The organism is Acinetobacter sp. 226-1 (genome assembly GCF_030329325.1).
In the GTDB taxonomy this organism is placed as follows: domain Bacteria; phylum Pseudomonadota; class Gammaproteobacteria; order Pseudomonadales; family Moraxellaceae; genus Acinetobacter; species Acinetobacter sichuanensis.
In genome coordinates this window covers 1-57671 of record NZ_JACANU010000014.1, presented here as the reverse complement: position 1 = coordinate 57671, position 57671 = coordinate 1, and the positions used below count along the sequence as shown (strand labels likewise).

The window sequence follows — 57671 nt, the reverse complement described above, 5'->3', positions numbered from 1 at the left end:
AACATTATTGCCTGACTTAAATGGCAAAATTGTTGTCGATGCTTGTGCCGCACCCGGTGGAAAAACTGCTCATATTTTAGAGCGTTTTCAGCCTAAAAAGCTGATTGCTCTAGATCAGGATGCAAAACGTCTCTTACGTGTTTCTGAAAACTTAGAACGTTTGGCTTTAAATGATGTGACTGAAGTTGAAATTTTAACAGCAGATGCAACAACATGGGTCAGCCCTGAATTAGTGGATTGTATTGTATTAGATGCACCATGTTCAGCAATTGGCGTTATGCGTCGCAACCCAGATATTCGTGTTTTACGCCAATCAACTGATATTCAAAAAACAGTTGAATTGCAAAAACAAATTTTAAATCAAATGTGGCAACAACTTAAAGTTGGCGGTACTTTGCTTTACATTACATGTTCGATTTTAAAAGCTGAAAATGAACAGCAAATGATTGAGTTTTTTGCTGAACATGCAGATGCACAAGAGATTAAAATTGAGGAAAAATGGGGTTTAACTCAAACGCATGGTCGTCAGTTATTACCTGAAACGGGTTTTGGTGATGGCTTTTATTATTGTAAGATTCAGAAAATTGCATAAATATTTATCTGCTTAAAACACAATAAAAAATGCCCGATGATCATATCGGGCATTTTTTTCATACAATGAGTAAAGACAATACAGCGTTAGTCTTCTGCCTCATCTGGATTTTTAATAAGATGAATAGTGGCAACAATAAGACCACCCCAAAGCAGAACAATTGATAAAATCATCATGATAATCGCAGATGTATTCATGTTAATTTCCCTCCGATGTTTTGTCTTTCATCATACTTAAAATCACTGCACCCAGCACAAAGAATGCCAATACAGCACCACCGACTAACCATAATATTGCAGCAGGATATCCACCATAACCATCTGTGATCACAGCCTTAATGGTGAGCAATAAAGCGATGAGTAAAGACAATGGTGTAATGACTGTTAATAAGAAATTCCAGCCCGTTCCTAATTTAATACTTGAATATTGGTTCACATGTGCTTGAAGTGTTTGCATCAATGGACGACGTAACCAAGACACCAAAATAATTGATAATAAACCACCACCGACAATCCCAATATTGTTGGCAAAATAATCAATAATATCAACAAAGGTAATTGCACTATGTGTAGAAAATAAAAGCGTTGAAATCACCGCAGAAATTCCACCAACAATGGTCACAGCTTTATTTTTAGACCAGCCAAACTTGTCTTGGAAAGCTGCAATCGGTACTTGTAAAATACTTACCATTGAAGTGATCCCAGCAACCACAAGTGAAGCAAAGAACAAGAAACCAAATAAATCCCCGCCTGAACCCATGCTTGAAATGATTTTCGGGAATGCAATAAAGGCTAAACCAATTCCTCCTGAAACCACATCTTTTACAGGAACACCTGAACTTTGTGCCATAAAACCAAGAGCAGCAAAGACGCCAATTCCTGCTAAAATTTCAAATGATGAGTTGGCTAATGCAACCACAACGCCTGAACCTGTCATATTGGCTTTTTTGTTTAAATACGATGCATAGGTCAGCATGATCCCGAAACCAACAGACAATGAAAAGAAGATATGACCAAAGGCTGCCAACCATACCTTATAATTCATCATTGCCCCCCAATTGGGTGTAAAGAATGCATTTAAGCCTTCTGCCGCACCCGGAAGACGTAGCGCTTGTATCACCAATATCGTGAATAAAATGACCAATAAAGGCATAAAGATTTTATTGGCAAGTTCCACACCGCGACGCACTCCCCCATAGAGGATGAACATCACCACAGCCCAAACAATGACTAAACCAAAAAATAAAGTGGGTACAAAACCTAAAGCCAAACCTTCTCCATTTTGCAGATAGGTCTTAAAGAAAAAGGTTTCTGTATTGCTACCCCATTGTTGACCAATGGAGTAGTACATATAGTTGCCAGCCCATGACAAAACACTTGCATAATAGATTCCAATGACCAGTGTAACCATCACTTGCCACCAACCTAATGCTTCACTATTCATTAATTTTTTATACGCAGTTGGTGGTGCTTTACGATACTTATGACCCACTGCATAGTCCAAAAACAGTAATGGCAAACCTGCTGCAAAAATTGCAATCAAGTAAGGGACTAAAAATGCACCACCACCATTTTCATAAGCAACATAAGGAAAACGCCAAATATTACCTAAACCCACGGCTGAACCAATTGCCGCTAAAATAAAGCCTGATCGTGCTGACCAGCTTTCACGATTATCTGACATAGAAAATACCTAAATCCGTGAGCACTCAATTGCCGCATGTTGTCTTTGTCTTTTGCGTACAAAAAAGTGACCAATTCCTAAATTCTTTGTTGTTTGAATAAAACGGCACCTTGTGAGTGCTTTGTTGTTATCTCAAACCAGTTCTTAGTTATGAATTTCTTGCTTAAAGAAAATCTTAAAAAAAACTGTTTAATGGCGCAACAATACCTGTTTTCCTTGCCTTTTACTGTAATTTCTACACTAAATTCGACTTTAGAATAATCATTTTTAACTTAATCTTTACTTTTTTATTGCCTATTCATCCTCTACAAATATCTATTTTATTCATGGTTATTTTACGGTACTAGGAATGCGATAATGTCCTGTAATTTTATATTCATATAAAATATCATTTTCACGCGTTCCATGACCAATATTATGAATGACTAAAGGGACTTTATTTAGCATCGTTGTTTTATTTGAAATAATGCCAATATGCACCAAACCTTTGCCTAAATCCCACATTACGATATCGCCTGCTTTAAAGTTTTGGTCGTTCACAGCATAACCTTGTCGCTGAAAATAAGTCATGATATTGGGAACACGACGATGATCAATATTTTTATCTGTATTTTTTAAGCCCCATTTTTGTGGGTATTTTTTGAAATTTGCTTTCATATCTTCATGAATGCGTTGTTGTAAATCTATGCCTTGATGTCGTAATGCACGAATCACGACATCTGTGCAAACGCCCTTCACCAGAGGCACATCTCCCATAGGATATGTAAGTTGTGTATAAGCAGGGTCGTAATATAATGTTTTCCAAATTTGTGACCGCGCATCATCCACCAACTGCATAGGCTGAAATGCCCATAATAATGCTGAAGTACTCAGTAAGAATAAAAAACTAAAAAATTTTAAAATTGGTTTTATCACGTTATTATTCCTCAATAGACCATTGATAAAGAAGTCGAAACCTCTTTATCAAAGTCATCAATTTTATTGTTTAATGGCAAGTAAACGTTCTTCTTGCATATCACGAATTGCAGACTGAATACCCTCTCGCCCTAAGCCAGAGTCTTTGACGCCACCATAAGGCATATTATCAACACGGAATGTTGGAATATCATTAATGATGACACCGCCAACATGTAAATGATCCCATGCATATAACATTTTGCTTAGGTTTTGCGTATAAATACCTGCTTGTAAGCCAAAACGGCTTTTATTAATGATTTGAATACCTTTTTCAAAGTCCTTATATTTTTCTAAAATAGCCACAGGACCAAAAGCTTCATTTTGGTAAATATCTAGGCTTTCATCGACATTTTCCAATAAAGTAGGTTCAAACATTACCCCCTTAAGTGTATTTCCAATCAATACTTTGGCACCTTTTTTCTCTGCCTGATCGACCCATTTTTTCAAACGTAACGCTTCTGTTTCTTTAATCATAGGACCAACTAAGGTACTGACTAAAGCAGGATCATCAGCTTTAATTTTTTTAAGTTTCGCAATTAATTTTTTCTTGAGTTCAGTATAAATATCAGCATGAATTAAGATTCGTTGCACACTAATGCAAACTTGCCCTGCATGCCCATATGCCCCACCAATAATACGATCAACCAATCCATCTGTAATTTCTGTATCAGGCTCGATCATGACCGCAGCATTTCCACCGAGCTCTAAAGTGACTTTTTTACGTCCTGCTCGTGCTTTCATGTCCCAACCGACAACATCGGAACCTGTAAAACTTAACAGTTTAAAACGGTCATCTGTCACTAAAACATCAGCGTGTTCACGTGGGCATGGTAAAACTGAAAATGCACCTTTGGGTAAGTCTGTTTCAGCCAAAACTTCAGCGATTTTAAGTGCGCAAATCGGTGTTAAACTGGCAGGTTTTAAAACAAAAGGACAACCTGCTGCGATTGCAGGAGCAATTTTATGTGCTGTTAAATTTAATGGAAAATTAAAAGGGCTAATGAGAGATACTGCACCTATAGGCACATATTGAATCATGCTACGAAATGCTGCTGCTGCGGGTGTCACTGCAAGTGGCATTAAACGTCCATCTTCTAGCTGTGTGACAGCATCCGCAGCGATTTGAAAAGTATTAATGAGGCGCTCAACTTCAGCTGATGCTGCACTTTTTGGCTTTCCTCCTTCTATAACAAGTAATTCGGTCAGTTCTTCACGCAATGCTTGAAAACGCTGTACACAATGTAAAAGAATTTTTTGTTTTTGAAATGGTTTCAAAGCTGCCATTTCTTTTTCTGCTTTAACAGCTGAACTTATTGCTTTTTCTAAGGTTTTTTCATCTGCCAATGCAACTTTGGCATAAACTTCATGACTAAATTTATTGTTTACTTCTAACCATTGTTCTGTTTTTACTGGCTTGCCTGCAACATATAATGGAAATTCCAATACTGCCATAACTTATCTCCTTTTATCTCTATTCTGATAATGCAAAATGGCTGAAACCCCTATATCATGCCTTCAGTTTTTATAACTATGAAATGTATTTAAGTAACAATCATGCCAAAAAATACGTATTTTCAGCCAGAGGATGTTATGCAGTTAGTAAAATTACCCCTGTTTCTTGCAGTTTTAGGATTAAGTTCATTTGCACAAGCTGACTTTATTGGCTTAAAAGGTGATATCAGTTATTGGAATATTGATGGCAAAGCCAATATTGATGAGAAAAAATTAGCGGATCAAGATTTAGACCGCACAGGTACTGTTCAAGCTTCTGTTGCTTTTGAACATCCAATTCCTGTGATTCCAAATGTCAAAGTAAAATATACAAAATTAGATACAGAAACCGACACTGATGCATTAACAAAAACTGATCTAAATCTTGATCATACTGACTTTATTTTATATTACGAAATTTTAGACAATGTTGTGAAAGCCGATGTTGGTGTTGGTGCAACGCGCTTAAATGGTGATGTTAAACAATTCGGTACAAGCTTTGATGTTGATGAATATGCGCCGATTGTTTATGCAGAAGCAGGAGTCAAACTACCATTTACAGGTTTAAGTGCAAAAGCTGAAGCAACTTATACCAACGTAAACGACGTGAAAATTACTGATGCACAAGCCGAAGTTCAGTATAACTTTGTACAAAGCATTTTACTCGATGTTGGTGCTAAAGTTGGCTATCGTGTCATGAACATTGAACTGAGTGATCTAGATAAACGTGATATGAAGTTTGAATTTAAAGGTCCTTATATCGGTTTAGATGCTCACTTCTAATTTGCAAATATATCCCTTCTATGTAAAAGCAGATCTTAGAGTCTGCTTTTTTTTATGTTTGATTTTTGTAGGAAATAACGTACACAGAATACAGTAATTTTCCTCTAGTTCTACAACATCAAAATCCTTATTCTATATTCATAGGGAACAGGAAGTTTCCCAGACATAAAACAACAATAATTGGTCTGAGCATCAGGAACGTGAGATTCGACAGGAGTCAGATCTAACTAACCAATACAAAGAAAACCTCATCAGGAAGATGGGGTTTTCTTTTTTATTGCTGTTTTAAATTGTCCACTTATAAACTTTTTAAATAAGCAACGATCTCTTGATGACCTGCCATTTCAGCCAGTTCTAAAGCGGTATAAGCTGCTTTATATTGAAGATCAGCACCATGTTGAAGTAATAATTTTACGACTTCCAATTGGTCATTTTCTGCTGCTGCCTGCAATGCACTATAACCTTCATCGTCCGTTGTGTTGGCATCTGTGCCATCAGCCAAACATTTCTTGACTTGTTCAAAATCTCCCAAAGAAGACCAATATACCAATTCAGGTAAATGTAGCTCTTCATCATCTTCAGGAATGGGTGAGATAGAATTAAATTGCATAAATCATGACCTGCTTTTTTGACATCAATGGATTGAAGTATATTCAAGATCAAACTTTTCAGTTTAATTAAATGCGATGAAATCGCTAAAATGAGTCAATAAAATAAAAATGCTTTCGATACATATATTTTCTCCAATGAAAATATCAACTTTGCCGTTTCCATTCACTCATCCACAAAGTATTAAAAGCGTCATCTTTTAAGCGATGGTTTCAAGCACATATTGGCCAAGTGCTTTTGCATTTTGCACAGGAATCCAATGTGTTGCGTCCATAATCACTTCTTTATAAGGCGCTTTGACGTAGTGTTTATTCAACGCAACGCTTTTTGCACCAATGGCTGAATCATGTTTACCCCAGATAAATAAGGTGGGCACAGTCACCGCCTGAGTTAATTTTTTACTGGAACTAAAAGGAATCGCACGATACCAGTTCAGGGCTGAGCTTAAACGCTTCTCCTGTACAATTTCCCGCTGAAAATCATTGAGCTGTTGTGCGGTCATGCCTGAATCTTTTAATAAAGCCTGTCCAATTTTCGGTAATTTTTCAAATAATAATTCAGGAATTTTAGGCAACTGAAACAAGCCCATATAATAGGATTTAAATAATTGGTTGCTGAATCAGTTCAAGTAACGCATTTACATCTTCCACCAAAGCTGAACTGCGATAATCACGGCGTTTTTGTGGTTGTGCAGTCAAACTATAACCACGCTAATTGACCGCTAAAGTTCGATAGCCTTGAGCATTTAAAATTTCAGACGTTTCACGCCAGCTTTTATTGGTTTCAGGAAATCCGTGTAGCAACACAAAAATCTGTCCATGCAAAGGACCTGTGTCGATGACATCAAAACTTAGATTTTCTCGTTGAAAGGATTCGATGCGTTGGTTGTTTATATCTAAACCCATGATGACCTCAATTTTAATTTTTATTGATCTTGATGCTTTCTTAAAAATTTTAAAACGGCTGAACAGGACAGTCTAAGGGTTAAACAGGTCGATGATTGTTTGACAATTTTCCAACCTCATTAACCCATCTACTTATACTGCTGTAATTGTTCCTAAAATACGATCACCTTTCGCACCTGTCACCGCAGGCAAATTACCACTCAGCCTTTGATCAAAACGCATGGCTAGCCATGCAAATGCGGTTGCCTCGACCCAAGTTGGGGCTAAACCCAATGCCGAGGTGGTTTGTACGGACCAGTTATGTTTACGCAAACGCCAACGAAGTTGTTCCAATAAATGCGAATTATACGCACCGCCACCACAAACATAGACTTCACCTGTGTCCAATGGTGAACGGTAAATGGCTTTTTTAATCGCACGCGTAGTTAACTTCATGAGCGTGGCTTGGACATTCTCAGGCGTATCTTCAAGCTCATCATATTCAAGGTCATTGCGCCAATCCGCAACCTGCTCATCCAGCCATTCCAGATTAAAATCTTCACGCCCTGTACTTTTTGGCGGTTCTTTAGAGAAATATTCATGTGACTGTAAGCGGTCTAGCAAGCTACGAATCGGTTGCCCATACGCTGCCCAATTGCCATTTTCATCATAAGGCTGACCTGTATAACGATGGCACCATGCATCCATCAAAATATTGGCAGGTCCTGTATCAAAACCATAAACCTCTTCAGGTTTACCCGCAGGTAACATGCTGACATTGGCGATACCGCCTAAGTTCAGAATCACCCGATGAATACTTGAATGTTGAAATAATGCCTGATGAAATGCAGGGACTAAAGGCGCACCTTGCCCACCTGCTGCCATATCACGACGACGAAAATCTGAAATCACAGGAATTTGCGTGATTTCAGTGATGATATTGGGATCACCAATTTGTAAGGTAAATCCATGTTCAGGACGGTGGCGAATGGTTTGCCCATGTGAACCAATGGCTTTAATCTGTGAACGATCCAATTGGTTTTCTTCGATCAGTTGATTGACGCCATTGCCAATCATGGTCGCCAGTTCAACATCAGCTTTGCCCATACGATCAATTTCATTGTCATCAGGCAAAGTCAACGCCATCAGTTCAGCACGTAAGTCAGGCTCAAATGGCACAGTCAAAGTGGCATGAATCTGTAAAGGATCAAATGAAGCTGCGACAAAATCGACACCATCCATGCTTGTTCCTGTCATTATGCCAATATAGATTGTTGTCATGCGTTATTCTTCGCCTGCATTGTGCTGAAAAAATGTTAGTATATCGCACAAATGAGATAACTGATGTATTGGATTTTGTGATGTCTAATTTCCTGCCAGCGGAAGAACAACTTGCCCTCATCCAACGAGGCACACACGAGATTATTTCTGAAGAGGACTTATTAAAGAAACTCAAAGAAAATCGTCCTTTGAATATTAAAGCAGGTTTTGACCCAACTGCACCTGATCTTCATCTAGGTCATACTGTTCTGATTAATAAGCTAAAAACTTTCCAAGATCTTGGTCATAACGTGACATTCCTGATCGGTGACTATACCGCGATGATTGGTGACCCAACAGGTAAAAGCGCAACACGTCCACCATTATCACGTGAACAAGTTTTAGAAAATGCAAAAACATACCAAGAACAAGTTTTTAAAATTCTTGACCCAAATAAAACTAAAGTTCGCTTTAACTCTGAATGGTTTGCAAGCAAAACTGCAGCAGATTTAATTCAACTGGCTTCACAGCAAACTGTAGCACGTATGCTTGAACGTGACGATTTCACTAAACGTTATAATAATCATCAGCCAATTGCGATCCATGAGTTTTTATATCCTTTAGTACAAGGTTATGACTCTGTTGCACTTGAAGCAGACGTAGAACTTGGTGGTACAGACCAAACCTTTAACTTGTTAATGGGTCGTACTTTACAAGGTCGTTATAATCAAGAAGCGCAAGTGTGTATCACTGTGCCGATTCTTGAAGGTTTAGATGGCGTCAATAAAATGTCTAAATCTTTGGGTAACTATATTGGTGTATTTGATGCACCAGGCGCAATGTACCAAAAAGTACTGTCTATGCCTGACAGCCTGATTGAGCGTTATTTTGAGTTACTCAGCTTTAAGTCAATGGACGACATTGCAGTCTTATTGAAAGAAATGGCTGAAGGTCGTAATCCACAAGACATCAAGAAAATTCTTGCGCTTGAATTGGTAGAACGTTTCCATGGTGCGGAAGCAGCTGAACATGCCCATAAAGGTGCAGGTAATCTGATTACTGAAGGTGAATTGCCTGAAGGTACGCCTGAAGTGACTATTTCACGTTCTGAGTTTGGTGGTGAAGTTTCAATTATTTCAATTTTACGTGCAGCGGGTTTAACCAAAAATTCAGCGCAATCAAAAGATGCTGTTTCACGTGGAGCCGTGAAAGTCGATTGGGTAGTTGTTGATGCAGCTTATATTGTGAAAGAAAACGGTACGCTGATCATTCAGGCAAGTAAAAAAGCCATTGCTAAAGTGACATTTGTAGATTAATACTTTCACTTCAGTTTAAAAAGCCATCGAATTGATGGCTTTTTATATGAAAAAGATCATCTTTATTTTAGTCACTTATTCACCTGCCGTACTACATTCAAAGTTTGTGCGGTCTACTGTACAACGCGCTCTTTTCAAAACAGACATCATCACTGGGTCATAAACGCCCATTTGAGTCAGCTCAATACGTCCATCCCTTAATAATTTTTGATAACGAAGCGCATCTTCTTTAGAGACATCAAACTTATATTTGGCAGGAATTTCTGCTTCCATACGTTCAATATTTTTAAAAGATTTTGGTAATTGTTTAACTGACCATTCACGTGATTTTAAACCAAAACCATCTGGGAATTGATCTGCTTTAATAATCAAATCCGCAGTCACATTGACCACAGGATAAGTAAACATTGCACCATTTGTCCCTAAGCCTTTATGAATTTCTAAGGGCTTATACGCATAAGCAGGTGCAGCAATTGCATCGACTTCACCACGATTAAACTTTTTCACAAAATTAGAAATTTCAGAAGGAACACCGATGGCACCTACACGTTCAACTGCCATTTTTTGGGCATCATCATAGTGTAAATAGGCAAATTTTTTACCTTTACCTTTTTCTAAAGTATTGATTGAACGGTCTCGCACAAAAATATAAGCAATACCCAGTGGAGTAATTCCTACTAACTCATATTTCACACCATTTTTTTCTGAAACTAAACGTTTTGCATTACGCTTATCCATCGCATATAAAATCGCTTTTCGTGCAATATCATTGGTTGGAATACCTCCTAAAGCATCAATTGAACCCCCAAAACGGTTATATTCTCGCGAACGCATCGTGGTCATTGCCGCAGCATCACATTTATTGGTTTTGAAGTCTTTTGCGACTTGTTCTTCAAATTGATAAGCCACTAAATTTACATTCGCACCCCATTCCTTCGATGCCAATGCCCATTCTTCCATCAATTTATAAGATTCACCTGCTTTACCCAGTAAATCGAATATACAGACATTTTGTTTTGCAACAGCAGTATTTGTTTGCCATGACATGAATGTCATTAAAGCAACGCCGATTATTTTTTTCATTTTTTTATTCCCTTAATAAAATTAATTTTTGATTTAACTCATGTTATTTACTCTTGTGACAACTGGTTTTTTAAATATGATTTTTGAGGTCAAATATCAAAATCAAACGTTCAAAAATCATATTTCTGTTTGATCTAAAAAATTGATTATTCGCCTGAAAGTGAACATTCAAAATTTGTTCGATCAACCGTGCAACGTGCTCTTTTTAGAACCGTCATCATATCTACATCATAAATACCGCGTTTTGTAAGCTCAATTCGTCCATCACGTAATAATCTTTGATAGGTTAATTGATCTTCTTTGGAGATCGTGAGTTTGTATTTAGCAGGAATATCAGCCTCCATATATTGAATTTTCTTAAACATTTTAGGAAGTTGCTGTACAGACCACGCTCTAGATTTTTCACCGAAACCCAATGGAAATTGGTCTGATTTTAAAATCAGATCAGCCGTTACATTCACAACAGGAAAAGTGAACATTGCTCCTTTATCGCCTAAACCCTTATAAATTTCTAAAGGTCTAAAGGCATATACAGGTGCAGCAATTGCATCGACTTGCCCATCATTAAATTTTTTAACAAAATTTGAAATATCAGAAGGAACACCTATAGCACCCACTTGTTGAACTGCCATTTTCTGTGCATCGTCGTAGTGTAAATAAGCAAATTTTTTACCTTTGGCTTTCGATAATGTATTAATCGCACGGTCACGGACAAAAATATAAGCAATGCCTAAAGGGCTGATTCCTGCTAATTCATATTTCACACCATTTTGTGTGGAGACTAAACGGCGCGCATTACGTTTATCTAAAGCATAAACAATTGCCTTATGTGCAATTTCATTTGAAGAAACAGCCCCCAAAGCATCAATAGAACCACCAAATTTATTGTATTGACGTGAGCGCATTGAAGTCATTGCAACAGCATCACATTTTTGGGTTTTAAAATCTTGCTCTGCTTGTGCCTCTGAACGATATGCAACTAAATTAACATTTGCTCCCCAACTTTTTGAAGCAAGTGCCCACTCCTCCATTAATTTATAAGATTCCCCTGCTTTTCCAAGCAAATCAAATACGCAAACATTTTGTTTAGCTTCAACTAAACTTGATGCCATTAAAGTACATAAAAATAAGGCACTAGAACTTAGTGTATTTATTTTATGCATCATTTTCTCCTACAACGTTTTTTATTTATAAAACTCAATTAAAATACTTATAAATGTGATTTGTATCATAAAACCAATACTTTATGTACAATTTTAACCATTTTATAGACGAAAGCATAAAATGATTTCTTTTATTTTAAACTGAGAAACTTGCTGTGGATATTTTATTCTTTGGTGCAAACTCATTTATCTATTAAGATAGCGCATACATTTTGCAGTATAGTTTTTATTCATGATTCAGCTAGAACAACTTTCTTTACGTCGCGGTGGGCGTGTACTTTTTCAAAAAGCATCGATGCAACTCCATCCTGGTTGGAAAATTGGTTTAACTGGTGTCAATGGTGCTGGTAAATCAACGCTATTTTCAGCATTACTGGGCGGAATGGAGTCTGATCATGGTAGCCTGAATCGTCCTGATGTTTGGACTGTGGCACATATGGCACAAGAAATTAAAGCTTTGGATATGAAAGCAATTGATTTCGTCCTCTCTGGTGATGAAGAGTTTTGGCAAATTCAACATCAGCTTGAACACCCTGAACAACTGAATAATGATGAACTTGCACATCTCTATGGTCGTTTTGATGAAATTGATGGTTATTCAGCAACTGCAAAAGCTTCACAGTTAATGGCAGGTTTAGGGTTCTTTGAATATCAGTCACAACTTGATGTTTCAAGCTTCTCGGGCGGTTGGCGTATGCGCCTAAATCTGGCGCGTACATTGATGAGTCGTTCAGATTTACTGCTACTTGACGAACCAACCAACCATTTAGATTTAGATGCTATTTTATGGTTAGAAGACTGGCTCAAAGCCTATGAAGGTACACTCATTTTAATTTCACATGACCGTGATTTTTTAGATGCGATTACAGATCATATTTTACATATCGAAAATCAAGAATTGATTTTATATACAGGTAATTATTCAACCTTTGAACGCACACGTAGCGAACGTTTAGCACAACAACAACAAGCCTATGAAAAACAGCTTGAAACACGTGCACATTTGCAAAAATATATTGATCGCTTTAAAGCACAAGCCACCAAAGCTAAACAAGCACAAAGCCGTATCAAACAGCTTGAACGTATGCAAGAACTCTCTGCTGCACATGTCGATACACCCTTTACCTTTAGTTTCCGTGAACCAAGTAAAATGAGTTCACCACTGCTTGAGCTTGAACATGCCGATATTGGTTATAGCAATAAACTTATTATTACCAATGTCAATTTACAAATTACACCAACCAGTCGTATTGGTTTATTGGGAATGAACGGTGCAGGTAAATCAACCCTGATCAAATCTCTTGTTGGTGATTTAGCTTTAATACAAGGACATCGTAAAGAATCTGAACTGCTCAATATTGGTTATTTTGCGCAGCATCAAATGGATGCTTTAGATGGTACTGCAAGCCCAATGCTACAATTGGCTCGTATTGCAGACAAAAAAATTAGTGAAGCAACACTTCGATCTTTTCTTGGTAGTTTTGGCTTTAGTGGCGAACGCATGGATACGCCAAGTGAAAGCTTTTCTGGCGGTGAACGTGCGCGTTTAGCTTTAGCACTGATTGTGTGGAAACGCCCAAATGTCTTGATTCTCGATGAGCCAACCAACCATTTAGACTTAGATATGCGTCATGCATTGACTATGGCATTACAAGATTTTGAAGGTGCTGTGGTGTTGGTTTCGCATGAACGCCAATTGGTTGCGAGTGTTTGTGATGAACTCATTTTAGTTCACAATGGGCAAAGCCGTGAATTTGATGGTGATTTGACAGCCTATGCAGACTGGTTACGCCAAGCTCGTCTTGATTTAATCAAACAAGGGCAGAAACCTGCTGCACCTGTGCAATCACAAGTTCAAGTCAAACCAACCATTTCAAAATTAGATAAAGAAGCACAGCGCAAAGAAATGGCACGCCGTCGTGAGGTGAGTCGCCCAATTCGTAAAAATATTGAAAAAATAGAAGCACAAATTGGTAAAATTCAGCCTCGTCTTGTTGAAATTGAAACCTTACTTGGTGATACCGCACTTTATGAGGCAAATCGTAAAGATGACTTACTCAAGTTGATGAATGAGCAGACTGAATCGAAAGCCAAGTTAGAACATGCTGAAGAGCAAATGTTAGAACTGATGATGGAATTAGAAGAATTAGAAAGTTCTTTTGAAGATTAACCCCTTAGCCAAGAGGAAGTAGTGTTAAACTACTTTCTCTTTTCTCTGCACTCATCATAAAAATGACAATAGAATATTATGAGGGTATCTACACAGATATATTCGGTTCTGTCCCTATAAGGATTATCAATAATTTCAAATTTTTAGGTTTTAAAATCCGTAATATTTCTTTTATCGCAACTGATTTTGATGATTTAACCATTTACAATACAAGTACTTTAACCCAAGACCAAGCTCAGCAATTTATTTGGAAAAAAGATGCTCTGATCAATTATAAACTTCAAATCAATCTCCCCTTAACCATCATTGAAATTGAAAATCAGCAAATTTTCCAATGTAGATCTAATTTACAGATTGAAATGCACCAAACCGTATATAGCGCACACTTAGATTTTGAATTAGCAGGTCAATGCTACTCAGCATCTCATAGCGACTTTGAAGGTTTATTTGATCAAATACAACGACAGTTTCAAGGAAAATATCGCTTTAAAAACTGTTATGGCTGTTTATATGCAGATTATAGTGTTTATGGGCAAGCACAAATGGGCAGTATGGGGTGTTTTAAACAGCAAAAATCAAACTATTTGGCAGTAAAAAATAAAGATGATTATATGCAATTAGATGCAGTTGATTTTTGTAATCAGGAAATTTTCTGCTGTGAAGATTACACCATACGCGATCAACAAGTCGGTTATCGCGGTACCATCGATTAAGCTAAAACATGTAAATAAGCTATGCCATTTCTATACATCTATATACATCGCTTTGATGTGTATAACACTAGACTTTTCCCCAATTTGAAAAAAGTTATCCACAGTTTTTATGGATAAAACCCAAGTTATCCTCAGTCATCAAATCTTAGCTAAAAGCAGAATAAAAAACGCAACTCAGATTTCCAGCACAACAACCCAATACAATGAAATATCCACTTGTGTATAAGTCAATCTACATCTGCGGATAACAGAAAAGTTATCCACAGCCTATCTCTATTTATACACAAAGCGCTCAAATTAACTTTTTAAAAAACGCAGTTCAGTAATTTTCCATTCTTGTTCATATACCCATTGCTCCTGAATGACTGTCGTACTATCTTCTAAATGAATCAAAACCATACATAAAGTTTGCTCACGATTAAACTCATATTCTTCACTTTTTACATTGGGTTTTTGAGGTTTCCAGACACCATTTTTCACAGCATGAGCGATCTTTTCATAACGTGTAAAATTCCCTTCTATACGTCCATCTTTTTCATAAATCACTTTAAAATGCTCATCTTCATACTGAGCAAGAACATCATAATTTCCTGTAAAAAAAGCATTTACCCAAATATCTCGGGTGTGCTCTAATTGATTATCCATCATTCTAGCCTCTTGTTTTATATAATATTGTCTATGAAATAAATACTGACATAGAAATAAGTCACTTTGATAAAATAATTTTAGATATACAAATAATCCTAAGATTGATACAAAATTACAGGCAAAAAATAACCCCAAATATATCATTTAGGGTTATTTAAACAGGGATAAACTTAATTAAGCATCAATATCAGCATTTAAAGCATTTTCTTCAATAAATGCACGACGAGGTTCAACATCATCACCCATTAAACATGCAAACATACGATCTGCTTCAATCGCATCATCAATTGTGACCTGTAACATATTACGATTTTCAGGATCCATTGTTGTTTCCCAAAGCTGCTCTGCATTCATTTCACCTAAGCCTTTATAGCGCTGAATCATCATGCCACGACGCGAGTCAGAGATGATTTGTTGCCAAACTTGATGGAATGTCGATACGTTAATTTTACGCTCACCTTTTTGTAAATATGCACCATTTTCCAATAAAGTGAACCAGCTTTTTGAGTTTTTCAACAAACGAATATATTCACTTGATGCTAATAAATTGGCATCTAATAAATAATGATGTGGCAAATTATGCACATAAATCGTTAAACGTGGGAAATATACCGTCGAACGAACACCCTCAGCATTTTCACGTTCAAAACTTTCAAGACTCAGTTCAGGACGTAAACTTGCTTGTGCTGTTTCAATCGCAAGACGCAGGTTTTCACCCCACTCTTTCACATAATTTTGATCATGATTTTGGTCAAGTTTAAATGCTTCTAAACCTAATAAACCATCAAGTAAAGTCGCAGGATAACGTACGGTTAAACGCTGTAAACTTTTCTGTGAAGTTTGATAATCAGCAATGACATTTGCTAATGCTTCACCACGAATTGCAGGTGCATCTGCACTAATATGTAACTCTAATTCATCAATTGCACTAGAAATCAGGAAAGTTTCTAAAGCGTCATTGTCTTTAATGTACTGCTCTTGCTTACCTTTTTTCAATTTATACAGCGGTGGTTGTGCAATATAAATATGACCTCGTTCCACTAATTCAGGCATTTGACGGAAGAAGAAAGTCAATAAAAGCGTACGAATATGTGAACCATCCACGTCCGCATCGGTCATGATAATGATTTTGTGATAACGCAATTTGTCAGGATTGTATTCTTCACGTCCAATGCCGCAACCCAATGCTGTAATCAAAGTACCGACTTCTTGTGAAGAAATCATCTTATCAAAACGGGCACGCTCTACGTTTAAAATTTTACCTTTAAGCGGCAAGATCGCTTGCATTTTACGGTTACGACCTTGTTTTGCCGAACCACCCGCAGAGTCACCTTCCACTAAATAAAGTTCAGATAATGCAGGATCTTTTTCTTGGCAATCTGCTAATTTTCCAGGCAGCCCAGCAATATCCAATGCACTCTTACGACGTGTCATTTCACGGGCTTTACGAGCAGCATCACGCGCACGTGCCGCATCAATGATTTTACCTGCAATTGATTTTGCAGCCTGAGGATTCTCTAAAAGATATTCAGAGAACGCTTTATTCATTGCTTGTTCAACTGCAGATTTTACTTCGCTTGAAACTAGTTTTTCTTTGGTTTGTGAAGAAAATTTTGGATCAGGTACTTTTACTGAAACAATCGCAGTTAAACCTTCACGTGCATCATCACCAGAAACAGCAACTTTTTCTTTTTTAAGGATATTTTCACTTTCCATATACTGGTTTAAACCACGTGTTAACGCAGCACGGAAACCAGCTAAATGTGTGCCACCATCTTTTTGTGGAATGTTGTTCGTAAAACAACGTACATTTTCCTGATACGTATCATTCCACTGCAATGCCACTTCTACAGTGATGCCTGTTTCAAGCGTTTGAGTCGTAAAATGAAAAATATCATTGAGATGAGTTTTGCCTTGGTTAATATATTTTACAAACTCAGACAGACCACCTTCATAATCAAAAATATGTTCAGCACTGATACGTTCATCACGTAGAACAATACGTACCCCTGCATTTAAAAATGAAAGTTCACGTAAACGACGTGCCAAAATATCAACATTAAAAATCGTCTGGCTAAACGTTTCAGCACTTGGCCAGAAGCGTACAGTCGTTCCACTGATGGTTGTATCGCCAATCACTTTTAAAGCATAAACAGGATCACCATGTTTATATTCTTGTTGGTGAACATGACCTGCACGATGAATGGTTAACTCAAGTTTACTAGATAAAGCATTTACAACAGAAACACCTACACCGTGTAAACCACCAGAAACCTTATAGCTGTTATCGTCAAACTTACCACCTGCATGCAGAATCGTTAAAATAACCTCTGCTGCTGATACCCCTTCTTCAGGATGAATATCTGTTGGGATCCCACGACCATTATCAGACACACTCACAGACTCATCTTCATGAATCGTGACAATAATTTCATCACAATGACCAGCTAAAGCTTCATCAATGGCATTATCGACAACTTCAAACACCATATGGTGTAAGCCTGAACCATCATCCGTATCACCGATATACATTCCCGGACGCTTACGTACAGCGTCTAAACCACGTAATACTTTGATACTAGAGGAATCATAAGCCTTTTCAGTGGTTGGTTCTGTTTGAGAAGCGATTTGATCTTCTGAACTCATGGTTTCTCCCTAGCGAAAAATAGGTCTATTAAGAATTAGCTTAAAATAAAAAATCATGGCACAACAAGTTGAACTTGACCGTTATCAACATTGAATAATTGGTAGGAAATCGACAAATCATGTAAGTGTTTTTTTACTGAATCTTGGTCCAATGTGGTCAAAAAAACCTGACTTCCAAGTTGGCTTAATCGTTCAATTAAACGCTGTTGTGCAGTTAAATCTAATTCTGCTGTCACATCATCTAATAATACCACAGTTTCCTTATTACAAGCATGTAGCATGGCAATTTGTGATAGTTTTAATGCCATGATCAATAACTTTTTTTGCCCACGAGAAAGAACAACATCAGCATCTCCTGTTGGTGTTTTCAAACGTAGATCTGCACGGTGTGGTCCATATTCAGTATAACGCCGCTCCACATCTTTTTGATGATAATTGATCAGGTCATGTGCCAAACCATGCTCTACATGAAAGCCAGCACTATAGTCCATTTCAATACTCAAATTAGGCAATAAAACTTGCAGGTCTTGTGCCAAATAAACTTTCCATTGTTCCACAATTTCAAGACGCTGAGAGTGCAGGATCTCACCATATTCACTTAACATTTTATTCCAAGGTTCAAGCTCAGCTAAACTTAAATTACGCTTGGTTTTCAGCAAACTATTGCGTTGTTTCAGTGCACGTGAATAATACTGCCATGCATGGTAAAACTCAGGTTCCACGTGAAACATTAACCAGTCTAAAAGTTGACGCCGAGGTTTTGCTCCATGATCAATAATATCAGTACTCAGTGGGTCGATCAGTTGTAAAGGTAAGATCTTGGCTAACTGCCCTTGTGTTGCAACAGAGTCACCATTGACCTTGATAAGCTGTTCACCACTTTGTAATTTTTGCATGCCAATTTTTTCAGTTGTCGATTGAGCAAAAACCAAAGCATCTGTACTGTTATTTTGAATATAATGTTTGGGAATATGGGTACGAAAAGAACGCCCTGTTGCTAACAAATGGATCGCTTCTAAAATTGAAGTTTTACCTGAACCATTTTTGCCATAAAAAACATTAAACGGCTGCAACTCGTGGAGTGCAACCGTTTTTAGATTTCGAACACGTTGTATATTTAAGCGTGTAATATGCATGTGATGAAATGATCTAAGCTAAACTTAAACACGCATTGGCATAACAACATAAGTTTGATTGTTTTGGTTTGGATCTTGTACCAAAACTGACTGATTTGACTCAGACATCGTCATAGATACATCATCACCATCTAATACACCTAAAACATCTAAAATATATTGTGCATTAAATGACATTTCCATTGGTGTATTATTATATTGAATTGCTAAGTCTTCAATTGCTTCATCTTGCTCTGGATTATTTGCACGTAATTGTAAAGAATCTGCATTAAAATTCAGGAAAACTCCACGCAGCTTTTCATTACTTAAAATCGCAACACGTTGTAATGATTGTTTAAATACATCGTGAGTAATGAATACATTTTTATCACCACCACGTGGAATAACACGACGATAATCTGGGAATTTTCCATCAATTAACTTAGTGGTAAAACGTACAGTAATTTCACCCTGTTCTTTATCACGACTTGGTGCTTGAATCATGACATTCAATAACTCACGCCCAATCAACAACGTTAAATTATCATCTTCAATGCTTAACAAACGCTGCAACTCAGCTACAGCCTTACGCGGCACAATTGCCTGTACTAATTGAGTTGCATTTGACTCTGCTAATGTTTCACACAATGCTAAACGATGCCCGTCCGTAGTCACTGCACGTAACTGATTTTGGTCAATTTCCAACAAAGTACCTGTCAAATAAAAACGGACATCTTGCACAGCCATAGCAAATGCCGTTTTTTCAAATAAACGTTTTAATTCACGCTCAGTCACTTGAACATGTGTGCCTTGAGTATTTTCAGTCGTTAACAATGGATAATCTTCAGCAGGTAAAGTGCCTAACACAAAACGACTATTACCCGATTTCAAAATACAACGCTGATCTTCAGTAATCTGTAAATCAATCAATGCAGCAGCAGGTAAAGACTTACAAATATCAACTAATTTACGTGCGGGTACAGTTGTCTGCCCTGCTTGGATACAAGCACCCTCAGCAAGGGCTGTACTTGCGACCAATTCCACTTCCAAGTCCGATCCTGTAATAATCAAAGCTTGTTCTGTCGCTTGAATTTTAACGTTTGAAAGAATGTTTAATGTGTGGCGACGTTCGACAGCACCTACAACATTAGACAAAACATTGAGCAAACTTTCTTTCGCGATTTTCAAACGCACGGTGGAATTCCTCTAAATTTTACAACTGAAAAATGGGGGGTAAATATATTATTTGCCCTGTACTATGCGGTAGATTATACCGCATTGCAAGAGCAGAATTTGATCAAAAATTAGCTTTGAAGTAAACGCATTAAATTTTTATAATCCTCATTAAAAATAGGATCTTCATTGCATAAACTTTGTACTTTTTCACAAGCATGCATCACTGTACTATGATCACGCCCACCAAAAGCCATGCCAATTTCAGGAAAACTATCCCCTGTTAATTCACGCGCCAAACCCATTGCAAGTTGACGTGGACGTGCATAAATACGAGTTCGCTTAGGTCCAACTAATTCTTTAAGAGGAATACGGAAATATTCACTCACAACACGCTGAATATTTTCAGTGCTAATTGTACGTGCTCGAATCGCTAAGACATCTTTTAATGATTCACGAACAATATCCAGATCAATAGTAGCCCCTTTAAAACGTGAAATAGCGACTACTTTGTTCAATGCACCTTCTAACTCACGCACATTGGCAACGACTTGTTGAGCAATAAACAATGCGCAGTTGCGAGGCAAATCAACACCATTGCTTTCGGCTTTTTTCAACAAAATTTCAATTCGTGTTTCGATATCAGGTGGCTCAACTCCAACAGATAAACCCCACGAAAAACGTGAAACCAATCGTGGATCAAGCTCGGTTAACTCTTTTGGATAACGATCTGACGTTAAAATAATTTGTTTAGACTCATCCAATAAAGCATTAAACGTATAGAAAAATTCAACTAAACTCGCTTCTTTACCAGCCAATAAATGAATATCATCGACCAATAACAAATCTAATGAACGGCAATTTTTTTTAAATTCTTCAACTTTGCCTTTTTGCAAAGAACTAACAAAATCTTGAACAAAACTTTCAGCAGTCATATACATCACACGTGCATTTGGTTTTGCTTGCAATAATGCATTTCCAACTGCTTGCATCAAATGGGTTTTACCTAAACCCGTTGGTCCATATAAAAATAATGGATTGTGCTGAGATTCACCCAGTTGAGTTAAAACTTTACGACATGTTTCTGCCGCCATTTGGTTAGAGCGACCTTCAACAAACAAAGCAAATGTAAATAACGGATTTAGAACTTTCTTCTTAAAATTTTTATTACCAACAACTTCGGCTTCTTTTTCTTTTTTCACTTTAGTGTTAACAACAGGAGTCGTCTCTAAAGCTGCTGTCGTTGTCGCTGGTTGTTCTGCCGCAGAAAGAATAGCACCTGGTCTAGAATCAACTAAAATTTCAACTTTACAAACACGCCCTTCTGACAATTGCTCTGCCAAAATAGTAATGAGTTCCAAATGATGCTCTTGAATATAACGCGTCCAATAGGGATTAGGCGCATAAAGTCTTAAGGTATCATTTGTCTCATCTGCAACCAAAGGACGAATCCACATGGCAAAGACATTATCAGAGAGCTCTTGTCGCAAGCGAGTTAAGCAGTCTGTCCAAAGCATGTGAAACTCCTTCCATTCAAAGTTTAAAAAAGATAACCCATAACGATGGGGGTCGCCATTCTAACCAAGTTATCCACATCTGTCATGATTAATTCACAGTGAATTGTATAAAAAAACCACTTTCCACCAATAAAAATTAAATTTAAATCCACTGTGGATAAGTTCTAACATAAGCTGTGGATAAAATACAACTAAAACTTATCCACAATTTATCAACAAGAAATATCCAAAGTTATACACAGTATAAATATATAATTAATAAAAATAAAAATTACTTTTCCTCAGAAAAAAGCAGTACTAATAATAATAAATTTAAATTTATAAATTTGAATTTATTAATAAGCCCAAAGAAATTTGTGGATAAGTCATTATTTTAAATTTAAATTCAAAAAATAGAGATACAATTGTGAATAAATCAATAAACTATGGGTAAACCTGTTGATAAGTTTGTGGGTATTCTTATGGATAACTTAATTATGTTAAAAATCAATAACTTATTCTTTGATTAACCATGTTTTATTTGTAAATATCATTTTTAACAAAAACAATAAAAAAATTAAATATGTAAAAAAAGAGTAACAACTTCGTATATTCATTGACAGCATAAACAATGCACAATACAATCGCGAACCTTTAGAGAAAGATCAACATTGGAGTTTCAACATGAAACGTACATTCCAACCATCTGAATTAAAGCGCAAACGCGTTCATGGTTTCCGTGCTCGTATGGCTACTAAAGCTGGTCGTCAAGTATTAGCTCGTCGTCGTGCAAAAGGTCGTCATAGCTTAACTGTTTAATTTATTAAATAGTTAAGTTATACGATTTGGGTGTTATGTCACTTTATAGTTTCAGTCCAGAGGTAAGAATCCGCTGTGCTGCAGATTACAAAGGTGTATTTGATGGTGCGCTTTTTAAAGTGCATCAACCCCATTTCTTATTTTTAGCAAAAATTACCGAACAGCCTAAAAGCCGTTTGGGTATAGTTGTTGCTAAGAAAAAAGTTCGCCGTGCACATGAAAGAAATCGAATAAAACGTTTGGCGCGTGAAAGTTTTCGCCTCAATCAGCAAAATATTGAATTATTAGATATTGTCGTCATGCCTAAAATGGGGATAGACACAATTTCCAATGCTGAACTGCATGAGCAGTTAAAATTTGCATGGCAGAAATTGCAACGCCTTGTTAAAAAGCACCATAAAACAGCAATTTCCTCTCCTCAAAAATAGAGAAAGCCAATGGTTCGTATATTGCATTGGTTGATTCGTTTCTATCAAGTTGCGATTAGTCCCCTCATTGGACCTCGTTGTCGTTATATTCCAACTTGTTCTCAGTATTCCTTAGAAGCAATCCATAGCTATGGCGCCTTTAAGGGTAGTTGGTTCGCTGCAAAGCGTATTTGCCGATGCCATCCATGGGGAGGATTTGGTTATGATCCTGTGCCTAAAAAAGCAATTCGTTTTATTTCATTTCAGCAAATAGATTCTCAAACGTTTCATGTTGCTGTACCCTTGCGTGAACGTTTTTCGAACCAACATCACTCTAACCACTTGGGGTAATAGATATGCAACAATGGGCCAGGTTTGCAATTCTCGGGGCCATGTTTGTCGTCGCATATTTGCTCATTTTGGCGTGGCAAAAAGATTATGGTCATGTAGAACCTACGAAAGCGCAGCCTGCTGCGGTCGTAGCGCATGATGTTTCTGCCGACTTACCAAATGGTCAAACGACTGCGGCTTCTAGCGATGTTCCGCAAGCAAATATTGCTGCTGCACAACAACCAAATACTGCACCCGCAACAGCAAATCAACAACTGATTTCAGTACAAACTGACCTTTACCATGTTTGGATTAGTCCAAAAGGTGGTGATATTGTGCGTATTGAATTGCTCAACCATGACAAAAGTAAAAACAGTGATGAACCTTTTGTTATGCTTGAAAGTGATGCTAAGCGTACCTATGTCGCTCAATCAGGCTTAATTGGTTTAAATGGACCAGACAGTAGTCGTGCAGGACGTCCAAATTATGAGTTTGAAAAAGCGGCATATACCGTAGCAGACTCAAAAGATGTTAAAGATAAAGATGGTAAAGTTGTTAAAACTTTAACTGTGCCAATGGTTTTTAAAACAGCTGATGGCGTGGAAATCATTAAAAGCTTTAACTTTAAACAAGGTGCTTATCCAATTGAAGTCAGCTATCAGGTGGTGAACCGTAGCGCGCAAAATTGGCAGGGTCAAATGTTTGGGCAGCTCAAACGTGATAACTCTGAAGATCCAGGCAAATCTGATCAAGGGATCTTTACTTTAGGGACATTCTTAGGCGGTGCCTGGGGTACACCTGATGAGCATTATAATAAATTAAAATTTGCCAATTTCTCTGAAGAAAAATTGGATACCCAAGCGAAAGGTGGTTGGGTTGCAGTTGTTCAACATTATTTTGTGAGTGCTTGGATTCCTGGTCATTTTGGTGGTCAAGAATACACAGCAAAATTGGAGTCACGTAAATCTTCTGATGGTATGAATATCATTGGTTTTACTTCTCCAACAATTAATGTTCCTGCTGGCAAAGCCATGAGCATTGATGCAACATTCTATGCGGGTCCTAAAATTCAATCTGAATTGAAAGACTTAGCTGTTGGCTTAAACCAAACTGTAGATTATGGTTGGTTATGGCCAATTGCCAAATTATTGTTTATGGGCTTGCAAATGTTCCATAACGTAGTGGGCAACTGGGGTTGGTCAATTATTCTATTGACTGTCTTGGTGAAACTGATTCTTTGGCCATTATCGTCTAAGAGCTATCGCTCAATGGCGAAAATGCGTGTGATTGCACCTGAAATGCAACGCATGAAAGAAGAGTTTGGTGAAGACCGTATGCGTTTCTCACAAGAAATGATGGCACTTTACAAACGCGAACAAGTGAATCCACTTTCTGGTTGTTTACCGCTATTGCTACAAATGCCGATTTTCTTAGCATTGTACTGGGTACTCATGGAGTCTGTAGAACTTCGTCATGCACCTTGGATGCTTTGGATTCAGGATTTGTCAGCGATGGATCCTTGGTTCATCTTGCCGTTGTTGATGGGTGTAACCATGTTTGTTCAACAAAGTTTGAACCCACAACCTGCTGATCCAATGCAAGCCAAAGTTTTCAAAATCATGCCAATCATGTTTACAGTATTTATGCTGTTCTTCCCTGCTGGCTTGGTTTTATACTGGATTGTGAACAACTCGATCACAATTTTACAGCAATGGTTTATCAACAAATCTGTTGAAAAAGCAAAACTGACCAAAGATGTTGCCTAAGTGAGTTAATCACACAGCAATAGCTGAAAAAATCCGCTTGAGATGTTAATCTTAGGCGGATTTTTTTATTGTCAAAATTTGAGTGATCTAGATGAGTAACCCTATCAGCCAAACCACAATTGCAGCCATTGCGACGCCACCAGGGCGTGGTGGTGTAGGTGTGATTCGTCTATCTGGACCGAAAGCTTATGCCATTGCAGAGGCATTCACTCAAAAAAGCTTGCCTAAAGCCCGTTTTGCAGGTTTTCGTCAGTTTTTAGATGAACGCAATGAAGTGATGGATGAAGGTTTGGTGATTTGTTTCCCAAATCCAAATTCATTTACGGGCGAAGATGTGGTGGAATTACAAGGGCATGGTGGACCTGTGATTCAAAATGCTTTATTGGCACGTTTACTTGAACTGGGTGCGACTGCGGCAAAAGCAGGTGAATTTTCCATGCGTGCTTTTGAAAATGGTAAAATGGATCTAGTGCAGGCTGAAGCGATTGCCGATTTAATTGATGCCACTTCACAGGCGGCTGCGCGCTCTGCGGTACGTTCCTTACAAGGTGCATTTTCCAATAAAGTAAATACCGTTTTACAAAAACTGATTCATTTACGTTTACATGTTGAAGCAGCCATTGATTTTCCTGAAGAAGAAATCGACTTTCTAGCCGATGGTAAAATTCTGAGTTTATTGGAAGATGTGCAATCTTCGGTGGCTGCGGTACAGCAATCTGCGCGTCAAGGTCAATTACTGCGCGAAGGCTTACAAGTGGTGATTGCGGGTAAACCCAATGCAGGTAAATCTTCATTACTCAATGCTTTGGCAGGCAATGATCGTGCCATTGTGACGGATATTGCAGGAACAACCCGTGATGTTTTACATGAAAAAATCACCTTAAATGGTTTACCGATTACCTTAACTGATACCGCAGGTTTACGTGAAACAGGCGATGTGGTTGAGCGTGAAGGTATTCGTCGTGCGATTCAGGAAATTGAACAAGCCGATTTATTATTGCTGGTTTATGATTTAAGTCAGGGCGAACATCCATTGACTTTGGCGCAGGAATATTTTGCCGATCATTTGGAACCGAAGCGCTTGATGCTGATCGGTAACAAATGTGATTTAACTGCACAACCACCTGAATTAAGCGATTTTGACGGTTTTCGACATATTACCGTCTCTGCTAAACAGGAAATGGGCGTACAGGCGCTCATAGAGGCGATTACAGCGCATGCAGGCTTCCACCCAGAAGAAGATACCTTTATTGCCAGAACGCGTCATTTAGACGCAATGAAGCGTACACAAAGCTATCTGGCAGAAGCACATGAGCAGCTTGTGGTTTATCATGCGGGAGAATTGGTCGCAGAGTCATTGCGTTTGGCACAAAATGCTTTGGGTGAGATTACAGGTGACTTTAGTGCCGATGATCTGCTTGGGGTGATCTTTGGATCGTTCTGTATTGGAAAATAACAACCCAATTCACTGAATAAAGCTGACCAAATGTCAGCTTTTTTTATCAATTTTTATTATTGCGTAACTTTGATTTACAGGGCAAAACATCCTCTTTAAGCTAAAGATCGACATTGAACAAAGGTACTTTTGCATGAAAAAATCTCCTTTATTGCTTTCTGTTATTTTACTTGGTTTAACAGCCAATGTCTGGGCAGGTAAAGATGATCATGTCATCATTCAAGAAGCGGCAAAGAATCAGTTGACTGTTGGACAAGCACTCAAAGCCAAGGATGAAACAGCAGTAACGCTGACAGGTAAAATTGTACGTAAAACCAAAGCGGAGCACTATGAGCTAAAAGATCATACAGGCACCATTAATATTGAAGTGGATGATGATCTTGTCAATGCTGCAAAATTAAAGGCAGGAACACAGGTCAAAGTGATTGGTGAAGTAGATACACACCGTTATAAACCAACAGATATTGATGTGGTAAAGGTTGAAATTTTACCTTAAATTTTTGGTATAAGAATATGTAGGGATGGCGCAATGAATGATCCCTACATTCTCATTTTATTTGTGAATTGTGCTTTGAATTGTTTTAATTTTTAAATGATGAATCAATAAATACAGACACAGTAAACCCATTCCTGCACAAAAGCCCAATACGCCTGTCATTAAGCCGAAATGATCTGACAAATAGCCTGCACCAATGATCGGGACGATGGTGCCAAAGTAGGCAATAAATAAATACGTGGAGACTACTGCTGCGCGATTATCTACGTTGGTCATGTGATGAATCAGAGCAAAAGCACCAAGTAGACCTAAGCCATGTCCCATTCCTACACAAATCACACTCAAAAAGAATAAAAAACTCAAGTGCATGGTCATACAAATCGTAAGAATCAGATAACTGATTAATAACAAGATTAGACCAGCATTTAATGCTTTATGCATATTGAGCGATTTCGCCATAAACTGGGCACAGGCTGAAACCAATAAAATACTGGCAATGGTCGCACCACTGACCAAAGGACCATGCCAAGGAATCACATCTTTAATAAATGAGGGTGCAAGTGAAGCGAATAAACTGAATGAACCAAAGGCGCAAAAAGCAGTAAAACTGGCAAGATAAAACAGCGTTTTAAAATGTATTTCAGGCAGTTCCAAATGTGGTGCAACCGAAAAAGCCTGTTTTTCAAATTGCATGGTTTTGATGCTAAATAAACTGAAAAAACTGATCGCAGCCGCGACAATCACGGGAAGATAAGGCGTAACCAAGGGCACATCTGAAACTTGTGCAATTGCGCCACCGATCAGAGGACCAAAACCAAAACCCAATACTGTGATGATGGAGCTGAGCTGTGCAGCACTTTGTTTATGTGTGTCTGGAATGGTGTAAATTAGCCCAAGCATTGCCGAGGTACTGATTAGACCTGAGGCAATTCCAATAATAAAGCGTCCAAATCCTAAAAAATAAGCATTGCTTGCAAAGACAGAAAGTCCCAAGCCAACGATAGCAAAGGCTAAACCTGCTTGCAGGGTACGAATAAATCCAAAACTATTACTGCTGCGTCCTAAAAACAATAAAGTCGTCAAACAACCAAACATATACGCCACAAAAATATAGGTAATATGGCTTGGAAGCAGATGCCAAAGTTGTTGATAAATCGGGTATAAGGGACTTGCTAACGCGGTTCCAATTGTTCCGATACACAGGGCTAGGCTCACCATTAAAAATGGGCGCCATGATTGCTGATTCATGTATTGAGCACTTAATTTGTAAAAAACTTGCAGATAAAAAAAGCCAAGCTCGAGGAAATTGAGTTTGGCAGGAGGAGTCTGATCGAATATCAGATTAAAACTTAATCAGTAACAGGTCAATGTGTTTTTGAGCAGTTGGTCAAATTATCCATAGCGTTTTAACAATTGCATAAAAATCTCAAGCTCTGCTTCATCCACAGCCTGATGATCTGAAATAACATGTTCTCTTAAATGTGTTTCGATCAGTTCATTCATCAAACCATTTACCGCACCTTTAATGGCAGCAACCTGTTGTAAAACTTCAATACAGGGTTTGTCCTGTTGAGTTAAAGATTCTTCCACAGCATTGATCTGCCCTTTGAGACGCTTGACCCGATTTAAAACCTTTTGATCCTGATGTAAATGTCCCATCTATTGATTCCAAAAAAATATACTCCCTTATAGTATATTTTAAAATTCGAGAATATACTCTAGGGGAGTATATTGGATTCAATTCACATGCAATTTAAAACCATTCAACGGCAGCATTCTCATCAATTTGATCAAGGTAATCCTTTAGCACAAAAGAAAATCTTATTTGCCACGATTTTGACAGGGCTGATGATGATTTTTGAGATTGCAGGCGGTTGGATTTTTAATTCAATGGCTTTACTAGCCGATGGCTGGCATATGAGTTCCCATATGTTAGCGCTGGGCTTGGCGTACATGGCGTATCGTGCAGCACGGCATTATGCACAAGATGCCCGTTTTAGTTTTGGGACTTGGAAAATAGAGATTCTTGCAGGGTATAGCAGTGCAATTTTGTTGATGGTCGTGGCTTTATTTATGGCTTTTCAATCGGTTGAGCGTTTATTTAATCCTGTACAGATTCATTATAATGAAGCAATTGTTATTGCGGTTTTAGGTCTGCTGATTAACCTGATTTGTGCGTGGTTATTGCATGATGACCATCACCATCACCATCACCATCACCATCACCATCACCATCACCATCATTCACATGAACATGGCGACCATCACGAGCATGATTTAAACCAAAAAGCGGCATTTTTACATGTGGTTGCAGATGCCTTAACCTCTGTTTTAGCCATCATTGCTTTATTTGCAGGAAAATATTTTGGTTGGGATTTTCTGGATGCTTTATTGGGAATTGTCGGTGCAATTCTGGTGGGTAAATGGTCATTTGGACTGATCAAAGAAACTGGGAAAACCTTATTGGATGCTGAAATGGATCATCCTGTAGTCGATGAAGTCCGTGAAGTGATTTCAGATTTAAAACTGGATATTCAGATTACAGATCTGCATGTCTGGAAAGTGGGTAAAGGCAAGTTTTCGGTAATTTTAGCGTTACAAACACCGCTTCAGGATTTAACCGCAGATCGTATTCGTCAGGCATTATCAATCCATGCGGAATTGGTACATATTTCTGTGGAAATTAATCGTCCTGCAATGTTTAACTTTGTTCCACGTGGAACGCATTGAAACAACAGTTCTTCAACATCTCATTGGACGGATTATGCTTTAATATTTTGATTATTTAAATTTCTAAGATATTTATTCAATATGTTAAAGCAATTGATCGCATTGAGTTTAAGTTTCGCTGTTTGTGGCAGCAGTTTTGCCAATGTTGACAGTGTCAAAGCCAAACTGTCGCAACAGTATCCCAAGGTTAAAATTGAAAATTTACAAGCCACTGAAATGCAAGGTTTGTATAGTGGAAGTCTCGATGGTCAGGTGGTTTACGTCAATGAAGATATACAACATCTGTTTATTGGTTCAATGATTCGGCTACAAGACCAAAAGAACTTAACCAAAGATTTGGTGACGAAACAAAATACTGTCGACTTTAATCAGCTACCTTTTAATGATGCAATTAAGACCGTCAGGGGGAATGGTAAGCGTCAGCTCGCCATCTTTTCTGACCCAAATTGCCCATATTGTAAGAGTCTTGAAGGCAATTTAGCTCAACTGGATAATGTCACGATTTATACCTTTATTTATCCCATAAAAAGACAGTCTATGATTCCATCCAAACAAGTATGGTGCTCAGACAACAAGGCATTTGCTTGGGGGAATTTATTACAAAAAGGTATTATGCCTATAGCAAAGTCTACTTGTGATAATCCAATTGAACGTAATCTGGCTTTGGGGCAAAAATTAGGTTTACACGGCACACCTGCTATTATTTTCTCCAATGGAAAGGTGGTATTAGGTGCCTACCCTGCTGAGCAAATAGAAAAAATATGGAAATCCATGGGACAGTAAATTGATTTAAAATCATTTTAAATGCAGTGAAAAAGCGCCGAATTTCGGTGCTTTTTGATGAAAATTAAACCGTTTTATGGATGCTTTAAAAAGCATCTTAAGTTCTTTTTGCAATCATATTATAGATAAATAATACGACAATTGCCCCAATGACTGACGCAATAAAGCCTGCTGATGCACCTTTAGGATATAAGCCTAATAACTGACCACCATATGTTGCGACTAAAGAACCGACGATCCCTAGTGCAGTAGTAACAAGAAAGCCTGCTTTGTCATTTCCTGGATGAATTGCTCGTGCAATTAGACCTGCAAAAAAACCAATAATGATTGCGCCAATTAATGCCATCATCATCTTTCTCCTTGTTTTAATCTTATCTAAGTAAAGGAATTCGATCTATTTAATAGTTGAATATTTTGATGAAAAATAAAAGATTTACTCTGCTACAAGTTGTTGTGTTTTTGTGCATTTTAAAATTTTTTTATTGGTTTCTAAGAGAAATTAAAAAGCGACCGAAGTCGCTTAAGTATTATTTGAGAAATTATATCAAGTCTGAATTACAGACCAATTTCACCAATAAAAGGCAGATGACGATATTTCTGGTCATAGTCCAAACCATAACCCACAATAAATTTATCTTCGACTTCAAAGCCTAAAAACTTCACATCGAGTTCAATTTCACGGCGTGAAGGCTTGCTGACCAAAGTACAAAGCTCAATAGAGTTGGGTTGGCGTGTGCTTAAAATTTCCAATACTTTGCTTAAGGTATTACCTGAGTCGATGATATCTTCAATGATGAGTACATCTTTGCCACGAATTTCACCATCAAGGTCTTTTAAAATTTTGACATCACGTGTTGAAGTTGTACCACCGCCATAACTCGACACAGTCATAAAGTCGAGTTCATGTTCTTTGTTGATTGTACGGCAAAGATCTGCCATGAAAATTACTGAACCACGCAATAAACCGATTAATACCAATTCTTTATCACTATTGGCATAATGCGCATTAATGTGCTGACCAAGTTCTTGAACTTTTGCTTGAATTTCTTCAGCAGAAATCATTACTTTCATTTCAACAGTCATGGGAAATACCTAAAACTAAAAAATATCAAATTCGCAAATTAAAAAAGGTGTTGACGAGCAACACCTATAAGATGCATCAATTTTAAAACATATCGACTGAAGATGCATCTTTTTTGCCAGTTGAAATGTAAACGCACTAAAGTTTAGTGTGCATCTTTTTTCAGTAAGAGCACACAGACCACAAAAACTGTTGCCATTAAAATCAGTTTTTTCTTGGATTTTTTCGGCTTTTGCTGTGGCGACTTAGCTTTGTTCATAAGCTTTATTTCCATAGATATAGGTGGCTTGAATATTGCGATCATCACCCATAGTAAATAAGGCAAATAACGCATCTTCAATATTTTTGGCACGTTGCTGACGTAACTGCTGTAGTGCTGTCGCTTTTAAGTTCAAAACTACAAAATCTGCTTCTTTGCCGACATTGAAGTTGCCTAATTTATCTTGCAAGTCTAAGGCTTTGGCACCACCCAAAGTTGCATGATAAAGCGACTCAAAAGCAGACAGTTTATCGCCCTGTAGTTGCTGTACTTTATAGGCTTCATTTAATGTTTGTAACTGACAGAATGATGTCCCTGCACCAATATCAGTTCCAAGTCCAACTTTGACTTGCTTTTCCCACGTTTTTTTCAATGGAAATAAGCCACTGCCAAGAAACAGGTTTGAAGTTGGGCAAAACGCTATGGCTGAATCTGTGTCATGCATACAATCCCATTCATGTTCTTCCAAATGCACACAATGGGCAAATACAGAGCGCTCCCCTGTTAAGCCATAGTGATGGTATACATCCAGATAGCCTTTTTGCTCAGGGAAGAGTTCATTGACCCATGCAATTTCATTTTTATTTTCACTTAGATGCGTATGTACATAGACATCAGGATGTTCAGCTTTGAGCTGCCCTGCCCGCTCTAATTGTTCAGGGGTTGAGGTCGGAGCAAAACGTGGGGTAATCGCATACAGGTTACGCCCTTTGCCGTGCCATTTTTCAATGAGGGCTTTGGAATCGCTATAAGCTGTTTCAGCGCTATCGGTGAGCTCTTCAGGTGCATGACGATCCATCATCACTTTACCTGCGATCAAGCGCATTTGGTGACGTTCAGCCGCTTCAAATAAAGCATCAACCGATTGTGGATGTACCGTACAAAAAACCAATGCCGTGGTCGTACCATTTTTCAGTAATTCATTGACAAAAAAATGGGCAATCTGATCTGCATAGTTTTTATCAGCAAATTGCATTTCAGTTGGGAAGGTATAGGTATTGAGCCATTCTAAAAGCTGTTCACCATAGGCGCCCACCATTTCGGTTTGTGGAAAATGAATATGCGTGTCAATAAAACCCGGAACAATCAGATGTTCAGGATAATGTTCAATCTGGGTATTGGGCGGAATCAGATGTTGACCTGTTTGCCAGTCACCAAACCAACTGATTTTTCCATTTAACGTAATGAGTAGACCATCTTCTACATATCGCACTTGGTCGTGTAGATCACGCGCTTGGGCAACTGTATTCTGAATATCGAGAAAGCGACCACGAATCGCTGTCGTTGTAACTACAGAAGACATATTTAACCTGCGTTTTTGAATTTTTTCAGTTGATTGTAGCCCATTTCAAAAAATGCTTCAGACTTTTGTGTGGGCTTAAAATGTAATCAATATTGGTCTCTTTATTTTTGGGCTTTATCTTTATGATCAGAATGCGTAAAGTGTGCGCAAATGATCAAATAAGAGATAAAAAGATTTATGTATTTTTGGAATACCAAAGCTTTGGCACATGAATTGTCAGAAGATACGCTTGAAAAACGCCATTATAAAAACTATTACTTAATTGCTGCTTTGGTGGTCAGTGTTGCTTATTACTATGGGATGTTATCGCCTTATTATGATGTACGTGTGATTGGTGTTGAAGCTGTATTAACTTTAATGATTATGTTTATAGGTATTCAACGAACCTATGTTGCCAATGGTGGTGACAATGGTGTGCATTTTATGAACCGAGTCACTGCACTTTCCTTCCCGATTTTGTTACAAACCACAGTCGCAGGTATTGTGTTTGGCTTAGTTTTACTGGGAATTTATCAATTTTTCCAACTTGAAAATACCACTTTTGACCTATGGTATGAATGGTGTGTCTCGGCATTTACCATATTTTTACAGATTTTATTTTTTACCCGTTTAAATAAATATATGAAACGAGTGGCAGAGCATACGATTTAAAATTAATAATAGATTTGAATAAAAAACCGATAGTTTGATATCGGTTTTAAAAAAATAAGGAAAAATAATGTCTCAAATAAAAATTTATGCTTTAAACGAAACAATAGAAGCACATCGAGAAAATTTAAGTAAAGCGATTCATCAAGCTTTAATCAAAGAGTTAAAATATCCTGAAGAAAAAAAGTTTCAGCGCTTTATTGGGCTAGAACCAGAAAATTTTATTTATCCTAAAGATCGTACAACATCATATGTAATTATTGAAATCTCAATGTTTGATGGACGAACTAAAGATACAAAGAAAGCATTCGTTAAGACTTTATTTAAGAATATAAATGATTTATGTAATATTGATCCCAATGATATTGAAATCACTATATTTGAAACACCTAAAGAAAATTGGGGAATTCGTGGAGAGAACGCTGATGAGTTGCAGTTGGATTATAAAGTAAATATTTGATTTTAATATACTAAATTTTATGTGAAAGCTTGAGGTTTATATAAATTGCAAGCTTTTTCTATATCGTCATCATTCCACAAAATAATGCGCTGCAAAATGTGCATCATTGCCAATGATATCAAACTCATCTTCACGGATCGACATACCTGCACAGGTATGCCCAACCATCCATAAACCTAAAGTGGGTAATTTTTTATCAAATAATGGTGTATTTACCCATTTCTGTGCGATGTAGCCATATTTATCATAATCATCAAAATAGAAACTTCCCGACGCTGCACCTTGGTCGACATTGTCCTGAACGACACGAATATTTGCGCCCTCGCGTGCCAAAATAGGTTTTTTAACCCATTTACCTTGAAGTTTTAAATCTTTGTTAAATGCATAAGATTCAAGTAATAAAGGATGATGAGGAAATTTTTTCCAAAGTTCCACCAAAATGGCTTTATTTGATAGCAACATTTTCCAACAAGGTTCAATCCAAGTGGTATTTGGTGTGACATATTGAGCAAAATTTTCTTCCCAAATCCATTCCCAAGGATAAAGTTTGAATAAATTTTCAATGTGTTGATTATTTAAATCGACGAGATTTTGCCCATCCCAACCAATATTTTCCATCGAGAGTTCTGAAACATTTAAACCTGCTTGGAAAGCTGTATCCATCAAGTATTCAAGATTCCCCCAATCTTCACGCCCTGCTTCTTGGCACGCTGCAAAATGCAGGTGTGAAGTGGCTGGAAAAATAGTTTTCCAACGTTTTATCAGATCTTCATGAATGCTATTGAATTGATCACGATTTGGAATATTTTCAACTTGTTCAAGCCAATGCCACTGCGCTACTGAAGCCTCAAGTAAACCTGTTGGTGTGTCGGCATTATATTCAAGCATTTTGATTTGGCGACCATCGTAAGCAAAGTCAAAACGCCCGTACAACATCGCTGTATTGTGACGCCAAGAATGTTCAATCAATGCAATCGCGTTTTGAGGAATTTGAAAATACTCAGGATAATTGCCCTTTTGAATCATTTCCGCCACAATTTGGATACACATTTGATGCAGTTCATTTGCTGCATCTTCAAGAGCTTCAATTTGTTTTAACGTGAATTCATACGCAACTCCTTCAGACCAATAAATTGAGCCATCTAAAGAAGGTAAATTATAATAATCAAAGCCAATATTTTCGTGTTCTTGTTGCCAATTTGGTCGTGGTGTAAATAATTTTCTTTTCATAATATGTTGTCATTAGCCCCCAAATGAGCCACCACCGCGACCAAAACCACCGCGTATGGGTTGAGATTTGGCAAATTTTTTGACGACTTTTGAAACCAAAGGCTGTCTTGAGCTTCTTTGTGAATATGCAGCAACGACACGTCCTTTATATTTTACTTCACGATTGTTGGCATAATATTGTGGACCAATATAACGTATATACAGCGCACCTGATTCATCGTGATTGAGCTCTTTGTCACATAGCTGATAATTCCAATCAAGCGTACAGTCATATTGATTATCATATACATCTTGTTTGAGCGTTTTGTTGTCGCTACAAGCACTTAATAATAAAGGAACAACCACTAAACTAATTTTTTTTGAACGCATGATTTGCCTTGCATTTTTCAATATTTTTATCTATTTGCTTTTTAACAGGATAAAAATTAAAACAGGTTTTTATGCGCTGTATAATATGGTGATGTATCTTGATTGTACAGTGACTCTTTTCAACAAAAAAAACTTTTAAATGACATAGGACGATCTTCATTGTTTCTTTTAGCTGATCAAAATTTTTATGAAAGACTCAAAGAAATTATTTTCAATGAATCTACATTGATGCAACGCTTATGTTATTTACAAAGTATTCATGCTGATGCCTATCTTTGTGCAGGTGTTATTCGTAACTTAGTTTGGTCGGCTTTACATCAGCAAAATTACCCCATCGAAAGTGGTGAAATTGATGTGATCTTTTTTGATGCAAATGAAAAAGAACATGAAATGAGTCATCAAATTTATCAAAAAATGATGGAAGAATTTCCTAAAAATACGTGGGATGTTGTAAATCAAGCTTTTGTACATACATGGTATAAAACAGAAATAGGAGATACAATTTCTCCTTATCTTTCATTGCTTGATGCATTAAAGACATGGCCTGAAACAGCGACAGCAATTGCAGTTCGTTTAACAAAAGATAATGAACTTGATGTCATTGCACCATTTGGTTTATCTGATCTATTTGAGTTGAAAATACGTTGGAATGACTGTTTAGTGAGTCATGCAGTATTTATGCACCGTGTAGTTTCAAAGCAGTTTTTAGTGCGATGGAAAAACTTAAAGCTTGTATCATGAAGTATAGATAGATAAAAAACCTTCCCATTAAGGAAGGCTTTTTAAAATAGAGATTAAGTATTTAACTCTTGCTTTTTATTATGTCGGATCGATAACCAAGCTGTAATGGTTAAGACAATGACAATAAAACCGAGAGAAATCCAAATTGGCATATGGAAAACATCAAGCATCAACATTTTAAAGCCGATAAAGACTAAAATAATACCCAAACCATACGGTAAATAATGCATTTTTGATGCTGCGCCTGCCAACAAAAAGAACATTGCGCGTAAACCTAAAATTGCCATTAAGTTTGCAGTTAATACAATAAATGGATCTGTTGTAACAGCAAAGATTGCAGGAATGGAATCTACCGCAAAAATGACATCTGAAGCTTCAACTAAAATTAAAACAAGGAATAATGGTGTTGCCCATAACAGACCATTTTGACGGACAAAGAATTTTGTGCCTTCAAGTTGTGGCGTGATGCGCATATGTTTGCGTAACCATTTTAAAATTGCCATATCTTCAATATTGGCATCTTCTTCATCTTGTCCTTTTAATAATTTAAAACCTGTATAGACCAGAAATGCACCAAAGATATAGAGAATCCAAGAAAACTCTTGAACGAACCAAGCACCAATAAAAATAAAAATAGTGCGTAATACGATTGCGCCTAAGACACCATACAGTAAGATTTTACGTTGCAATGCAGGTGGGATAGCGAAAGCCGCAAAGATCATTAACCAAACAAAAACATTATCAATAGCAAGTGATTTTTCGAGTAAATAACCTGCGAAATATTCCATAGTTTTTGCATTCGCAATATTTACACCAACTGTTTGTTGTAAATAAAGCCATAAACCACCACCAAATAAAGCAGCGATACTGACCCAAGCGATACTCCAGTACGCTGCGGTTTTAATTTTAACTTCTTGCCCTTCTTTTTGTTTAAAGCCAAGAAAGTCGATGAGTAACATGATTGCTACAATGGCAAAGAATGCGAGATACAGCCAAGGATTGCCGATGGATTCCATAAAAATTCTCCAAATCTGGCAATCAGGCATAAAAAAAGACCTTGACCTGTTGCCAGATGATTAAACATCTGTATCAACATGATCAAGGTCTTGCCTACGTTATAACTTTATTTAAAGATATAACGCTCAGATACCGGCTTTTTTATTTAGACAAATAAAAATGCGTAATGACGATATTCTGATTGGGAGGCTACTCCCCTTGTTCAAACTAAACTGTGTAAAGAAATGAACTACATAGATTTCATTTCTTAATGTGTAAACAGAATCGCATATTTCTGCAAAATGTGCAAACTTTTTGTCTAGTTTTTATGCACATTAAAATCCTGACGTTGTACCAAAATCACTGCCAAAATTGTCCCAATCACAGCAAGAACACCACCAATAATTCCAATATTATTTAGCCCATAATGTGTTGTGACGATACCTCCTAATAATGCACCGCCACCAATCCCGACATTATAGAGTCCTGAATAAATAGCCATCGCAACATCGGTTGCATCTGAAGCTAAATTTAAAGTTTTGGCTTGTTGCGCTAAACTAAAGCAAATAATTGCCATTCCCCAAAATAAGCTCAAAATACTGAAACTGGTAAAATTTGAAGAAAGCGGAATTAGCAATAACATTGAAATTGCCAAGATAGCACTACTCAGGGGAATAGGAAATTTTGGATATTTTTTTGCAAATTTGCCAAATAAATAAGAGCCAAAGAAACCTGCTGCACCATAAATTAATAATAAACTCGTGGTTTGAGATGAACTAAAATTTGCAATATTCAAGGCAAAAGGTTCAATATAACTATAAGCAGTAAATTGTGCAGTGATGACAATAATGGTTAATGCAAAAACCATCATCAATGCTGGACGTTGTATAAATAGTTTTAAACTGCTGAGTGAACCTGAGTTGACGCTAGGTAAGCGAGGTAAGGTTTTTGCAAGAATGAGACAGACTAATGTTGCCCCGATTGCGATTAAACCAAAAGTATTGCGCCAGCCATAAGCTTCCCCAATCATACGTCCAAAAGGAATACCTAAAACCATCGCCAGTGCTGTGCCTGTTGCGAGCAACCCAAGCGCTTGAAATTCTTTGCCTTTGGGAGCAACGCGAACAGCCAAAGAAGCAGTAATTGACCAAAATAAAGCATGTGAAAAAGCAATGCCTACACGACTGAGCAATAAAATATCAAAGCTCCATGCAAAATAGGACAAGGCATGGCTGATCACAAATACAATAAATAATGTAATCAATAAAAAACGTCGTTCAATATTTTTAGTTAATAGCATGATTGGAAGAGAAATTGGAGCAACAACCCATGCATATAAGGTAATCATAATACCGACATCTGTTGCAGGCATAGCAAAGCTTTGACCAATATCACTGAGTAAAGCAACGGGAACAAATTCTGTGGTATTAAAAATAAAAGCAGCAAAGGCAAGACTAATGACACTAATCCATTGCTGTTTCTCACTGGGTGAAGACTGCATTGATGAGTGTTGGGGAGATGATGACATAATCAGAACTTTGAAAAATTAGGAATAAATTTTAGGCTGATTAAAACGACTTGTTAAGCTAAAAATCGTGATCAACTTATGAGAGTAGAAATTAGGTCCGAAATTAGATCCACATTGAAACACGCTATTTATAATGTCTTATTCACTGATGTTACGCATTAGATTTAAATTAAATAGCTGAAAAAAGCAAAAGCTAAATTTACATGACGGAGTCTTACATCTAAAGTTTAAATTTGGGATTAGTCTTCGGCTCGACCTACTTTTGTTTCGGCAAAAGTAGGCAAAACCATTGTCATCCGCAAAACTCGTCGACTACCGCAAATTGATAAATACATCGCAGAAACATTTCTATCCACAGTAGTCCTGCCTCAAACACGTTGCGGATGACGTTTTCGCGTATCCACATTTTTCTAGCTCCAAAGTTTAATTTTAGAGTTGCTGCGTAACATCAATTATTCACGTTATTTTGTGGCTAAATATTTTTATTCTAAATAAGATGAATCAAGAAGTATGAAAGAGTTATACAACCAATGCTAGAAATTTTTTCCATAGTACTGCCTATATTTTTGATTATTTTTTTAGGATATCTCAGTCGTGCTTCTGGAAAGTTAGGTGAACACGCTGCTTCTGAATTAAATAAAGCGGTAGTATGGATATTTTTACCTGCATTACTTTTTAAAATTTGTGCAACTTCACATATTTCTGAAGTCTGGAATACTGGTTTTGTCATCTCCTATGTAATGGGCTGCATACTGGTTTTTTTTGCTATTTTATTTTGGCGCTTGGCACAGAAACATCATTTGGTTGTTGCGAGTATTGATGGCTTAAGTGCTGCCTATGCCAACACAGGGTATATTGGCATTCCTTTATGCGTATTGATTTTTGGTGAATTTGGTTTAAAACCTGCCATGATTGCAACTTTAGTAGTGGTGGTTGCAGTCTTTGCTGTTGCGGTCACATTCATTGAGTTTGCCTTACAAAAAACTGGAAATGTTGTGCAAACAATCACACATGTTTTTTGGGCATTACTCAAAAATCCTATTGTGATTGCTCCGATATTAGGTTTTATGTGGGCAGCAACAGGTTATCAAATTGCAACGCCTCTAATGCATTTATTGGATATGCTGGCTATTGCAACATCTCCTTGTGCTTTGATTTCATTAGGCTTATTTTTAGCGAAAAAGCAAACCAGTGTACAAACTCGTTCTTTTATTCCATTGGTTGTTACAAAGCTGATCGTACAGCCTTTAATTACTGCATTTTTTGCAATTGTGGTATTTAAGTTGCCAACTGCTTGGGCACATAGCGCCATTATTTTAAGTGCTTTGCCTACAGGAACAGGTCCTTATATGTTGGCAGAACTCTATAAAACAGATGCTAAAACCATTTCACAAAGTATTTTATGGTCTACGATTTTATCCATTATCAGTTTGAGTGTTTTACTGACGTTGTTTAATTCATAAAGAAAATAAACAGAAATGATTTGAAATTTATGGCATGTTGGAAATAGATTATTTTTTAAGAGCTATAAAATGTTAGAAATCAAACATAAAGATGATGGTAAAAATGGCAAATTTTATATTGGTGAAGAAGCTCATTATTTGGCTGAAATGACATATACATGGGCAGGAAACGATAAAATTATTATTGATCATACAACGGTTGAAGATGAACTACGTGGTGAAGGTGTAGGACGTAAATTACTGGATAATTTAGTTGAATTTGCACGTCAAAAAAAGATTTTCGTTATTCCACTGTGCCCATTTGCAAAATCAGTTTTTGATAAAGATCAGTCAATACATGATATTTTATTCTCATAATTTTTTGAGTTTTCATCTGTTGGTCTTCATTGAAAGTGATATGAGATCAACTGTAAATTTTTAAGCAACATAGGAATAAATGATGCAATTTCAGCATATTCATCAGCAAGATCATGGTGAGTTTTTTCTAAATAATGAACAAGGTCAACGTATTGCTGAGATTAGTTATATTTGGCGTGATGAACACACAATTGTTGCAAACCATACTTGGGTAGATGATTCATTACGTGGTCAAGGTGTGGCACGTCAGTTGCTCGATACATTGGTTGATTTTGCTCGTGAAAAGAAACTTAAAATTGTACCGACATGTTCCTATGTAGAAGTGATGTTTAGACGTGAAAAAAGTTTTATAGATGTTGCGGCTTAAAGAGTGAACCTTTTTATTTTTAGAGATTTAAATCTATTTATCTCATTTATAAAAAGGTGATGATGAATAATATGCAGTTTATGAGCTCTATTCATTGAATATGAAGTTTATATAAACGATTTAATTTAAATTGCAATAATGTAATGGCTAAAAAATAACAACTCGCCATAACTTGTAGCATAAATAAATCATGTAAGAATATGAAAATAATAGAAATACTGATAAATGTGAGTATTTTATATAACCAGCCATTTAACAGATAATAACAACATATACCTAATAAAAACGACATGATTGCGACATTAGCGAAAGTGCTTATGCCAATTTTATTTAAAAATAAAATGATACCAATATAAAAAATGTCGAGCACAAAGATGATGGTTAAATTTTTAATCATTTTTATTCTCACTTTAAAAAAAGCCCTTAATCATCGAGTTCATTAAGGGCAAAAATTAAAATATAATAAATATTTTCAATGATTTTACTTGAAAAAAGGAGTCATTGAAGACGATAATTTATGTGAGAAAAGAATTACATTTGTTTAAAAAATAAACATTTTGAGGTGTTGCATGAATGATAATAAAGAGAGAAAGATGTTAATCCAGTTATGTTATGCCAGTGTTCGAGTGGAAGGAGAAAATGATTTATTACTTGATTTAAGTGATATTTTGGTTACAGCGCGCAATTTTAATGCCGAAAACTCAATATTTGGTGTTTTATACTATGCCGATGGCTCATTTTTTCAGTGTTTAGAGGGGCAAGTTGAGGATGTGTTAGCTTTATTTCAAAAGATCCAGCAAGATAAAAGACATCATCAAGTACAACAATTTGCGATCAAAGAAATTAGTGAAATCACATTTAAGCAGTGGTCAATGAAATATGTAAATTCAAATACCAAAATTGCCAATTTTTTTAAAAGTATTGGTCTAAATAAATTTGAACCTCATCATTTGAATTCTGAAAATATTCATGAGTTTTTAAAAATTTTATTGAAAACAGCCAATACAGAAAAACCAATAAAACCATCAATAGGTTATCAAAATAGAGGATATCAAAACTATTTTTAAATATTTTTGATCAAAGAAAATACTTAAAAACACCCTATAAGATCTAGCGAACTTATAGGGTTTTATTGAAAACTCGATTTTTAAATAGATACTATTTATTTTTCAAAGCATGAATGAGCTTTTGATGTAATCCACCAAAACCACCGTTGGACATGATTACTACCGCATCACCCTCACCTGCTTCAGCAATTACAGTGTTGATGATGTCATCCAAAGTACGAGCAACCACAGCTTTATTCGCTGCAGCATCAATCACAGGCTGTAAATCCCAATCCAGACCTTCAGGTTGATACCAAATTACTTCATCAGCCAAACGGGCAGAATGCGCCAAACCATCTTTATGTGAACCCATACGCATGGTATTTGAACGTGGCTCAATGATCGCCCACAGTTTACGTTCGCCTAAACGTTTGCGTGCACCTTCAAGTGTGGTATCAATCGCAGTTGGATGATGCGCAAAGTCATCATAGACTTCAATGCCGTTCACTGTATCAAGCAGTTCCATACGGCGTTTTACACCGCCAAAGTTAGACAAGGCTTCACAAGCTGTTTCAATCGAAACGCCAACATGTTCAGCAGCGACAATGGTTACCAAAGCATTGGCTACACTGTGTTGCCCTGTCATGTTCCATTTGACTTCACCTTTCACAACGCCGTGCTGAAGAACTTTAAAATGTGAACCATCCGCAGACAATTGTTCTGCATAGACTTCAGCAGCGTCGTTGGCATCTAAAGAGGTACGTACTACAGGTGTCCAACAGCCCATTTCCAAGACTTCATCAATATTCGTTTCAGTGATTGGCGCAATAATACGACCTTCACTTGGAATGGTACGAACCAAATGATGGAATTGTTTTTGAATTGCAGCTAAGTCATCAAAAATGTCCGCATGGTCAAATTCAAGATTATTTAAAATGGCAGTTTTGGGATGGTAATGCACGAACTTAGAACGTTTATCGAAGAATGCAGAATCGTATTCATCGGCTTCTACACAGAAGTATTTTCCACCGCCTAAACGTGCGCTTTCACTAAAACCTAAAGGTACACCACCGATTAAAAAACCTGGATTTAAACCTGCCTGATCAAGTACCCAAGCCAACATGGTTGTGGTTGTGGTTTTACCGTGTGTACCTGCTACGCCAAGGACGTGTTTGCCTTGTAATACGTGATCTGCAAGGAATTGTGGACCTGAGATATACGGTAGACCTTCGTTGAGCATATATTCTACTGCATCAATACCACGTTTCATGGCATTGCCCACAATCACAAGGTCAGGATGGGGTTGTAAATGACTGCGGTCATAGCCTTGCATCAAGGTGATGCCTGCATTTTCAAGTTGGGTTGACATGGGTGGATAGACGTTTGCGTCTGAACCTGTCACCTTATGTCCCAAGTCACGTGCTAACAGTGCCAATGAACCCATAAAAGTGCCACAAATACCCAAAATATGCAGATGCATTCGTTCTTACTCCACTGCTTTTATAGACACATCACTTTGTTGTTGTGCTGTTGTCATTATAAATTTAACTTAAAAGGTTGATTCGATTTGAAAGCAACGATAGCAAGGGTTTAAGGGAAAAGATAGTTTTTCTTGTGTCAATAAAGTGAATTCAAATCAAACCTGATTTTCAACTTTTGACTCGTCATAATTTAAGATGAAATAGGCAAAACTATATAAACTGTCCTCTTCACCATTTTTTAGAAATTTCAAGACTTTGTTTAATGGAAAGGACATCATATTTCCATCAGTTAAAATTGCTGCATATTCAAGAGAATGGTCAATACCATTCAAAAAATCAGGCTTTTGCTGTTTTGCAGTTTCAAAATCGATCCAATACCATTTTTTTGACTGATCATTTTTACGAATGGATTCTCCAACATACGCCGCTGTTCTGAGTACAATGGGAATAATTTTACTCTCAGTCTCAAGATCATCTTCACGAATTGAAAGTAAATACTCATCAATATGTTGAATACTTCCTAAGGAATAATCCATATTCAATGAATGAAAGAATTCTAAATTTGGAACAGGATTATTTTTTTCATGAGTAAGCATATTTGCCAAATCAGCAAATGCTAGATTAATTTCGGGTAATTCTTCATTCGATACGGTAGATTGGCGTGAACCAAATAAGCGCTTAAAAAAATGAATGATCATTTGCAAGATATTGGTCATTTAATTCTCAGTTTTAATTTATATTTTTGTCTGGCTAATTTTAGATAATTTATATAAAAATATCACCAAATTTTTAGGCTGTACTTTTATGTATATTCCTCTTTTATTGTTGATTCTTGCTAACTGTTTTATGACGCTTGCATGGTATGGGCATTTAAAATTTTTACCCCACGATGCGCCGCTTTGGCAGGCGATTTTATTCAGTTGGGTGATTGCCCTGTTTGAATATAGTCTAATGATTCCTGCGACTAAACTTTTAGCACAACAAGGCTGGGCAATTGGGCAAATGAAAATTACTCAAGAGGTAGTCACACTCTTAGTTTTTGTTCCTTTTATGATTTTTCTCTTTAAACAACCCTTTAAGCTGGATTATGTGTGGGCAGGTTTATGCTTAATGGGCTGTGTATATTTTGTCTTTAGAAGTCAATAAAGCTAAAAAGCCAATTATTTTCCAAAAAAATACTGAAAATAATGACGGATATGATCGCTTAAATTTTATTGAGCTGAAAAATCAGTCTATAATAGCGAGCTTCTAATTCATTTAAAGCTTGGTATTCGCCAAGATTTATCCTTCCTTACATTCGTCACGGAATATTTGCAATGAATGCGGCCGCTGTACAAGACGCTCCTCTAGTTGGAATTATCATGGGTTCTCAATCAGACTGGGCAACTCTCGAAAACACTGCCAATATGCTCAAACAGCTTGGTGTCCCTTTTGAAGCCGAAGTTGTTTCTGCTCATCGTACCCCAGATCGCTTGTTTGAATATGCTGAAACCGCTCGTGAACGCGGTATTCAAGTGATTATTGCAGGTGCAGGTGGTGCGGCGCATTTACCTGGCATGTGTGCAGCAAAAACTGATCTTCCTGTATTGGGCGTACCTGTAAAATCTTCTATCTTAAATGGTGTAGATTCATTACTTTCAATTGTACAAATGCCTGCGGGAATTGCTGTGGGTACATTGGCGATTGGTCCTGCGGGAGCCACCAATGCAGCGATTATGGCAGCACAAATTTTAGGTTTAACACGCCCTGAAATTGCAAAAAATGTTGCAGATTTCCGTGCAACGCAAACCGATAAAGTTGCAAGCAAAAATATTCCAGGTCAAGCGTAAAACGGGACAAAGATTATGGATAAAACCATCGGTATTTTTGGTGGTGGTCAATTGGGGCGTATGATGGCGCAAGCTGCATTACCCCTCAATATTCAATGTACCTTCTTTGAAGCAAGTACTGATTGCCCTTCTGCGGCATTGGGTCAAGTTTTTTCGACTAAAGCTGAAAATGGTTTACAAGACTTTATTGCCAGTGCAGATGTATTTAGTCTTGAGTTTGAAAATACACCATTGATTGATGTTGATGTATTGACCAAGCAAAAAGATTTACATCCACCACGTCAAGCCTTAGCGATCGCACAACATCGTTTGTCAGAAAAAGCGTTGTTTGATGAATTGAATATTCCAGTTGCGCCGTATAAAGCGGTGACTTCATTGGAAAGTTTGCAATCAGCAGTAGCTGAACTGGGTTTACCCATTGTCCTCAAAACCTCTCGTGGTGGTTATGATGGAAAGGGGCAGTTTGTTTTGCGTTCAGCAGATCAAATTGATCAGGCTTGGGCAGAGTTAGGTCCTGCGGGTGAGCTTATTGCAGAAAGTTTTGTGACTTTCTCACGTGAAGTTTCGATCATTGCTGTACGAGGTCAAAATGGTGATGTGAGAACCTGGGCTTTGGCTGAAAATCATCATCACAATGGTATTTTGTCACACTCGATTGTACCTGCACCGAACAGCGCAGATTTACAACCTGTGGCACAAGACTACATCACTCGTTTATTAAATCATCTTAATTATGTTGGTGTACTCACACTTGAGTTGTTTGTGACTGAAAAAGGCTTATATGCCAATGAGATGGCACCACGTGTGCATAACTCTGGGCATTGGTCGATAGAAGGTGCGGACTGTTCTCAGTTTGAAAATCATGTGCGTGCAGTGGCAGGTTTACCTTTAGGTTCTACTGAGGTTGTGCGTCCTACCGTTATGGTCAATATCATTGGTCAGCATCCAAAATCTGAAGATGTTTTGGCATTAAATGGTGCACATTTACACCTTTATAATAAAACTGAACGTGAAGGTCGTAAGATTGGTCATATTACCTTAATGCCTAAAGATGCTGCTGAATTGACGACTTTATGCCGTCAATTGGCGAAGATTTTGCCAAATCCACTGGCATTAAGTGAAGATATAAATATTTAAGTCCAAAATTGGATATTAAAAAAGCGGTCATCAAATTGACCGCTTTTTTATTTTTTTCATTTCTGTATGATGCACCCTTTTATTTTTAGACTTCCTTGTGGATAAGATTGGTCTTTGGAAATATCTACAAGTTTAAATTTAAAAAATAGTTTTAAATTTAAACCGAGAAAAATGAATTTAAAAGTATTATGAATTTAAATTTTTCCATACATTTTTTAAAATATAAAATTTAAAAATACAATAAAAACAGTGATTTAATATTTTATTGTAAATTTTAACGATTTCTTTTATTTGAATTTAAAGTGATTTAAATTCAAATGCATTTTGTGGATAAAATTTTTAAATTTAAATTTTCTGTGCAAAGTTAAATTGATTGAAAAATGAATTTAAAATTTACGTTTTGTTTCTACAAATTTATCCACAGAATGTTATGTTATACACATAATTTTAATGACAATGATATTGTGAATAGTATGCGTGGCTTTTATTTTTTATGTGGTACTGCTTTATTAGCAATGACGCATGTACATGCTGATCTTGTGATTAATGGTCAGCCTGTATCTTCAGTCAGTTCAACAACACCTACAATTTCTAATTCAACATTTACACCACAACGTGATTTTCAAGGTTGTTTGGCAAATTTGCGCTCAAGTGCAACAGCATCAGGTGTGAGTGGTTCAACTTATGACCGTTATACTCAAAACTTAACACCTGATTATTCTGTTCTGAGTAAATTAGATTATCAACCTGAGTTTTCAACACCAATTTGGGATTATTTATCTGGTTTGGTCGATGATGAGCGTGTGCAACAAGGGCGCCAAATGTTGGCACAGCATCGTGATGTATTAAATCGTGTTGCAGCAGCTTATGGTGTACCCGCAGAAACAGTGGTTGCTGTTTGGGGAGTAGAAAGTAATTTTGGTAATATTTCAGGTAAATATCCATTATTGCAAGCTTTAGGTACTTTAAGTTGCGAAGGTCGTCGTCAAAGTTATTTCCGAGGCGAATTTTTTGCAACGATGAGAATTTTACAACGTGGTGATTTACGTGAAGATCAACTCAAAGGATCATGGGCGGGTGCATTTGGTCATACTCAATTTATGCCGTCAACTTATGAGGAATTGGCTGTAGATTTTGATGGCGATGGTCGTCGTGATCTCGTTTCCAGCACATCAGATGCTTTGGCTTCGACTGCAAATTTTCTTAAAAAGCGTGGTTGGCAAACAGGTATGCCTTGGGGATTTGAAGTCAAAATTCCAGATGGTGCTTCGGTGGGTGGTGAAAGTCGTCGCAATAAAAAATCCCTCAATTCATGGGTAAATCGTGGTTTTACTCGAGTGGATGGTACGCCAATTATTCAAGGCAATCTTTCAGGAAGTTCACAAGCAGGGTTGATGATGCCAGCAGGTGAAAATGGTCCAGCATTTTTAGTGTTTAAAAACTTTGATGCGATTTATAGTTATAACGCGGCTGAAAGTTATGCTTTAGCGATTGCACACTTGTCAGATCGTTTACAAGGTAAGGGAACTTTCCAAACAGCATGGCCAACGAATGATGCAGGAACATCTCGTGCGGAACGTCGTGAAATCCAAAACTTTTTGTTGAAAAAAGGTTATGCAATTGGTGATGCTGATGGGTTGATTGGTGATAAAACGCGCCAAGCGATTCAACAGGAACAAAGCAAATTAGGACTAAATCCGACTGGGCGAGCAGGACAGCAAATTTTAAAAGCATTTAGAAATGAAGCAGCAAAAGGTATGATGCAATAATTCATAATTCATATTTTTAACATCAAAAAAGGTCTGTATAAACAGACCTTTTTATAAATAAATCATATCGATAAATCATCATTACTCAATCGGTGAAGAATCCAATTTAACCGCCTCTAATAAATCTAAAATAACAGCAGTGACATCTTGGGTATGATCACGATCATTGAAAATTTCATAAGCGCTAATCGTGACATCAGTATCACTTGGCAGTTGTTTTTGTTCTTCTTCAATAAGATGTTCAATTGGAAGCAAAGTCTGTTTAATTTCTAAGTGTAGAATGTCATTGAACTCGATATTTTCATCTTCAAGTTCAATAAGTTGCTCGTTAAAATAGGGTAATAAAATAGAATGGAGATACGGTTGAAGTTCAGTAATATCAAAAATTTCGATATCACGAGTCTGTTCAATCGTGCTGATATGATCATTTACTTCTAGAATAATATGATAATAGCTCACAGGTATCTCCTTTAAATATCTAATGATTACCATAGCATGATTTTTAAAAAATAAAATTAATACTGATTAAAAATATGGATTTAAAATTAGCATAATATTTTATAAAAAAATCTTTTTATCTTGAATTTAACATCGCTAAATCTGAAGAAGTTAAACGGAAATTTTGTAAATCTTGCTCTTTCATCACAGGATACATTAAAGCTTTGGGATCGGAGTTATGTCGCAATCCTAAAGCATGTCCAAACTCATGAGCAAGAGTGACTCTTAAATCAGCATCAGATTGAAATTCATAAATATTAATACTCTGACCACTAAATGTGCCTTTATCAAATTGGCGTGGTTGAAAACGTGCATTAAATTGATCTACAGATTGATTGAATTGTTGAGTATTTGAGTTTAATGCATCTACTTGTTGGTTAAGTTGATTTACTTTTTGATTATGTAAAGCAAGTTTTTGGTTTAGATTCAATCGATCAGCTTGTAATTGATTTTTGAGTTGTTCTAGCTGTGCGTGTATAGATGGCGTTACGCCTTGATTGGATTGATGAATACGACTGACAAATTGGTTATATTGACTCATTTTAGTTTCATAATTTACTTTATATATGTCTATCTCACGATTAGATTTGTCTAATTCTGCACGTATCTTTTCAATTTTTTCTCTTTTAATATTTTGATCTTGTTGGGTATTTTCTAAAATATTCAGTGCTTGATTGCGAGCGGAAGATTCTACTTGTCGCTCATCATAAATCAAATGAATCGCTAATTTTGCATTAGGATCATAAATAAATAAGTTTTTCATTGTACCTAAATGCCAAATTTCAGTCGCTTGTTGTGCTAAAAGTTTGACTTGTTCATGACTGATGTTAAAGCGTGGGTCAATTTCACCAATTCGATAACGCAAACGATGGTCTAAGGGGTGTGAAATTCGGTCAATTATAGAATTATGATTCAGTTGAGGATGTAAATGACGTTGTATTGCAAAATAACTGGTAAAAAGAATAATGAAAATAATTAACCAAAAGCGCATTTTTTTATATATAAGAGTTGGAATATAAATAATTTAGCTGAAATTTAAAAATTCACAAGCCCTACCAGAAAAATATATGATGAGTCAAAATGAGTCATTATTCTTTAAATAATGGCTCATATAATATTGGTGTCGCTAATATAGTAAGTAAAATTCCTGAACAAACAAAAGCTAAATCATTAAAAATAGCAGCAAAACTGCTCATGTAAATCCAATGCATAGAAGGTAAAAAATACAACAAAAAAGCAGGAAAAAAAGTATATAAATAGGCTTTTCTAGCCCAATGCTTACGCAAAAATAAGCCAAATGTAATAATACAAACTAAAATAAATGCAGCACAGATAATAAAAAATTCTAAGTTTTGAGGCTCAATGATGAGAATTTTATCCAGTAATGCCAGTTCAGGTTGTGGATTGAGTACATCAATCAAAACTGCAATAATCGGTAAAATAAACTGTGCAGCAATGAGGCTGTAAAATATAGGTACAGTGATAACTGGTAGTTTTTGCATTCTTGTCATTCTCATTTTATGATCTTGATCAATATAGAATAAATCACAGCATAAAAAAACTACTGAATCATTTATTGCTTTAAATCATTTTTATGATAATAAATGCAAAATTATTTGTGCTTTTATTTATAATCAATTGCCAGAAATAACCATAGTAGATTAAATAAAATGAAGATTAAATCTTCATGAATTGAAAAATAAGGTTGAATGAAATGCGATGTTATTTCAAAGAAAAAAAGTAATTGAATGAGTAAAATTATCAAAATAACTTTAAATAAACCGTTTATATACATGTCGTATTTTAATTTATTGTTCATTTTTTTAAATTTCTTTTAATATTTTTTTGAGTATAAATCCAATAAAAAAGCCGTTCAATGATTTGAACGGCTTTTGTGCTAAAGCGACAAATTATTTTTTGTCATCTTTAACTTCAGTGAACTCAGCATCTACAACGCCATCGTCTGCTTTCTGCTGTTGTTGACCAGCATCACCACCGAATTGGTTAGGATCGAAACCTTGAGCTCCGCCTTGACCTTGAGCAGCTTCATACGCACGTTGTGTAATCGGCATAATGATGTTTTGAAGCGCTTCAGTTTTTGCTTTGATATCATCAAGATCGTTTTCTTTTGCAACAGCTTCTAGCTCAGAAACAGCAGTTTCAATCGCAGATTTTTCATCAGCAGTCACTTGGTCACCCAAATCTTTCACTGCTTTTTGTGAAGATGAAACTAAAGCATCAGCTTCGTTACGTGCTTTTGCAAGCTCTTCGAACTTACGATCTTCTTCAGCATTCGCTTCAGCATCTTTGATCATCGCTTCAATTTCAGCATCGCTCAAACCAGAGTTTGCTTTAATCTGAATCGACTGTTCTTTACCAGTGCTCTTGTCTTTTGCAGATACTTTCAAGATACCATCAGCGTTGATGTCAAACGATACTTCAATTTGTGGTACACCACGTGGCGCAGGTGGAATATCGCCTAATTGGAAGTTACCCAACAATTTGTTTTGTTGAGCCATTTTACGTTCACCTTGGAACACTGAAATGTCTACAGCAGGCTGGTTGTCCGCAGCAGTTGAGAACACTTGAGATTTCTTCGCAGGAATCGTGGTGTTTTTCTCAATGATTGCAGTTAACACGCCGCCCATTGTTTCAATACCAAGCGTCAATGGTGTAACGTCAAGTAAAAGTACGTCAGTTTTATCACCAGACAATACAGCACCTTGAATCGCAGCACCAATTGCTACAGCTTCATCAGGGTTTACGTCTTTACGTGGCTCTTTACCAAAGAAGTCTTGTACTTGTTGTTGAACAAGTGGCATACGAGACTGACCACCAACCAAGATCACGTCAGAGATGTCGCTTGTTGAAAGACCAGCATCTTTAAGCGCAATTTTACAAGGCTCAATGGTACGAGCAACCAAGTCAGCAACCAAACCTTCAAGTTTTGCACGTGTAACATTGATCACTAAGTGTTTAGGACCTGTTGCATCAGCTGTGATGTATGGAAGGTTAATTTCAGTTGAGTTCGATGAAGAAAGCTCAATTTTTGCTTTTTCAGCAGCTTCTTTTAAACGTTGAAGTGCAAGTGGATCTTGTTTCAAGTTGAAGTTTTGTTCTTTTTTGAACTCTTCAACAAGATAGTCGATCAATGCATTATCAAAGTCTTCACCACCAAGGAATGTATCACCATTTGTAGACAATACTTCGATTTGTTGGTCGCCATCCAAGTCAGCAATTTCAATGATAGATACGTCAAAAGTACCACCACCAAGGTCATATACAGCAACTTTACGGTCGCCTTCTTTTTTGTCCATACCAAACGCAAGTGCCGCAGCAGTTGGTTCGTTGATGATACGTTTAACTTCTAAGCCTGCAATTTTACCTGCATCTTTCGTTGCTTGACGTTGTGCATCGTTGAAGTACGCAGGAACTGTAATCACAGCTTCTGTTACTGTTTCACCAAGATAGTCTTCAGCAGTTTTTTTCATCTTTTTCAAGATTTCAGCTGAAACTTGTTGTGGTGCAAGTTTCTTGTCGTTTACTTCAACCCAAGCATCGCCATTGTCTGCTTTAACAATTTTGTATGGTACAAGACCGATGTCTTTTTGTACTGCTTGATCTTGGTATTTACGACCGATTAAACGTTTGATTGCATATAATGTATTTTTAGGATTGGTCACTGCTTGACGTTTAGCAGATTGACCTACTAAAGTTTCGCCATCTTTATAAGCAACGATTGAAGGTGTTGTACGTGTGCCTTCAGCATTTTCAATTACTTTAACTTTATCGCCTTCAAGTACAGCAACACATGAGTTTGTAGTACCTAAGTCAATACCGATAATTTTAGCCATTAATGTGTTCCTCTAAATTTTTTTACAATGTTTTCGCTTGTTATCCGATATGAGAGCCATTCAAAAATTTTCAAGTTCATTTTTAGAAAAAATTTAAAAAACTCTCGAATTTTTTAGATTTATTGACCGACCATAACCATTGCAGGGCGGAGCAAACGACCATTTAAGGTATAACCTTTTTGCAGCACTACACCAATTTCATTGGCTTTGGCATTTGGATCAATACCTACAGCTTGATGGAAATCTGCATTAAAGCCGTTTGCTGTATCAGCTTCGACAACACCAAACTTCTCAAGTGTAGTGAGCAATGATTTCAGGGTAAGTTTTACCCCTTCAACAATTGCATTTTCTTCACCAGCAGCTTGAATTGCACGTTCAAGGTTATCAACAGACTCTAATAACTCTTTGGCAAATTTTTCTAGCACAGTCTCTTTATGCTTTTCAGATTCACGTTGAATACGTTCTACGCTTTTTTGAGCTTCATAAACTGCGTTGGCAGTACGTGCTTTTTCGAGCTTTAAACTTTCTTCTAAATTTGTGATTTGTGCTTGTAAATCTTCAACCGCAACTTCAGCTTGCTCATTTTCAGCTTGAGTTTGCTGTTCTGCTTGCTCTTGTTGAAGATCTTGAGCGTCTTGGTTTTGCTCAGTCGCCATTGATTTACTCCGTTTAAATGGGTTCTTAAACATGTACAGTCCTTTTTGGCGTCAGCGCTAACTGCGTTAATACTGAACTGCCATGATTGTTTAATTCATGAATAGTTAAAAGGTATGGGCAAGCCAATAAAATTCAAGTCCTCTATAGATAATATTTCTATTTCCTTCTAGCTAAATACACTATTTTTCTTGTGTTGGTGAGGTTTTATGTGTTGATGATTGTTTTATCGCTATAAAATGTACATGAAAGTTATAGAAATAGATTAATCGTCAAAATGTATCATCTTATAGGAAATATGTATTTTTAATTGAGTGAATAGTTATGTATGATTTTTGATCAAATTATCATGCTGTAGTTTCTTTTTAATTGTTAAAATTCCTTTTCGTAGCTTATCCAAACTCCTTGGATAAGCTTTTTTTGTCTAAAATGACAACTTACAATGTAAAACTAAACTTGTTTTATATTGCAATATATAACTCAAAAATGAAAAAACTATCATTTTAAATTGAGATAAAATTTAAATTTATAAATTAAATCAAATATTTGATTTAAATTTGTGTCAGGTTTTTGCTGTGTTTGAGTTATTAATAAAACCGCAACACGTGGTTACCTGATTGGCTTAAAAGTCTAACCAAGAGCACACGCAGTACAGAAAAATATCAGGAATGATAGGCAACACAAAGAAGACGTCGCTTTGTGAAGTTTATAATGTTTAAAAAGGAAGTATTTTTTAATGAAAAAGTTAGGTTTAATTTCACTATTATTAACTGGTGTATCTTTCGCTGCTGTTGGATGTACATCCACTGAATCTACGAGCACACCAGAGACGGCTGCAACTCAGCAAAGTTCTCAAGTTGAAGAAAACTCTGCACAAGCTTCAACCCTAGATCATTCTTCACAAACAGGTGTCGCTGTACAATCCGATCCAACACTGCAACAAGCAGAGCCTGTACAAGTGAATCCTGAAACAGATGTTGTTGAACAACCAGCAGCACAATAACAAGGTTTAAATACAAAAATAGACAGGGAAATTGAATGCCATTCCTGTCTGTTTTTATATACAACGAAAAATTGAGATGATTTAAATTTTACTTTTGATGTTTAAAAACGGAGAACTCATTTTGTAATGAAAATTAGTCTCTGTCTTGGTTGTTTTGCCCACGACGATCTCGTTTACGATCATTGTCCCGACGTTGTTCACGACGATCCCACTGCTGATCTTTCTTATTATTTTCGGCACGATTTGGAATCACAGGTTTTTGTTGCTGACGATGGTCCCATGTATGTTGAGGAAGCTGTTGAATACGATAATCTGCTCTTTGTCGACGTACTCGTTCAGAACGCTCTTGTCTTTCTCTGCGTTCCCAGTCATAACGGCGTTGACGCTCTTGCTCGAGTCGGGCTTGTTGTAAACGATAAGCACGTTCTCGTTCCCAGCGATTACGATCTGAGTTATGATCATAGCCACGATCACGATCATAAGCGCCATATTGATAGCCGCCTTGGCGATATGAGCCATCTTCAGGAAAAGCAACACAACCCACAGCCAATAAAGCGGTAGCTAAAGACATAATAATTGCTTTAATCGCCATAATGACCTCCTTAATGGAATAATGAATAGCATAAAAAAGTTAGATTTAAAGCTAAAAAGCTAATGACAAGTCCTATCAGGTCAGATTAGCGTATCTAAGTTTTATATTTGTATATAGATTGCTAGACTTCTATACGAATATAGTCAGCTAAAGCCTGATCGTGTAGAAAATATGAAGAATCAAGTAAGCAGAAGGACGAACTATGGTCGCTTTTAACAAAAACATCCAAGAATTAATAGAAAAGGCACAAGGTCCTGCAGCTCGTTCTTTGGATCGTTTACCTAAATTTGCACAAGAATCACTGGTCAAACTATTAGGCTATCCTTATCAGTATCCACAATTAGACAGCTTTACTAAATGCATGATGGCTGCCCAATTCAAACAGGGAAAAATGGGTTTTATTGGTGCAAATGTAGAATATTCGCGTAAACAATTCGAAGTACAAATGCAGTCCATCATCAACAAACCAACCTATGTACAATCTGTTGAGGATATTCGTTTACCATTACAAAGTGGCAGTATTTATGCGCGTCATTACCATCCTGCACCAAGTAAAAAATTACCTATGATTGTGTTTTATCATGGTGGTGGTTTTGTTGTTGGAAGTGTTGATACCCATGATGAAGTTTGTCGACTCATTGCAACTTATGCAAAAGCACAAGTATTAAGTGTTGAATATCCCCTTGCACCCGAAGCTGGACCACGTGAACTTATTCAGTCTTGTGAAGATGCTTTAGCTTGGGTTTATCAAAATCGTCGCCAATTTAAAATTTTAAAAAATAGAATTGCAGTTGCAGGAGATAGTGCTGGAGGAAATATAAGCACAGTGATTGCACAAAGAACTGTAAATACATCTTATGCACCTCAAGCTCAATTTTTAATTTATCCTGTAGTGGATTTTAAAAGTCGACATCCTTCATTTTTTGCATATAAAGATGGTTTAGTTTTAACGGGTTTAGACGTAGATTATGTGACAGACTATTATGTGACAAAATTTAATATTCATTTAGATGACGCAATAATTTCACCGACTTATGGTCAGTTGAAAAAAATAGCACCTACATTTTTAATTACAGCAGGTCATGATATTTTACATGACGAAGGGAAAATATACGCTTACAAATTACGTCAAGCAGGCGTTAAAGTGAATTATCATGAGTATGAAGACCAGACGCATGGCTTTATTAATTTGACACCTGTCTCTCGAAAAGCCAAAAAGAACTTGATCGAAATGAGCAAAGAGTTCCGTAAGTTTTGGGATAAACAATAAAATTGAAATCTGGGCACAAGTCATCTTTTATAGCAAACGAAGACTTGTGCTAAAAATGATGAGCAGACCTAAAAATATTCAACTCAAAGCTTATGCCTAAGTTTTACTGTGAGTAAAAATTTTTTTAAAAATAAAAAATAGATGTTTTGCTGAATACTCATTTTCATTCTATAAAAGCACACTAAAATATTTTTTTATCAATGATTCAGGATCAATGCAATGATTAAGGAAATTGGACTTAGTTTAGGCGTATTACTACTTGCTCAACAAACTTATGCAAATACAGATATGCAAATAAAAACAAACTTTGGAACAATAGAAATCGAACTCTATGATGATAAAGCACCATTATCAGTTACAAACTTTAAAAACTATGTGAAAAGTAATTTTTATAATGGCACTATTTTTCATCGTGTCATTCCGGGCTTTATGATTCAAGGCGGTGGAATGAATGAAAAAATGATTGAAAAGTCAACTCAGGCTGCAATTAAAAATGAATCAGTAAATGGTTTGAAGAATGATCGTGGCACACTTGCAATGGCAAGAACTAATCACCCTGACTCAGCGACAAGTCAATTCTTTATTAATGTTGCAAATAATGACTTTCTTAATAAGTCAGCTGGTAACTCTGGATATGCGGTTTTTGGCAAAGTAACAAAAGGAATGGATGTAGTTGATAAAATTGTGAATGTGCCAACAGAAAATTACGGCATGCATCAAAATGTTCCTAAACAGTCTATTAAAATTATCAACATAAGTTATAAAGTTGCTCCAAATAAATAATTGAAAAAATAAAGCAGAAATATTTTATTCATATTTTTGCTTTATAATTATAGGTTTACACTTAAAATTGTTAAAAAATGCTCCACTTTGGTGCGTAAAAAAACAACACTCGATAAAACAGATGCTTAAAAGTGCTTGCAAGCTTTTTAAAAACCCCTATACTGTGCTCATCCCGACGCGATACAGCAAACAAACTTAGCTTACAGGGTTAGGTTGTTGAATGTTTTTTGCGTTTATTTAGCACTGACGAAGTGTTAAGTTAATCATTAAGAGATTATGAAGAACAACTTGTGTGGATTTTTACTGATTGATTGATCGAAATTATTTTCATTGATTGATGGTAGAAATTACTCGAAGTTTATTTGAGAAATATTTGTCAGAAAA

Annotated in this window: 57 protein-coding genes and 1 pseudogene (1 of these 58 running past the window's edge); 27 read left to right on the top strand and 31 right to left on the bottom strand. The window is 36.7% G+C overall.

All coding sequences use genetic code 11. The features are described from left to right. Nucleotides 1-592, top strand: partial view of a 16S rRNA (cytosine(967)-C(5))-methyltransferase RsmB gene (gene rsmB / locus HX124_RS15645; RefSeq protein ID WP_286383894.1) — the end only. The gene continues 719 nt to the left of window position 1, outside the view; only the last 592 of its 1311 coding nucleotides appear in the window; its start codon lies off the left edge, out of view; the stop codon is at nt 590-592. An 86-nt stretch (nt 593-678) separates the two neighbouring features. Here rsmB and HX124_RS15640 read toward each other — a convergent pair whose 3' ends face one another. From HX124_RS15640 to HX124_RS15625, 4 genes are all read right to left on the bottom strand, one after another. Then, nucleotides 679-789 (bottom strand): methionine/alanine import family NSS transporter small subunit, encoded by a 111-nt coding sequence (locus tag HX124_RS15640; RefSeq protein ID WP_107010000.1) that lies wholly within the window; start codon nt 787-789, stop codon nt 679-681. Between the two features lies 1 nt (nt 790). Continuing rightward, on the bottom strand, nt 791-2275 hold the full coding sequence (locus HX124_RS15635) for a sodium-dependent transporter (protein WP_286383893.1): 1485 nt from the start codon (nt 2273-2275) through the stop codon (nt 791-793). A 330-nt stretch (nt 2276-2605) separates the two neighbouring features. Further along, nucleotides 2606-3112, bottom strand: coding sequence for a DUF1287 domain-containing protein (locus HX124_RS15630; protein ID WP_286383897.1), 507 nt, complete (start codon nt 3110-3112; stop codon nt 2606-2608). Nucleotides 3113-3253: 141 nt separating this feature from the next. Next, nucleotides 3254-4684, bottom strand: a complete 1431-nt coding sequence (locus tag HX124_RS15625) for an aldehyde dehydrogenase family protein (protein ID WP_107010002.1) — start codon at nt 4682-4684, stop codon at nt 3254-3256. 138 nt (nt 4685-4822) lie between these two features. On the opposite strand from HX124_RS15625, the gene HX124_RS15620 reads away from it, so the two are divergent. After that, on the top strand, nt 4823-5506 hold the full coding sequence (locus tag HX124_RS15620; RefSeq protein ID WP_286378466.1) for a TIGR04219 family outer membrane beta-barrel protein: 684 nt from the start codon (nt 4823-4825) through the stop codon (nt 5504-5506). A gap of 298 nt (nt 5507-5804) precedes the next feature. Here HX124_RS15620 and HX124_RS15615 read toward each other — a convergent pair whose 3' ends face one another. The 3 genes and pseudogenes from HX124_RS15615 to HX124_RS15605 form a co-directional block, all read right to left on the bottom strand. After that, the gene (locus tag HX124_RS15615; RefSeq protein ID WP_107010003.1) at nt 5805-6116 is read right to left on the bottom strand and encodes an ankyrin repeat domain-containing protein; all 312 of its coding nucleotides are present in this window, start codon (nt 6114-6116) and stop codon (nt 5805-5807) included. Between the two features lie 198 nt (nt 6117-6314). Beyond that, nucleotides 6315-7020 (bottom strand): annotated as a pseudogene (locus HX124_RS15610) (alpha/beta fold hydrolase). 132 nt (nt 7021-7152) lie between these two features. Continuing rightward, on the bottom strand, nt 7153-8280 hold the full coding sequence (locus tag HX124_RS15605; RefSeq protein WP_286383892.1) for an anhydro-N-acetylmuramic acid kinase: 1128 nt from the start codon (nt 8278-8280) through the stop codon (nt 7153-7155). An 80-nt stretch (nt 8281-8360) separates the two neighbouring features. Here HX124_RS15605 and tyrS point away from each other — a divergent pair, with 80 nt between their 5' ends. Next, complete coding sequence (gene tyrS, locus HX124_RS15600) at nt 8361-9575, top strand: tyrosine--tRNA ligase (protein WP_286383891.1); 1215 nt, start codon at nt 8361-8363, stop codon at nt 9573-9575. Between the two features lie 75 nt (nt 9576-9650). Here tyrS and HX124_RS15595 read toward each other — a convergent pair whose 3' ends face one another. Together HX124_RS15595 and HX124_RS15590 are read right to left on the bottom strand one after the other, a co-directional pair. Beyond that, nucleotides 9651-10658 carry a putative solute-binding protein gene (locus HX124_RS15595; protein WP_286383890.1) on the bottom strand — a complete coding sequence of 336 codons (1008 nt, stop codon included), beginning with the start codon at nt 10656-10658 and terminating at the stop codon, nt 9651-9653. 146 nt (nt 10659-10804) lie between these two features. After that, the gene (locus tag HX124_RS15590; RefSeq protein ID WP_502872772.1) at nt 10805-11824 is read right to left on the bottom strand and encodes a putative solute-binding protein; all 1020 of its coding nucleotides are present in this window, start codon (nt 11822-11824) and stop codon (nt 10805-10807) included. Nucleotides 11825-12053: 229 nt separating this feature from the next. On the opposite strand from HX124_RS15590, the gene HX124_RS15585 reads away from it, so the two are divergent. Together HX124_RS15585 and HX124_RS15580 are read left to right on the top strand one after the other, a co-directional pair. Beyond that, on the top strand, nt 12054-13991 hold the full coding sequence (locus HX124_RS15585) for an ATP-binding cassette domain-containing protein (RefSeq protein WP_107009875.1): 1938 nt from the start codon (nt 12054-12056) through the stop codon (nt 13989-13991). 62 nt (nt 13992-14053) lie between these two features. After that, complete coding sequence (locus HX124_RS15580; protein WP_286383889.1) at nt 14054-14704, top strand: DUF6304 family protein; 651 nt, start codon at nt 14054-14056, stop codon at nt 14702-14704. Nucleotides 14705-15001: 297 nt separating this feature from the next. On the opposite strand, the gene HX124_RS15575 is transcribed toward HX124_RS15580, so the two are convergent. The 5 genes from HX124_RS15575 to dnaA form a co-directional block, all read right to left on the bottom strand. Continuing rightward, nucleotides 15002-15352, bottom strand: coding sequence for a hypothetical protein (locus HX124_RS15575; protein ID WP_107009873.1), 351 nt, complete (start codon nt 15350-15352; stop codon nt 15002-15004). Nucleotides 15353-15526: 174 nt separating this feature from the next. Continuing rightward, on the bottom strand, nt 15527-17998 hold the full coding sequence (gene gyrB / locus HX124_RS15570) for a DNA topoisomerase (ATP-hydrolyzing) subunit B (RefSeq protein ID WP_286383888.1): 2472 nt from the start codon (nt 17996-17998) through the stop codon (nt 15527-15529). A 53-nt stretch (nt 17999-18051) separates the two neighbouring features. Then, nucleotides 18052-19134 (bottom strand): DNA replication/repair protein RecF, encoded by a 1083-nt coding sequence (gene recF / locus HX124_RS15565; RefSeq protein WP_286383887.1) that lies wholly within the window; start codon nt 19132-19134, stop codon nt 18052-18054. Between the two features lie 24 nt (nt 19135-19158). Continuing rightward, complete coding sequence (gene dnaN / locus HX124_RS15560) at nt 19159-20307, bottom strand: DNA polymerase III subunit beta (protein ID WP_286378455.1); 1149 nt, start codon at nt 20305-20307, stop codon at nt 19159-19161. A gap of 110 nt (nt 20308-20417) precedes the next feature. Beyond that, the gene (dnaA, locus tag HX124_RS15555) at nt 20418-21803 is read right to left on the bottom strand and encodes a chromosomal replication initiator protein DnaA (RefSeq protein ID WP_286383886.1); all 1386 of its coding nucleotides are present in this window, start codon (nt 21801-21803) and stop codon (nt 20418-20420) included. A gap of 663 nt (nt 21804-22466) precedes the next feature. Between dnaA and rpmH the strand changes: the two genes are divergently transcribed. The 6 genes from rpmH to HX124_RS15525 all read left to right on the top strand — a co-directional run bounded on the left by rpmH (nt 22467) and on the right by HX124_RS15525 (nt 27056). After that, nucleotides 22467-22601, top strand: coding sequence for a 50S ribosomal protein L34 (rpmH, locus tag HX124_RS15550; RefSeq protein ID WP_000831329.1), 135 nt, complete (start codon nt 22467-22469; stop codon nt 22599-22601). A 35-nt stretch (nt 22602-22636) separates the two neighbouring features. After that, nucleotides 22637-23029 (top strand): ribonuclease P protein component, encoded by a 393-nt coding sequence (gene rnpA, locus HX124_RS15545; protein WP_107009868.1) that lies wholly within the window; start codon nt 22637-22639, stop codon nt 23027-23029. A gap of 9 nt (nt 23030-23038) precedes the next feature. Continuing rightward, nucleotides 23039-23359 (top strand): membrane protein insertion efficiency factor YidD, encoded by a 321-nt coding sequence (yidD, locus tag HX124_RS15540; RefSeq protein WP_107009867.1) that lies wholly within the window; start codon nt 23039-23041, stop codon nt 23357-23359. 5 nt (nt 23360-23364) lie between these two features. Beyond that, complete coding sequence (gene yidC, locus HX124_RS15535; protein ID WP_107009866.1) at nt 23365-25104, top strand: membrane protein insertase YidC; 1740 nt, start codon at nt 23365-23367, stop codon at nt 25102-25104. A 91-nt stretch (nt 25105-25195) separates the two neighbouring features. Beyond that, entirely contained in the window at nt 25196-26560 is a 1365-nt protein-coding gene (mnmE, locus tag HX124_RS15530; RefSeq protein WP_286383885.1) for a tRNA uridine-5-carboxymethylaminomethyl(34) synthesis GTPase MnmE, read from the top strand. A 133-nt stretch (nt 26561-26693) separates the two neighbouring features. Next, nucleotides 26694-27056, top strand: a complete 363-nt coding sequence (locus HX124_RS15525) for a NirD/YgiW/YdeI family stress tolerance protein (protein ID WP_286383883.1) — start codon at nt 26694-26696, stop codon at nt 27054-27056. Nucleotides 27057-27113: 57 nt separating this feature from the next. Here HX124_RS15525 and HX124_RS15520 read toward each other — a convergent pair whose 3' ends face one another. Together HX124_RS15520 and HX124_RS15515 are read right to left on the bottom strand one after the other, a co-directional pair. Next, entirely contained in the window at nt 27114-28304 is a 1191-nt protein-coding gene (locus tag HX124_RS15520) for an MFS transporter (protein WP_286383882.1), read from the bottom strand. A 144-nt stretch (nt 28305-28448) separates the two neighbouring features. After that, the gene (locus tag HX124_RS15515; RefSeq protein ID WP_286378461.1) at nt 28449-28715 is read right to left on the bottom strand and encodes a metal/formaldehyde-sensitive transcriptional repressor; all 267 of its coding nucleotides are present in this window, start codon (nt 28713-28715) and stop codon (nt 28449-28451) included. A gap of 87 nt (nt 28716-28802) precedes the next feature. On the opposite strand from HX124_RS15515, the gene dmeF reads away from it, so the two are divergent. Next, on the top strand, nt 28803-29786 hold the full coding sequence (dmeF, locus tag HX124_RS15510; RefSeq protein ID WP_286383880.1) for a CDF family Co(II)/Ni(II) efflux transporter DmeF: 984 nt from the start codon (nt 28803-28805) through the stop codon (nt 29784-29786). An 81-nt stretch (nt 29787-29867) separates the two neighbouring features. Next, nucleotides 29868-30569, top strand: a complete 702-nt coding sequence (locus tag HX124_RS15505; RefSeq protein WP_286383878.1) for a DsbC family protein — start codon at nt 29868-29870, stop codon at nt 30567-30569. Between the two features lie 97 nt (nt 30570-30666). Here HX124_RS15505 and HX124_RS15500 read toward each other — a convergent pair whose 3' ends face one another. The 3 genes from HX124_RS15500 to guaD all read right to left on the bottom strand — a co-directional run bounded on the left by HX124_RS15500 (nt 30667) and on the right by guaD (nt 33212). Continuing rightward, a complete protein-coding gene (locus tag HX124_RS15500; RefSeq protein WP_107009859.1) occupies nt 30667-30918 on the bottom strand; it encodes a GlsB/YeaQ/YmgE family stress response membrane protein in 252 nt (83 codons plus the stop codon). 206 nt (nt 30919-31124) lie between these two features. Beyond that, nucleotides 31125-31652, bottom strand: a complete 528-nt coding sequence (gene hpt, locus HX124_RS15495) for a hypoxanthine phosphoribosyltransferase (RefSeq protein WP_107009858.1) — start codon at nt 31650-31652, stop codon at nt 31125-31127. A 243-nt stretch (nt 31653-31895) separates the two neighbouring features. Further along, a complete protein-coding gene (gene guaD / locus HX124_RS15490) occupies nt 31896-33212 on the bottom strand; it encodes a guanine deaminase (RefSeq protein ID WP_286383876.1) in 1317 nt (438 codons plus the stop codon). Nucleotides 33213-33389: 177 nt separating this feature from the next. Between guaD and HX124_RS15485 the strand changes: the two genes are divergently transcribed. Then, the gene (locus tag HX124_RS15485) at nt 33390-33863 is read left to right on the top strand and encodes a hypothetical protein (RefSeq protein WP_286383875.1); all 474 of its coding nucleotides are present in this window, start codon (nt 33390-33392) and stop codon (nt 33861-33863) included. A 67-nt stretch (nt 33864-33930) separates the two neighbouring features. Continuing rightward, nucleotides 33931-34320, top strand: a complete 390-nt coding sequence (locus HX124_RS15480; RefSeq protein ID WP_286383874.1) for a tautomerase family protein — start codon at nt 33931-33933, stop codon at nt 34318-34320. Nucleotides 34321-34389: 69 nt separating this feature from the next. Here the strand turns inward: HX124_RS15480 and HX124_RS15475 are convergent, their stop codons facing one another. Together HX124_RS15475 and HX124_RS15470 are read right to left on the bottom strand one after the other, a co-directional pair. Next, nucleotides 34390-35550 (bottom strand): glutathionylspermidine synthase family protein, encoded by a 1161-nt coding sequence (locus HX124_RS15475; protein ID WP_286383873.1) that lies wholly within the window; start codon nt 35548-35550, stop codon nt 34390-34392. Nucleotides 35551-35562: 12 nt separating this feature from the next. Then, entirely contained in the window at nt 35563-35919 is a 357-nt protein-coding gene (locus HX124_RS15470; RefSeq protein WP_286383872.1) for a hypothetical protein, read from the bottom strand. Nucleotides 35920-36078: 159 nt separating this feature from the next. Between HX124_RS15470 and HX124_RS15465 the strand changes: the two genes are divergently transcribed. After that, nucleotides 36079-36660: a nucleotidyltransferase family protein gene (locus HX124_RS15465; protein WP_286378487.1), complete on the top strand. Its 582-nt coding sequence runs from the start codon at nt 36079-36081 to the stop codon at nt 36658-36660. 53 nt (nt 36661-36713) lie between these two features. Here HX124_RS15465 and HX124_RS15460 read toward each other — a convergent pair whose 3' ends face one another. After that, entirely contained in the window at nt 36714-37676 is a 963-nt protein-coding gene (locus HX124_RS15460) for a TerC family protein (protein WP_107009851.1), read from the bottom strand. A 299-nt stretch (nt 37677-37975) separates the two neighbouring features. Beyond that, the gene (locus HX124_RS15455; protein ID WP_286383870.1) at nt 37976-39184 is read right to left on the bottom strand and encodes a sugar transporter; all 1209 of its coding nucleotides are present in this window, start codon (nt 39182-39184) and stop codon (nt 37976-37978) included. A 530-nt stretch (nt 39185-39714) separates the two neighbouring features. Here HX124_RS15455 and HX124_RS15450 point away from each other — a divergent pair. The 4 genes from HX124_RS15450 (at nt 39715) to HX124_RS15435 (ending at nt 42438) form a co-directional block, all read left to right on the top strand. Continuing rightward, entirely contained in the window at nt 39715-40647 is a 933-nt protein-coding gene (locus HX124_RS15450) for an AEC family transporter (protein ID WP_286383868.1), read from the top strand. Between the two features lie 69 nt (nt 40648-40716). Beyond that, nucleotides 40717-41004: a GNAT family N-acetyltransferase gene (locus HX124_RS15445; RefSeq protein ID WP_286383866.1), complete on the top strand. Its 288-nt coding sequence runs from the start codon at nt 40717-40719 to the stop codon at nt 41002-41004. Nucleotides 41005-41086: 82 nt separating this feature from the next. Then, a complete protein-coding gene (locus HX124_RS15440) occupies nt 41087-41371 on the top strand; it encodes a GNAT family N-acetyltransferase (RefSeq protein WP_286383865.1) in 285 nt (94 codons plus the stop codon). Nucleotides 41372-41940: 569 nt separating this feature from the next. Then, nucleotides 41941-42438 (top strand): BLUF domain-containing protein, encoded by a 498-nt coding sequence (locus HX124_RS15435; RefSeq protein WP_228199075.1) that lies wholly within the window; start codon nt 41941-41943, stop codon nt 42436-42438. 91 nt (nt 42439-42529) lie between these two features. Here HX124_RS15435 and mpl read toward each other — a convergent pair whose 3' ends face one another. Both mpl and HX124_RS15425 read right to left on the bottom strand, forming a co-directional pair. Then, complete coding sequence (gene mpl, locus HX124_RS15430; RefSeq protein WP_286383864.1) at nt 42530-43897, bottom strand: UDP-N-acetylmuramate:L-alanyl-gamma-D-glutamyl-meso-diaminopimelate ligase; 1368 nt, start codon at nt 43895-43897, stop codon at nt 42530-42532. Between the two features lie 156 nt (nt 43898-44053). Beyond that, the gene (locus HX124_RS15425; protein ID WP_286383863.1) at nt 44054-44614 is read right to left on the bottom strand and encodes a hypothetical protein; all 561 of its coding nucleotides are present in this window, start codon (nt 44612-44614) and stop codon (nt 44054-44056) included. Between the two features lie 88 nt (nt 44615-44702). Here HX124_RS15425 and HX124_RS15420 point away from each other — a divergent pair, with 88 nt between their 5' ends. The 4 genes from HX124_RS15420 to HX124_RS15405 all read left to right on the top strand — a co-directional run bounded on the left by HX124_RS15420 (nt 44703) and on the right by HX124_RS15405 (nt 48633). Continuing rightward, a complete protein-coding gene (locus HX124_RS15420; protein ID WP_107009843.1) occupies nt 44703-45044 on the top strand; it encodes a DMT family protein in 342 nt (113 codons plus the stop codon). 170 nt (nt 45045-45214) lie between these two features. Next, complete coding sequence (purE, locus tag HX124_RS15415; RefSeq protein WP_107009842.1) at nt 45215-45727, top strand: 5-(carboxyamino)imidazole ribonucleotide mutase; 513 nt, start codon at nt 45215-45217, stop codon at nt 45725-45727. A 15-nt stretch (nt 45728-45742) separates the two neighbouring features. Beyond that, nucleotides 45743-46864: a 5-(carboxyamino)imidazole ribonucleotide synthase gene (locus tag HX124_RS15410; RefSeq protein WP_286383862.1), complete on the top strand. Its 1122-nt coding sequence runs from the start codon at nt 45743-45745 to the stop codon at nt 46862-46864. Nucleotides 46865-47337: 473 nt separating this feature from the next. Further along, on the top strand, nt 47338-48633 hold the full coding sequence (locus HX124_RS15405) for a lytic murein transglycosylase (RefSeq protein WP_286383861.1): 1296 nt from the start codon (nt 47338-47340) through the stop codon (nt 48631-48633). Nucleotides 48634-48714: 81 nt separating this feature from the next. Here the strand turns inward: HX124_RS15405 and HX124_RS15400 are convergent, their stop codons facing one another. The 5 genes from HX124_RS15400 to grpE all read right to left on the bottom strand — a co-directional run bounded on the left by HX124_RS15400 (nt 48715) and on the right by grpE (nt 53641). Then, nucleotides 48715-49125: a hypothetical protein gene (locus tag HX124_RS15400; RefSeq protein ID WP_107009839.1), complete on the bottom strand. Its 411-nt coding sequence runs from the start codon at nt 49123-49125 to the stop codon at nt 48715-48717. Nucleotides 49126-49207: 82 nt separating this feature from the next. Further along, the gene (locus tag HX124_RS15395; RefSeq protein ID WP_286383860.1) at nt 49208-50122 is read right to left on the bottom strand and encodes a matrixin family metalloprotease; all 915 of its coding nucleotides are present in this window, start codon (nt 50120-50122) and stop codon (nt 49208-49210) included. Between the two features lie 97 nt (nt 50123-50219). Beyond that, nucleotides 50220-50633, bottom strand: a complete 414-nt coding sequence (locus HX124_RS15390; RefSeq protein WP_286383859.1) for a hypothetical protein — start codon at nt 50631-50633, stop codon at nt 50220-50222. Nucleotides 50634-51041: 408 nt separating this feature from the next. Continuing rightward, the gene (gene dnaK / locus HX124_RS15385) at nt 51042-52985 is read right to left on the bottom strand and encodes a molecular chaperone DnaK (RefSeq protein ID WP_286383858.1); all 1944 of its coding nucleotides are present in this window, start codon (nt 52983-52985) and stop codon (nt 51042-51044) included. 119 nt (nt 52986-53104) lie between these two features. After that, nucleotides 53105-53641, bottom strand: coding sequence for a nucleotide exchange factor GrpE (gene grpE, locus HX124_RS15380; RefSeq protein ID WP_107009835.1), 537 nt, complete (start codon nt 53639-53641; stop codon nt 53105-53107). A gap of 734 nt (nt 53642-54375) precedes the next feature. On the opposite strand from grpE, the gene HX124_RS15375 reads away from it, so the two are divergent. Beyond that, nucleotides 54376-54642, top strand: a complete 267-nt coding sequence (locus HX124_RS15375) for a molybdenum ABC transporter substrate-binding protein (RefSeq protein ID WP_107009834.1) — start codon at nt 54376-54378, stop codon at nt 54640-54642. 133 nt (nt 54643-54775) lie between these two features. On the opposite strand, the gene HX124_RS15370 is transcribed toward HX124_RS15375, so the two are convergent. After that, a complete protein-coding gene (locus HX124_RS15370) occupies nt 54776-55234 on the bottom strand; it encodes a hypothetical protein (RefSeq protein ID WP_286378499.1) in 459 nt (152 codons plus the stop codon). Between the two features lie 202 nt (nt 55235-55436). Between HX124_RS15370 and HX124_RS15365 the strand changes: the two genes are divergently transcribed. Both HX124_RS15365 and HX124_RS15360 read left to right on the top strand, forming a co-directional pair. Beyond that, nucleotides 55437-56504, top strand: coding sequence for an alpha/beta hydrolase (locus HX124_RS15365; RefSeq protein WP_286383856.1), 1068 nt, complete (start codon nt 55437-55439; stop codon nt 56502-56504). A gap of 219 nt (nt 56505-56723) precedes the next feature. After that, nucleotides 56724-57287, top strand: coding sequence for a peptidylprolyl isomerase (locus HX124_RS15360; RefSeq protein ID WP_286383855.1), 564 nt, complete (start codon nt 56724-56726; stop codon nt 57285-57287). Nucleotides 57288-57671 lie beyond the last annotated feature (384 nt).

Bases quoted from the DNA above. Each gene is read 5' to 3' on its own strand.
- HX124_RS15435 (WP_228199075.1), top strand. From the start codon at position 41,941: ATGAATGATAATAAAGAGAGAAAGATGTTAATCCAGTTATGTTATGCC.
- tyrS (WP_286383891.1), top strand. From the start codon at position 8,361: ATGTCTAATTTCCTGCCAGCGGAAGAACAACTTGCCCTCATCCAACGA.
- HX124_RS15575 (WP_107009873.1), bottom strand. From the start codon at position 15,352: ATGATGGATAATCAATTAGAGCACACCCGAGATATTTGGGTAAATGCT.
- HX124_RS15605 (WP_286383892.1), bottom strand. From the start codon at position 8,280: ATGACAACAATCTATATTGGCATAATGACAGGAACAAGCATGGATGGT.
- rnpA (WP_107009868.1), top strand. From the start codon at position 22,637: ATGTCACTTTATAGTTTCAGTCCAGAGGTAAGAATCCGCTGTGCTGCA.
- HX124_RS15365 (WP_286383856.1), top strand. From the start codon at position 55,437: ATGGTCGCTTTTAACAAAAACATCCAAGAATTAATAGAAAAGGCACAA.
- HX124_RS15460 (WP_107009851.1), bottom strand. From the start codon at position 37,676: ATGGAATCCATCGGCAATCCTTGGCTGTATCTCGCATTCTTTGCCATT.
- recF (WP_286383887.1), bottom strand. From the start codon at position 19,134: ATGCATATTACACGCTTAAATATACAACGTGTTCGAAATCTAAAAACG.
- HX124_RS15390 (WP_286383859.1), bottom strand. From the start codon at position 50,633: ATGCAAAAACTACCAGTTATCACTGTACCTATATTTTACAGCCTCATT.
- HX124_RS15515 (WP_286378461.1), bottom strand. From the start codon at position 28,715: ATGGGACATTTACATCAGGATCAAAAGGTTTTAAATCGGGTCAAGCGT.
- HX124_RS15425 (WP_286383863.1), bottom strand. From the start codon at position 44,614: ATGACCAATATCTTGCAAATGATCATTCATTTTTTTAAGCGCTTATTT.
- HX124_RS15440 (WP_286383865.1), top strand. From the start codon at position 41,087: ATGCAATTTCAGCATATTCATCAGCAAGATCATGGTGAGTTTTTTCTA.
- HX124_RS15640 (WP_107010000.1), bottom strand. From the start codon at position 789: ATGAATACATCTGCGATTATCATGATGATTTTATCAATTGTTCTGCTT.
- HX124_RS15410 (WP_286383862.1), top strand. From the start codon at position 45,743: ATGGATAAAACCATCGGTATTTTTGGTGGTGGTCAATTGGGGCGTATG.
- HX124_RS15450 (WP_286383868.1), top strand. From the start codon at position 39,715: ATGCTAGAAATTTTTTCCATAGTACTGCCTATATTTTTGATTATTTTT.
- yidC (WP_107009866.1), top strand. From the start codon at position 23,365: ATGCAACAATGGGCCAGGTTTGCAATTCTCGGGGCCATGTTTGTCGTC.
- HX124_RS15455 (WP_286383870.1), bottom strand. From the start codon at position 39,184: ATGTCATCATCTCCCCAACACTCATCAATGCAGTCTTCACCCAGTGAG.
- HX124_RS15370 (WP_286378499.1), bottom strand. From the start codon at position 55,234: ATGGCGATTAAAGCAATTATTATGTCTTTAGCTACCGCTTTATTGGCT.
- HX124_RS15395 (WP_286383860.1), bottom strand. From the start codon at position 50,122: ATGCGCTTTTGGTTAATTATTTTCATTATTCTTTTTACCAGTTATTTT.
- HX124_RS15625 (WP_107010002.1), bottom strand. From the start codon at position 4,684: ATGGCAGTATTGGAATTTCCATTATATGTTGCAGGCAAGCCAGTAAAA.
- grpE (WP_107009835.1), bottom strand. From the start codon at position 53,641: ATGGCGACTGAGCAAAACCAAGACGCTCAAGATCTTCAACAAGAGCAA.
- HX124_RS15630 (WP_286383897.1), bottom strand. From the start codon at position 3,112: ATGCAGTTGGTGGATGATGCGCGGTCACAAATTTGGAAAACATTATAT.
- HX124_RS15615 (WP_107010003.1), bottom strand. From the start codon at position 6,116: ATGCAATTTAATTCTATCTCACCCATTCCTGAAGATGATGAAGAGCTA.
- HX124_RS15470 (WP_286383872.1), bottom strand. From the start codon at position 35,919: ATGCGTTCAAAAAAAATTAGTTTAGTGGTTGTTCCTTTATTATTAAGT.
- HX124_RS15360 (WP_286383855.1), top strand. From the start codon at position 56,724: ATGATTAAGGAAATTGGACTTAGTTTAGGCGTATTACTACTTGCTCAA.
- HX124_RS15445 (WP_286383866.1), top strand. From the start codon at position 40,717: ATGTTAGAAATCAAACATAAAGATGATGGTAAAAATGGCAAATTTTAT.
- HX124_RS15500 (WP_107009859.1), bottom strand. From the start codon at position 30,918: ATGATGGCATTAATTGGCGCAATCATTATTGGTTTTTTTGCAGGTCTA.
- hpt (WP_107009858.1), bottom strand. From the start codon at position 31,652: ATGACTGTTGAAATGAAAGTAATGATTTCTGCTGAAGAAATTCAAGCA.
- HX124_RS15580 (WP_286383889.1), top strand. From the start codon at position 14,054: ATGACAATAGAATATTATGAGGGTATCTACACAGATATATTCGGTTCT.
- HX124_RS15485 (WP_286383875.1), top strand. From the start codon at position 33,390: ATGTATTTTTGGAATACCAAAGCTTTGGCACATGAATTGTCAGAAGAT.
- gyrB (WP_286383888.1), bottom strand. From the start codon at position 17,998: ATGAGTTCAGAAGATCAAATCGCTTCTCAAACAGAACCAACCACTGAA.
- HX124_RS15420 (WP_107009843.1), top strand. From the start codon at position 44,703: ATGTATATTCCTCTTTTATTGTTGATTCTTGCTAACTGTTTTATGACG.
- purE (WP_107009842.1), top strand. From the start codon at position 45,215: ATGAATGCGGCCGCTGTACAAGACGCTCCTCTAGTTGGAATTATCATG.
- HX124_RS15505 (WP_286383878.1), top strand. From the start codon at position 29,868: ATGTTAAAGCAATTGATCGCATTGAGTTTAAGTTTCGCTGTTTGTGGC.
- mpl (WP_286383864.1), bottom strand. From the start codon at position 43,897: ATGCATCTGCATATTTTGGGTATTTGTGGCACTTTTATGGGTTCATTG.
- HX124_RS15400 (WP_107009839.1), bottom strand. From the start codon at position 49,125: ATGGTAATCATTAGATATTTAAAGGAGATACCTGTGAGCTATTATCAT.
- rpmH (WP_000831329.1), top strand. From the start codon at position 22,467: ATGAAACGTACATTCCAACCATCTGAATTAAAGCGCAAACGCGTTCAT.
- dmeF (WP_286383880.1), top strand. From the start codon at position 28,803: ATGCAATTTAAAACCATTCAACGGCAGCATTCTCATCAATTTGATCAA.
- guaD (WP_286383876.1), bottom strand. From the start codon at position 33,212: ATGTCTTCTGTAGTTACAACGACAGCGATTCGTGGTCGCTTTCTCGAT.
- HX124_RS15590 (WP_502872772.1), bottom strand. From the start codon at position 11,824: ATGATGCATAAAATAAATACACTAAGTTCTAGTGCCTTATTTTTATGT.
- dnaK (WP_286383858.1), bottom strand. From the start codon at position 52,985: ATGGCTAAAATTATCGGTATTGACTTAGGTACTACAAACTCATGTGTT.
- HX124_RS15525 (WP_286383883.1), top strand. From the start codon at position 26,694: ATGAAAAAATCTCCTTTATTGCTTTCTGTTATTTTACTTGGTTTAACA.
- HX124_RS15480 (WP_286383874.1), top strand. From the start codon at position 33,931: ATGTCTCAAATAAAAATTTATGCTTTAAACGAAACAATAGAAGCACAT.
- yidD (WP_107009867.1), top strand. From the start codon at position 23,039: ATGGTTCGTATATTGCATTGGTTGATTCGTTTCTATCAAGTTGCGATT.
- HX124_RS15375 (WP_107009834.1), top strand. From the start codon at position 54,376: ATGAAAAAGTTAGGTTTAATTTCACTATTATTAACTGGTGTATCTTTC.
- dnaA (WP_286383886.1), bottom strand. From the start codon at position 21,803: ATGCTTTGGACAGACTGCTTAACTCGCTTGCGACAAGAGCTCTCTGAT.
- HX124_RS15520 (WP_286383882.1), bottom strand. From the start codon at position 28,304: ATGAATCAGCAATCATGGCGCCCATTTTTAATGGTGAGCCTAGCCCTG.
- HX124_RS15635 (WP_286383893.1), bottom strand. From the start codon at position 2,275: ATGTCAGATAATCGTGAAAGCTGGTCAGCACGATCAGGCTTTATTTTA.
- HX124_RS15585 (WP_107009875.1), top strand. From the start codon at position 12,054: ATGATTCAGCTAGAACAACTTTCTTTACGTCGCGGTGGGCGTGTACTT.
- HX124_RS15405 (WP_286383861.1), top strand. From the start codon at position 47,338: ATGCGTGGCTTTTATTTTTTATGTGGTACTGCTTTATTAGCAATGACG.
- HX124_RS15620 (WP_286378466.1), top strand. From the start codon at position 4,823: ATGCAGTTAGTAAAATTACCCCTGTTTCTTGCAGTTTTAGGATTAAGT.
- mnmE (WP_286383885.1), top strand. From the start codon at position 25,196: ATGAGTAACCCTATCAGCCAAACCACAATTGCAGCCATTGCGACGCCA.
- HX124_RS15595 (WP_286383890.1), bottom strand. From the start codon at position 10,658: ATGAAAAAAATAATCGGCGTTGCTTTAATGACATTCATGTCATGGCAA.
- HX124_RS15475 (WP_286383873.1), bottom strand. From the start codon at position 35,550: ATGAAAAGAAAATTATTTACACCACGACCAAATTGGCAACAAGAACAC.